Consider the following 57,671-nt stretch of genomic DNA (forward strand, 5'->3'; position numbering starts at 1 on the left):
CCACCTGGGATACTACTGCCAATTTAAAGCCTAAGTTGTAATCCTTTTGGGTCCGCTTAACTGTTTTGTTTGTTGATGATTCCATAAATAAGTCGAATTGTTGTCAACTTATTTCAGGACGGGTCATTGCATATAAAAAAAGCGCCTTTTAAAAGACGCTTTTAAGTGTTTTTTCAGCACTTTACTGAAGTATCATGTGTTCCTTTTCACCATCTTCATTGATCATGGTAAAGCTGGTCCGGCCATATCGCGTAATTTCACCAAAGTACTTTTTAGCATCCTCTATATTATTGACTTTGTTTCCGTCAACTTCAATTATGACTTTGTTTCTTAGGTCATATTTTCCATATCCTTGAGGGACATCAGTGATTTTTACACCTTTGGATACCCCGAACTTTTTTATGTCCTCTTTTGATAGGTTTTTTACTCTGAACGACGTGGCGGGGAGAATAACACTATTCTGCTTTTTTAAGGTCACGTTTTTCACCAAGCTTTTTCCATCCCGGTCCAATGTTACCTGAACTATATCACCTGGTCTTTTTGCAGAAAGGTAACCGGTAAGCTCGGAGAATTTACCGATTTCGATATTGTCTACCTTTTTGATGACATCACCTTCCATCAAACCGGCATCATCAGCTCCCGATTCCTCTTCCACACCAGCGATGTAAACACCTTCCAATTGGTCAAGTCCCATTTCGATAGCGGCTGGCGAATTGGTATTGGCAGCAGAAATACCCAAAAGCCCTTTTTGAACGTTGCCGAACTCCATTATATCCTCTACTACCTTTTTAGCAATATTACTTGGAACCGCAAACGCATACCCTACGTAAGACCCTGTTTGCGAAGTAATGGCTGTGTTAATACCGATAAGGTCACCATTGGTATTTACCAAAGCACCCCCACTGTTACCTGGGTTAACGGCAGCATCGGTCTGTATAAAGGATTGGGTTCTTCTGGGGGAAAGTGATCTTGCTTTGGCACTCACAATACCCGCCGTTACTGTCGAGGTAAGATTGAACGGATTCCCAACGGCCAAAACCCATTCGCCAATTTTGGTGTTGTCGGAATCACCGAAGGCCAAATAAGGTAGTGCCCCTTCCGCATCAATTTTTAAAAGAGCGATATCGGTATCGGCATCGGTGCCAATAACTTCGGCTTCGTACGTTTTGTTATTGTTTAAGGTTACTTCCAATTGACTGGAATTGGCGATAACGTGATTGTTGGTCACTATATACCCATCAGGAGAAATTATAACTCCAGATCCAGTTCCCACTTGTGGGGTTTGTTGGCGTTCATAACCGTAAAAGAACTCAGCAATACTGGATGGACCTTTACTTATGGTCATATTTTTTACGTGGACCACAGAATGGACCGTTTTTTCAGCCGCCAAGGTGAAATCAACCTCATTGATTCCAGCTCCTCGGGCTGAGGTGTCCAAATTGCTGGTCGTCACAAATGGAGTTTCCTGTTCCGAAGTGACCCATTTATAGCTTTCTTTCTCAAAAAATAATTTGTAAGCTCCCAGTGTAATGGCTCCCGCAAATACAGAGACTAGGAATAAACTCGCTATTTTCTTCATAATTCAATAATTATTTAACATTTAGATTTATCAAAATTAAAAGATTTCAATTTTGGATTAAGTCGGTTTAACGCTGTTTTAACTACAAAAAAAACCTTAAAGAATCCCATATATTTGTTCCTTTGTAGATGTGAATATGGAACTACAGTTTTTTAAATATCAAGGAACGGGAAACGATTTTGTAATTATTGACAATCGTCAGGATATATTTCCCAAAAATAATACCAAGCTTGTTGCAGAACTCTGCGATAGAAGATTTGGCATAGGTGCGGATGGATTGATACTGCTCGAAAATGACAATATGTCGGACTTTAAAATGGTGTACTACAATGCGGATGGAGCGGAAAGCAGCATGTGCGGCAATGGTGGACGTTGCTTAGTGGCCTTTGCCGATTATTTGGGTGTAATTGATAAAGAAGCCACTTTTAATGCGGTTGATGGATTGCACCGTGCTACGGTAGAAGGAGATATTGTTAATTTAAAGATGATCGATGTGGACAAGGTCCACGAAAAGCAGAACCATAGTTTTTTGGATACAGGTTCCCCGCATCATGTGCAGTTGGTAAAGGAACTGGAAAAGTTCGATGTTCAAAAAGAAGGTAAAAAACTCCGTTACGGCATTTACGGCGAGTCCGGAAGCAACATCAATTTTGTGGAGCAGACCAAGGACAATGCTTTTGATGTACGAACTTACGAAAGGGGAGTGGAAGGTGAAACTTTCTCTTGTGGTACCGGCGTTACCGCAGTGGCCTTGGCCATGCACGAATCCGGTAAAACGGATGCCAACGAAGTACATATCCATACCGTTGGGGGCGATTTGACCATTTCTTTCGAGAAAAAGGATGGAAAATACAGCAATATCTTTTTAAAAGGACCAGCCATACAAGTATTTAAAGGAACCATCGAATGCTCAATCTAAAAGGACAACAAGTTTATTTGCGAGCCTTGGAGCCCACCGACCTCGATTTTTTGTACAAACTGGAAAACGATACATCGGTTTGGGAAGTGAGCGGCACCTTAAAACCATACTCCAAGAAAGTACTACAATTGTATCTGGATAACGCTCATAGGGATATTTATGATGTAAAGCAGTTGCGACTTTGCATAAGTAATCATCAAGATGATTGCATTGGTTTGATCGATTTGTTCGATTTTGACCCCAAACACCGCAGGGCGGGCATCGGAATCGTGATTGTTGAACCTGGGGACAGAAACAAGGGGGCAGGCGCAGAAGCACTGTCACTTTTATGTAACTATGCTTTTTCCACCTTGAACCTGCATCAGTTGTATGCCAATATTTTGGAAGATAACGAAGCAAGTATCCATTTGTTCCAAAAAATGGGTTTTGAAGAAGTTGGCATCAAAAAAGAATGGATCAGAACCAGTAAAGGGTTCAAGAACGAAATAATGTATCAAAAGATCAACTCAAATGAATCTTAAAAAAGTACTTTGGGCAACGGCTATTCTGGGGCTGTTGATTTGCGGTTTTGTAGCCTATCAGATCTATAGTGCCATTTTTAGCCCCAATACACAGTTCAATAATGATGAAGCATTTGTTTACATTGAAACGGATGCATCTTTTTCCGATGTAAAAACCTCATTGGAACCTTTGTTGAAGGAGCTATCCACTTTTGAAGCTGTCGCCAAGCGCAAAGGATATATGACCAACATTAAAGCTGGAAAATATGCTTTGAAAAAGGGGATGAACAACAACGAGATTATCAATACCCTGCGAAGTGCCAATATTCCAGTTCAGGTGTCGTTCAACAATCAGGAGTCGGTTGCACTCCTGGCGGGCAGGATTTCCGAACAAATTGAAGCCGATAGTCTTTCCTTGCTTCAATCTTTTAATGATTCCAGTTTTTTGGAAGAAACCAAGTTTGACGAAGACACCAAGCTGGCCATGTACATTCCCAATACCTACGAGTTTTTCTGGAATACCGATGCGGAGAGTTTCAGAAATAGAATGCGAACCGAATACGATCGTTTTTGGAACGAAGAACGTTTGCAAAAAGCTGAAAATCTTGGGTTAAGCCCAAATGAAGTCATTTCCTTGGCAGCCATTGTTCAAAAAGAAACCGTCAAAGTGGATGAACGTCCACGGGTGGCCGGAGTTTACCTGAATAGAATACGTAGGGGAATGCTGCTGCAGGCCGACCCCACGGTAATCTATGCCATCAAAAAGGAAACAGGTAATTACGATACCATTATAAAGAGAGTGCTATATCGGGATTTGGAAATGGATTCACCTTACAACACCTATAAATATGCAGGTGTTCCTCCAGGTCCGATTACGATGCCTGATATCTCATCCATTGATGCGGTTTTGAACCCTGAAAAACACGATTATCTCTATTTTGTGGCCGATGTTTCAAACTTCGGGTACCACATATTTGCCAAAACCTTGGCGCAACACAACCGAAATAAAGTACAGTACACCCGTTGGTTGAACCAACAAAAAGTAATGAGGTAGCACTCTTTATCGTTGATTTTCATCACTTTAACGTATTTTAAGGCTGATTTAAGAAATCTTTATGAGCTTTAGGGTATCCGTTAAGTTAACTCCCCCTATATTTGCCGGCCAATTTGATTTTTGATACGTATATAGTATTGAGATCACAAATATGAACATTATGAAAAGATGGATAGGTTTTATACTGCATCTTGCCATGATCGTAGTTTTGACAAGTTTTGGTTCTTACACCGTAATGAATAAAAGGGATATTGAAATCCCTGATTCACTTAAGGTAACGACCAATTTGGAAATCTTTGCACCGAAAGATTCCATTGCACTTATTGACGAGGACGAGGTTACACCACCTCCTTTTCTGGGCAAAGCCTTTAATGGCTTTAAGGAAGCACTCGCTTTTAAAGAATCCCAGGGTAAATATCATAGCGTAAACACATTGGGTTATTTGGGTAAATACCAGTTTGGTAGCAGTACTCTAAATTTGATGGGGGTTTACGATATGGATGAATTTTTGGGTAACCCAGAACTTCAGGAAAAGGCTTTTGAAGCCAACATTGCCCGAAATAAATGGATTTTGAGAAGAGACATCAAGCGCTTTAACGGAAAAACTATTGGAGGTGTCAAAGTAACGGAATCCGGTATTTTGGCCGCGGCACATTTGGCCGGGGCTGGAAACGTGAAGAAGTATCTACGATCTTATGGACAAAACGATGTAACTGATGCTTATGGAAGTAATATCTCGTATTATATGAAAAAATTTGCAGGATACGATATTTCCAAAATCAAGCAACAGAAAAACGCCAAAGTTTAATTGGTAGAGAAGTAGCACAAAAAAGCTCCGAATTTCGGAGCTTTTTTTATGCGTGAATTATATATATGGTCGGTCTTTTGTCCAAATCTATTTCAATTTCGCCCCACTCGTGAACACTTTTTGTTGAGATAAACTCCGTTGGTAAAGTAATATCGCAGGCAATGCAAAGCCTAGTAGACTTTTGAAGCGTTTTTAGAAGCTCTTTTACCAACTTGTTATTCCGATACGGTGTTTCCATAAAAATCTGGGACTGGTTTTTGTCCCGCGACAATCGCTCCAAACCTTTTAAGTTTTTTTTGCGTTCGGCTTTGTCAATGGGCAAGTAGCCGTTAAAAGCAAAGCTCTGTCCATTCATCCCGCTGCTCATCATGGCCATTAAAATGGAGGAAGGCCCAACCAACGGAACCACTTTAATTCTTCTTTCATGAGCAACACGAACAATGTCGGCGCCAGGGTCGGCTATTCCAGGGCAACCAGCCTCGGATAAAATCCCAATATCATGTCCATGGATACAGGGGTCCAAAAATGATGGAATTTCTTCCGGGTTGGTGTACTTGTTCAATAATTGTAGGTGGAGGTCTGGTTGTGATTTGTTTGGGCTTACCCTTTTTATAAAGCGTCTGGCCGTTTTTTCATTTTCCACAATATAGTGGTCGATGCGTTCTATGGTTCCTTTTACGGAGATGGGCAGCACTTCCAAAGGTGCATTGTCCCCCAAGGTGGTGGGAATCAAGTAAATTTTGCCCACGACTAAACCGGGTTTTTCCTCTTCCATGGGGTTAATTTAGTTTTTTCGCAATTGCCTCGCAAGCGCTATCGATCATTTGATATACACTTTCAAAACCATCATCACCACCATGATAGGGGTCGGGCACTTCTTTGATGCCCAATTCCACCTCATTCAACAACAATTTTACCTTGCTGGTCTCGGCTTTGTTTTCCGCCAAACTGGCCACATCGGAAAAATTGCTTCGATCCATAACATAGATAAGGTCAAACTCGGAAAAATCTTGTTTTGAAAACTTCCTGCATCTCTGATTATCAATGCTCAGTCCATATTTACGTGCAACGGCGATAGAGCGTTCGTCGGGCGGATTGCCAATATGGTACCCGGCCGTACCTGCAGAATCTACAAAAACATCTTTGGAATCAACCTTGGACTGTAAAATGCCTTCGGCCAATGGTGATCTGCAAATGTTTCCCAAGCAGACCATCAAAACTTTGGTTTTCATAAATGTTATTGTGAAGTGTTAGGAGAACTTCTTGCTCAAATCCTCAATGTACTTTCTGAATTGCTTATCGGTCTCCGCAAGGTTGTCCACCGTTTTGCATGCATGGAGCACGGTCGCGTGATCGCGTTTTCCAATTTGAGATCCAATACTGGCCAAGGAAGCCTTGGTAAATTTCTTCGCAAAGAACATGGCCAGTTGTCTAGCTTGAACAATGTGGCGTTTTCTAGTTTTGGATTGAAGCGTGGCCACATCCATTTCAAAGTAATCCGACACCACTTTTTGGATGTAATCGATGGACACTTCGCGTTTGGTGTTCTTTACAAACTTTTCAACCACTTGTTGTGCCAGTTCCAAGGTAACCTCACGCTTGTTGAAAGAGGATTGTGCAATCAATGAAATAATGGCACCTTCCAGCTCACGAATGTTGGTTTTAATATGTTTGGCTACGTGATCTATGATGTCTTCTGGCATCTCAACCCCATCGCGGTATAACTTGTTCTTCAGGATGGATACGCGAGTCTCGTAATCTGGGTTTTGCAATTCTGCCGATAGCCCCCATTTAAAACGGGACAGCAGACGTTGTTCAATGTCTTGCATATCCACGGGAGCTTTGTCCGATGTCAAAATCACCTGCTTGCCGTTTTGGTGCAGGTGGTTGAATATGTGAAAGAAAACATCTTGTGTTCCAGATTTACCCGATAGGAATTGTACATCATCAATAATAAGAACATCTATCAACTGGTAAAAGTGGATAAAATCGTTTCGGGTATTCTTTTTGACCGACTCTATATATTGTTGCGTAAATTTTTCAGCAGAAATATAGAGCACCGTCTTTTCAGGATACTTGTCTTTAATTTCAACTCCGATGGCATGGGCCAAGTGCGTTTTTCCCAAACCAACACCACCAAAAACCAATAATGGGTTAAAGGATGTACCTCCGGGTTTGTTGGCCACGGCCATACCAGCCGATCTTGCCAAACGGTTGGAGTCACCTTCCAGGAAATTGTCAAAATTATAATTGGGATTTAACTGGGATTCAATTTTTATATTTCGAATCCCGGGAATCACAAAAGGATTTTTTAGCTCGGGACTTTTGGAGGTGATCGGCACATCCAATTCCTGTGGCCCCACAGCCGTACGGTTGGAACTTGGAATTTGTTCCGTAAAAGGTTCCTTGTTACCGTACTTATTTTCCATTTTTATAACGTAAATCAGCTTTGCATTGCTACCCAACTCGCGGGTCATGGCAACTTTTAAAAGCTTTACATAATGTTCTTCGAGCCATTCGTAGAAAAACTTACTGGGTACTTGTATACTGAGTGCCTTATCAGTTAGTTTTATTGGTTTGATGGGTTCAAACCATGTTTTGAATGCCTGCGGTTGGATGTTATCTTGGATAAAAGCCAAACAGTTGTTCCATACGGAATTAGCAGTAGCACTCATAGAAGTTTTTCCTTGTTTTAATGGTTAGCTTTAAACTTAAGAGTAAACATCTAAAGGGTTAAAAGATGCTTATTGGATGCGACAAATATGTGAACAAATCTTTTAAAAAAAAAATGAAATTCGCATTGAAAGTTTTGTTTTTTTTTCGCATGTTACCCTCAAAATAAACAAGCCTTTAAATATATAATTTTTCAGTTAAAAATGGGTCTAAATTCATATTCTTTTCGGGTTCGATATGCAGAAACCGACCAAATGGGGGTTGTTTATCACGGAAACTATGCACAGTATTTTGAATTGGGTAGGGTAGAGTGGTTAAGAGCCATGGGAATAACCTACAAGAGCATGGAAGATAACGGTATTATGTTGCCCGTAATTTCCTTACACATTAACTATAAAAAGTCTGCGTTGTATGATGATTTACTAACCATACAGACCAAATTGAAATCCAAACCTATGGTCAAAATCGAGTTCGACTACAATCTGTTGAACGAGTCTGGTGAACTATTGGCCACTGCAAACACCGTTTTGGCTTTTATGGATAAGAAAACCGGCAAGCCCATAAAATGTCCAGATTATATTTTAGAGAAATTAGAGGATTGATATTTTAGGAGTTAGGAGTTAGGAGTTAGGAGTTAGGAGTTAGGAGTTAGGAGTTAGGAGTCAGGAGTCTTTGTTCTCATATCTATTAGCGAAGCGGTCCTGAATCTAACAGCGCAGCGGTCTTGTATCTAACTTTGAAGCAGTCTAAATTCAATTATTCCCTTATTGTCACATCTACACCATGCATTTCATCGAAAAGTTGGAACGTTTCCTCTAATTCGCTCAATCGAACAGAAACGGTAAGCTCACAATCCAACTCCATTTTTTGGGAAACAATATTCAAATCTTTCTGTTTGATGGTCCGCATAACTATATCCATCACAGGATATCCAAATTGCAAACGTAATTCAGCCTTTACGGTCCTTTTTACGATTTTGGCACTTTCCAGGGCCATTTGAGCAGCGGTTTTGTATGCCTGAATCAAACCACCGACCCCAAGTTTGGTGCCGCCAAAGATTCTAGTGACCGTAATCAACACATTGGTGACATCAAAAGATTGAATTTGTCCGTAGATGGGCATTCCCGCCGAATTGTTGGGCTCCCCATCATCATTGGCCCGATATGTTTTTTTTTCCGTTCCCAATTGCCAAGCATAGCAAACATGGTTGGCCGTATGGTGTTTTTTTCGAAGTTCCTCCACAATCGGTTTTACATCATCTTCCGAAGCAATGGGATGGACCGCAGCATAGAATTTGCTTTTTCGGTCTTTATATAAAATCTTGGGCGAAGGTTTGCTGACGGTGCGATAAACATCTTCTTTTTTCTCCATCAGAACAAAGCTACCAATATTATGCTCAAAATGGCCAAAGCAACACCGCCCCAGTTTTTAAGGCTCAACTTTTCCTTAAAGAGTAAGATTCCGAATATAGTAGAGAACATTACAATAGCGACATTATTTAAAGTAAAGATAGCAGCGCTGCTCAAAATGTCCGAACGTAGGGCGCGAATAAGAAAATAGATAGAGAAATAATTCGGTATTCCGAGAGCGATTCCCCCCAGTATATTTTTGAAGTTGATTTTCAACGGAGTTTTCACCGACTTAATACCGACAAAGATGAAACCGGTCAAGGCTGCAAACCCAAATATCATTGATGAGAAAACCGGAATTTCCTGATCGGTCAAATGGATTTCCTCAAAATACTGGATGCTAGTGTCAATGATTCCAGAGCCCAAAAAAACGAGCAATGGAAGGATAAGTGCTTTTCGGTTTATCCTGATGCTCTTCACTTTTACCGAAGCCAGATACACGGCAACCAAAGCCAAAATAATCCCGATAATTTGCAGTGCGCTCAATTGTTCACCGTACAACAACATTCCCATTACAACGGGAATGGCCAACGACATTTTGGTAGCTACAGAGGCGACGGAAACACCAGAAACTTGAGCGGTTTTGGCCATAAGGTTGAAGATTACAATAAAAAGTACACCTAATAATATAGGGCCGATAAACCACGATTTGTTAGTAAGGTCGCTTATGCCAACGGGGCCATCATATAAAAAGAAACCTACCGTACAGGCCACAACATAGTTGGTGATAATGGCATATAGCGTCTGGATTTTAAAAACATCGAACAGTTTAAAGACCACGAAAATTAAGGTGGAGCTCAGAACGCTCAAGATAAGGTATACCATTTACAGTTTTGATTTTAGCTGGGTTATGTCCTCTTTGCCCACTTGCAAGTTCCAGACATTAATGCCCAGTGCAGCCGCGGAATTGGTGTTCTCTTTCACATCATCCACAAAAAAGGTTTCTTCGGGTGTCAACTTGTTCTCTTGTAAAACAAAATCAAAGATTTCTACGTCCGGTTTGCGCATCCCCATTTCGTAGCTCAAGTAGAATACATCGAACGCATCTTTAAACCTGTTGAACCGCTCCACCCCCATTTTTTCCTTTACACATTCGATATGTAGGTCATTGGTGTTGCTTAACAAAATCATTTTAAATTGATTTTCTATCGCCAATTGCTCAATAAACTCCAATCGATGTTTCGGAAAATCCAATAAAATAGAGTTCCAGGCTTGCGTTAAATACTCTCTACTGGCATTTGGGAAATGAGTAGAAACTTCATGCAAAAAATCAGAAGAAGCGATAAGCCCTTTCTCGTAATTCTGAAACAAGCTTTCCAAATTTGGAGTGACCTCGGTAAACCCATGCTGTACCATAGCCTTTGCCGTGGCAGGTTTATCCAAATTGATGAGCACATCGCCAAAATCGAGAATAATGTTTTTAATCATTGGAATAAAAGGTTAAGGTATCGGTCAATATCTTGTATTGATGCTGTAAAGTTCCCTGTAATTTCGGAGCTGGCAAACCGCTTTTAAAACAAATGGCACCTTTAAAAATGCGAGCCTCGTCCCACAGGTTTTCATCCATAAAAGTTTGAAGCGTTTTTGCCCCTCCTTCAATAATTACGCTAGTGATATTATGTTGATGTAGCACATCACAAATTTGAGCGGCCAAGGGTTTTGAAAAATCCAGCAAAGCATAATCGATACCTTTAATATATAACGATTCATCCCTTACCGCTGTCAAAACAATTGTCCGTACCGATGTATCCAAAATGTGAAAACTCGAATCAATCCTTAAATTTTTGTCCAATACAACACGAATGGGGTCTTTGCCAGCCCAATTTCGTGTGGTCAATTTGGGATTGTCCTCCAAAACGGTTCGGGTGCCGACCAAAATGGCTTGTTCTTGGCTGCGCCATTGGTGCACCAACTGCTTGGAATGGGCATTGGTAATCCAAAAAGGTTCGGGATTGCTTTTTCGTAAAGTTGCATCGGGCGCCAAAAAAGCATTATCCGACTCCGCCCATTTCAAGATAATGTAAGGTCTTCTTTTCTCTTGAAAGGTCAAAAATCGTTTGTGATGTTCCCTGCATTCATCCTTAAGAACACCTATTGTGACCTTGCAGCCTGCATCTTCCAATTTTTTGATGCCTTTGCCGGCTACTTTGTCGTGGGGATCCTGTAATCCAATAAAAACTTCCTTGAGTTTGTGATGGGCAATTAAATTGGCACAGGGAGGGGTTTTTCCGTAATGGGAACAAGGCTCCAAAGTAACATATAATGATGATTCCTTCAGCAAACTCTTTTCCTTGACCGAGTTGATGGCATTCACTTCGGCATGTGGACCTCCGTAGGGAGAGGTAAAGCCTTCACCAATTATTTTTTGATCGTGGACAATTACGCAGCCCACCATCGGGTTTGGGGCCGTGGTTCCGTGGCCTTTTTTGGCCAGCTCAATGCAACGAAGGATGTATTTTTGATGTATATTCACCCCGTAAAAATAGAATATTAAAAACAGAATATGGGAGATACGGTGATTCGTGAAATAACCCCCGAAGACAACGCACAGGTGGCCCAGGTAATACGGAAGGTTTTTGAGGATATGGGTGTGCCCAAAGTGGGAACCGCCTATGCAGATAAGGCGTTGGATGATATGTACTCTAATTACAATGTGCCAAAGGCCGCTTACTTTGTAGTGGAGCATCAGGGGCGGATTATTGGTTGTGCAGGTGTTGCACAATTGGACAATTACGATGGAAATGTATGTGAACTTCAAAAAATGTACTTTTTGGAAGAGGCGAGGGGCAAGGGCCTTGGTGCCAAAATGATCGAAGCTTGCTTGGACAAGGCCAAGGAATTTGGTTTTGAAGCATGTTATCTGGAGACCATGCCTTATATGGAAGCCGCTCAAAAATTGTACAAAAAGAACGGTTTTGATTATATAGATGCCCCAATGGGAAATACAGGTCACTATTCCTGTCCGGTTTGGATGCTTAAAAAGTTGTAATGCTCCTCAAAGAAATCAAAGATATTTTCCATAAAGAGTTGGGCAAAGTCTATCCCAAAGAAGAAATCGATTCTTTTTTCTACTCCTGTATTGAATATTACCTAAAATTGGAACGCTTCATATTGGCCATTCAGCCTGGCCTAACATTGAACAAAGAAGAAGAGCAGCCCTTTTTTGAAGCAATGTCCCAATTGAAGTTGGAAAAACCACTTCAATATATATTAGGGGCAGCCCATTTTATGGATTTGGAGCTTCAGGTGAACGAAAATGTCCTTATCCCACGACCCGAAACCGAGGAGTTGGTCCAATGGATTTTGGAGGATGTTAAAAGTCGGAAGCCTGAAGTCGGAAGTCAGAAGTCAGATATTGGAGGTCGGATTTCAGATAACAACCGTAAGGACTTTAACCCTTCACCCATAACCATTCTGGATATCGGCACAGGCAGCGGTTGTATTGCCATTGCCTTGGCGAAACACCTTCCTGATGCGCAGGTTTATGCCTTGGATGTTTCTGAAGAAGCACTGGAGGTTGCTCAAAAAAATGCAGCATCAAATGGAGTGGATATTGGGTTTATGCATCAGGACATTCTTAATCCAAAAATTGATTCTAAACTTACTTTTGATATAATTGTATCCAACCCGCCATACGTCAGAGAGTTGGAAAAGAATAAAATCCAAAAAAATGTAAAAGATTTTGAACCAGATACAGCTTTGTTTGTCTCGGATGAAGACCCTTTGTTGTTTTACAAAGCAATCATAGATTTTTCGGAGAATAATCTAAAAGAAAATGGAAGCCTGTACTTCGAAATCAACCAATATTTAGGGGAGGAAACCAAAGCACTTTTCAATGCCCGTAATTTTTCGGAAATTGAACTGCGAAAAGATATTTTTGGCAACGATAGAATGCTAAAAGCAATTAAAAAATGAACATCCAAGATAAAATAACGTCCCTTCGCGAGGAGCTAAGGGAGCACAACTATAAATATTACGTGCTCGATGAGCCGTCCATTTCCGATTACGAATTTGATATGAAGCTGAAAGAGCTTCAAAAACTCGAGACGGAACATCCAGAATTCAAGGACCCAACATCGCCAACATTGCGGGTAGGGGGAATGGTCACAAAAAATTTTGAGACCGTTCCCCACGAGCATCGAATGTATTCTTTGGATAATTCCTATTCCAAGGAAGATTTGGAGGATTGGGAAAAACGCATTCAACGTATTTTGGGTGATGCCGAAGTTGAATTTACCTGCGAATTAAAGTATGATGGAGCTTCCATAAGTCTAACCTATGAAAATGGACAATTGGTGAAGGCCGTTACCCGTGGGGATGGTTTTCAAGGTGATGATGTAACGAACAACATTAAGACCATAAAATCGGTTCCCTTACAGTTGAAGGGGGACTATCCACCAAAATTTGATATTCGAGGTGAAATTATTTTGACGCTCGAAGGCTTCGCGAAAATGAATGCAGAGCGTGTTGAAGCTGGTGAAGACCCGTATATGAATCCAAGGAACACGGCATCTGGCAGTTTAAAGCTTCAAGATAGCGCCTTGGTGGCCCAACGCCCGTTGGAATGTCTGTTGTATAGTATTGCCGGTGAAAATCTGGGAGCTACATCTCAATTTGAGGTTCTTGAAAAAGCCAGGTCATGGGGGTTTAAGGTGCCAACCGTGGCAAAGCTTTGTAAATCGACAACGGAAGTAATGCAGTTTGCAGATTATTGGGAAGTGAACCGTCACAATCTGCCCTACGAAACAGATGGGGTAGTGGTAAAGATAAACAGCATCCAGCACCAAGAAGAGCTTGGCTACACCGCTAAATCCCCAAGATGGGCGATGGCCTACAAATTCAAGGCCGAGCAAGCAACAACAATCTTAAATAAAATCACCTATCAAGTTGGGCGTACAGGCGCTATTACCCCAGTTGCCAACCTAGAACCTGTTTTATTGGCGGGAACTACAGTAAAACGTGCTTCCTTGCACAATGCCGACCAAATAGCGAAGCTTGATGTCCGCGAAGGGGATACCGTTTTTGTGGAAAAAGGAGGGGAAATCATCCCAAAAATTGTAAAGGTCGATTTTACTAAGCGAGCAATAGACTCAAAGCCAACGGAGTACATTACCCACTGTCCCGAATGTGGCACTGAATTAGTTCGAAAGGAAGGTGAGGCGCAGCATTTTTGTCCAAACGACATTGGTTGTCCACCACAGATAACAGGGCGTATTCAGCATTTTATTTCCCGCAAGGCCATGGATATTGAAGGTTTGGGGAGCGAAACTGTGGAGCTACTTTTCAATGAGGGGCTGATAGATGATTATGCAGACCTCTATACTTTGACCAAGGAACAAATCCTGCCATTGGAACGTATGGCTGATAAATCGGCCGAGAACTTGGTGCATGGAGTACAGACATCCAAGGAAATTCCGTTTGAGCGGGTACTTTTTGCCTTGGGAATTCGATATGTCGGGGAGACCGTAGCTAAAAAGCTGGCAAAAGCCTTCAAAAATATCGATGCATTGATGGCCGCTTCACCGGAGCAATTGGTTGCTGTGGATGAAATAGGGGAACGGATTGCCGAAAGCGTAGTCAATTTTTTCTCGGAGCCCGTCAATATGGATATTATTGACCGGTTAAAATCCTACGGATTACAATTTTCATTGTCAGAGGAACAATTAGAGAATCAAACCGAATTGCTCAAAGGGCAGACGTTTGTGGTTTCTGGAGTGTTCGAGACCATCAGTAGAAATGATTTGAAAAAAATGATAGAGGACAACGGGGGCAAAGTGGCATCATCGGTATCTTCAAAAACCAGTTTTTTGGTTGCTGGTGATAAAATGGGACCAAGCAAGCGGACGAAAGCAGAAAGCCTGGGGATACCCATTATATCGGAACAGGAATTTTTGCAAAAACTTGAATCATGATACCAAAAACCTTCGAAGAATTTGAATCAACCTTGGAACAGAAGGGACCGCCAAAAGAATGGCCAGATGCTTTGCAATCCCTTTGGTTCGATGCAAAAGGGGATTGGGAGGGCTCACACAATATTGCACAAGATCTTCAATCCCAAATGGGCAGTTGGATTCACGCCTACCTGCACCGCAAAGAAGGTGATAAATGGAACGCTGGCTATTGGTACAGAAGGGCCAACAAGCCTTTTCCGGAATACAGTTTGGACGAAGAGCTAAGAGTTCTGGTCAAAGCGAACCTTTAATCAATAAACAATCAACATTGAACAATTATCAATAGGGTACTCGTCATTCTGAAAGAGCATAGCGATAGAAATATCCTAAGGTAAAATCAACCATAATTTTTAATCTTCAGTCATTTCGAAATGAGATGTATAGCATCAGAATGAGAAATCTGAACATAAAGCGTAAAGCGCCTGGAGAATCTCCTTTACAATTGTAAGTTTTAGGTTCAAGCGAAAAGCATTCGTGGCTATTCGTGAAATCCGTGTCCATTGTTATTCCTGCCAAGGCAGGAATCCATTATTTAAGAGACTAAGAAAAAGTAAATTTTGATGAGATTCTTCACGTTTTTAAGAATGGCAAAGAAGTTGATGAGTCTCAATTATTGCAATTCGTGTCGAAACACTTCACAATAAACAATCATCAATTATTACTTTTACTTTTTGCCCTTTTTCTTTTATCCATCCAACAATCGAATCATCCAATAATCGAATCATCAGACCCTAGAGTATCAAACCACAATACTCACGCCTTCGGCAGAAGCATTTTTGTCCGTGTCAAAATAAAAATCGATACGCCCAAGGTTGATACCGTAGCACCCCACTTGGTTCACTAATACGGAGTTTCCGTTTAGGTTGGTGCGTACATCGGGTTTGTCCAAAAAAGTATGGGTATGTCCGCCAATTATGAGGTTGGTGTAAAACGTCCGTTGTGCCAATCGGGTATCGCAGGGTATTTCTGGGTTATTGTAGTTGTAGCCCAAGTGGGATAGACAGACAATCAAATCGCATTGCTCTTCTTCTTTCAGTTGCTTTTCCGTATCCAAAGCAATCTCGTAAGGATTCAAATATTGCGTATCCTTGTACAGTTTTTTGGTGACCAACCCGTCCAATTCAATACCAAGACCATAAACACCGATTTTAACACCATCAACCATATAAATTTTAAAAGGTTTTACATAACCATCCATAACGGTATTGGAAAAGTCGTAGTTGGCAGAAATCATCTCAAAAGTGGCATTGGGCATTTGTGCCAACAAACCATCTATACCATTATCAAAATCGTGGTTGCCAATGGTGGCCGCATCGTAATTCAGTTTGCTCATCAGTTTAAACTCCAATTCACCTCCATAAAAGTTGAAATAGGGTGTGCCCTGAAAAATATCACCTGCATCAAAAAGCAGCGTATTGGGGTTTTCGTTGCGAATCTGTTCCACCAAAGTGGCCCTTCGGGCAACCCCGCCCAAATTGGGGTATCTGGAGTGGGAAGAAGGAAAGGTATCGATATGACTGTGCACATCGTTGGTGTGCAGAATAGTAATTTTCTTTTTCCCAAAATTGGAGCAGGAACTTAAACTAAGGCCCCCAAGGCCAATCAGGGTAGAGGCTGCAGTAGTGTTTGATATGAAATCCCTTCTTTTCATTTAGTTCAATATTTTTATGCGATCGTCAGCTTCAGCTTTCAAGGTATCTACTTTTTTAAGATGGTCGATGATGGCATTGCGTAAAAGATAGTCGGTTGCTGTTCTTGAAATCATTTCATCAAAAAAACCAACGCTCGGTCCACCATTTACCAAATAGTCGGAAGTGGCCACGTAGTAATTTCGATTTTCATCAAAAGGTCGACCTTGTATGTTTACGGTTTCCAGCGAACGGTCTTGGTTGGTTATAATTTCAATGCCCGATACCGGATGCCTTCGGGGAGATTTGGCTACAAAATTGATCAACTGTCGGGTAGCGGAACCGCTGAGTTCCACCACTTCAATATAATTTTCAAAGGGCATTACCTCATAAGCGTTACGGGCGGTTACATAGCCTTGGGAAATTATGGAGCGCACACCACCGGCGTTCAGCACCACAAAATCCACTTGCTTGCCCGATCTGGACTTAAAAATGGGGGCAGCTTGTTCCAAAACAATGTCCGCCATTAAATTGCCCATGGATGAGGTGCGATCGCCATCATTCAACAATAGGGCCTTGGGAGCATAGGCCAAGGTACTGTCCAGCACCTCGTTTATTCTTTTCCTGTAGGGCTCCACAAAGCTGACAATAGAATCGGTTTGGGTAATTGTAGTATCTACCGGAATATTCTTGCTCTCAATTTTGACGAGTTTACCTGTATCGGTTTTACAGGCCATAAAAAAACAAAAAGTTGTAAATACAACAAATTGTTTAAATTTTAGATTGTTCACGTGCGTATCTTTGTTAAGTCGTCTTGGTAGATTATTTACCTTTGTAAAAATCATCAAAAATATGTTTTTGAAAGGACTCCAGGACAAATTTAAGGTTAAATCCGGGCTAAAATATTTAAAGGAGGAAATGGAAAAGCCTCCAAGGTCCGTGGCCAGGGAAAAGGGAATTACCAGCATCGGCTGTATTGTTGACGTGGATAATTTCCAAAAAGCAGAGGCCTTTTACGAACTTATTGATGAGTTTGCGTTACGGCCCAATGCTATTAAAATTATTGGCTACAAAAGGGAATACGACAAAAACTCACCGTATGCCATCCAAATGTTCTCGGATAAGGACCTAGGATGGAAAGGGCAGATAGAGAACGGTTATGTTCTTGAGTTTTTGGGGAGGGAGTACGATATGTTGATCAATTATTACGAAGAAGATAATTTGATGATGAAGTTGTTGTCGGTAAAAACTCCCGCTCGTCTCAAAGTAGGTTTAGGCGCCCAGGACCCCAAGGTCAACGATTTGATCTTAAATACATCCATAAACGATTTTAGGTTGTTCAAGGATGAGTTAAAGAAGTATTTAAAGATTTTACAAGAAATTTGAACAAATGGAACAATTGATCGGAACAGGAGTGGCATTGATAACCCCGTTCAGAGAAGATTTATCGGTAGATGTTGATGCATTGGAGCGCGTAGTGGAATACAACATTCAAGGAGGCGTGGATTATTTGGTAGTGTTGGGCACAACCGCTGAATCTGCAACGCTCTCACAAGCCGAAAAACAATTGGTGGTCGATGTTGTGGTTCGTACCAATGCAGGAAGACTACCTTTGGTACTTGGTGTAGGGGGCAACAATACCATGGCTGTGGCCCTAGAGTTAAAAACATTGGATCTATCGGATTTTGAAGCAATCTTGTCCGTTTCACCTTATTACAACAAACCCACGCAGGAAGGAATATACCAGCACTTTAAAGTAATTTCGGAAGCATCTCCCATCCCTGTTGTCATGTACAATGTGCCTGCTAGAACGGGAAGCAATATGTTACCCGAAACCACCTTGCGATTGGCTGAAGACTTTTCCAATATCGTTGGAATAAAGGAAGCCTGCGGAGATTCGGTGCAGATAGATAAACTCATCAAGTACAAACCAGAAAGTTTCTTGGTGATTTCCGGTGATGATGCCACTGCTTTGCCGAGCGTATTATCGGGTGGGGCAGGAGTAATCTCGGTGCTGGGCCAAGGATTGCCCGTACAATTTTCAGAGATGATCAAATTTGGTTTGGAAGGCAATGGAGAAGGCGCCTATGACATCCATCATAAGCTAACCACTTTAATGTCCCTTATTTTTGAAGAAGGTAATCCGGCAGGCATCAAAAGTATTCTTGAGCAGAAAGGTATTTCCAGGGCAACGGTTAGGTTGCCTTTGATGGAAGCAACACCCACTTTAAAGGAGAAAATTGCAACCTCGCTGAAAGTGCTGGACAGGGCACATGCTTAAAGTTCGTTAAATGTTGCCCAAATTATTGGGGATTGGCCAGCTTACCCTTTACATTTGAATGGTGAAAATTCTTTTTTTATCCGTTCAATATCACTAATTTTGCAAAATGTTTTTGAAAATGAGGTCAATACTAATTCTTTGTGTAGCAGCCGTTCTTTTGGTTTCCTGCAGTGAGTACCAAAAAGTGCTCAAGGAGACCGATACAAAGGCCAAATATGAAATGGCCGAGAAGCTATACAATGAGGGTGATTATAAAAGAGCAGTTCGCTTGTTCGAACAGATTGCACCTACCTATGTGGGGAAACCCCAGGGAGAACGGGTCATGTTCTTTTTTGCCGACAGTTATTTTAAAAACGGTGATTATTATTTGTCAGGGTATCAGTTTGAACGTTTTATCAAATCGTATCCGCGAAGTGATAAGATTCAGGAAGCCAGTTTTTTGGGGGCCAAAAGTTATTATATGCTCTCTCCAAGATATTCTTTGGATCAAACCGATACGGACAAAGCCTTGCTGAAGCTCCAAACCTTTATCAACAATTATTCGGAATCGGAATATTTTGAAGAGGCCAATGCCATGGCCAAGGAGTTGACCACCAAAAAAGAGAAGAAACAGATAGAGATTGCAAAGCAATTCAATAAATTAGGGAAGTTTAATTTACCTGTATTGATATCGGCAATAACGGCCTTGGATAATTTTATCACCGACAATCCCGGTTCCGTTTACAGGGAAGAAGCCCTTTACTATAGAATCGAAGCAACTACCGTGTTAGCTTTGAACAGTACAATAGACAAGCAACAAGAGCGATTGGAAGAGGCTCTTGATTCTTATAATAATTTATTGCGATATTTTCCGGAGACGAAATTTAAAGATGAAGCAGATAAACTTGCGGAAACAATTCGACAGGAATTAAGCGTATATACACCTTCCTTATCCAAATAAAAATTAGTTTTTAAACTACTGCACATGCAAGATTTGAAAAACACAAAGGCCCCGGTTTCCACAGTAACACTCAACAGAAACGAGTTCGACGCGAAAACCGAAAACATTTACGAAGCTATTTCCATAGCTGCAAAAAGAGCTATCCAAATCAATTCCGAAATAAAAAAGGAATTGCTGGAGAAGCTGGAGGAATTTGCTACTTACAGTGATAGCTTGGAAGAAGTTTTTGAGAACAAGGAGCAAATCGAAGTTTCCAAGTTCTATGAAAAATTGCCAAAACCACACGCTTTGGCGGTACAAGAGTGGTTGGAAGATAAAATCTACTACAGGAATACAGAGAAAGACGCTTAAGAAATGCTTCGCGGTAAAAATATCCTTTTGGGAGTATCCGGGGGAATTGCCGCCTACAAGACCACATTTCTTGTTCGTTTATTGATTAAAGCTGGTGCCCAGGTCAAAGTTGTTATGACCCAGAGTGCCAGCTCTTTTGTTTCTCCCCTCACGCTGTCCACACTCTCTAAAAATCCAGTTTTATTGGATTTTGTGAATGAAGAGGATGGCAGTTTGTCCTGGAACAACCACGTGGAGCTAGGACTTTGGGCAGATATAATGCTTATTGCTCCCGCCACGGCAAATACCTTGTCCAAAATGGCCAATGGCACTTGCGACAACCTCCTTTTAGCCACTTATTTATCCGCAAAATGCCCGGTTTATTTTGCCCCGGCCATGGATTTGGATATGTACAAGCACCCATCCACCAAAAATTCACTCGATAAGCTACAATCTTTTGGAAACACAATGATTCCAGCCGAATCCGGTGAACTGGCCAGTGGATTGCATGGGGAAGGACGTATGGCAGAGCCAGAGGATATCATCAGTTTTATAGAGACAGATTTGTCCAAGGGGTTGCCATTGACTGATAAAAAAGTACTTATCACTGCGGGACCCACGCAAGAGGCCATCGACCCCGTTCGTTTTTTGGGAAATCGCTCCACGGGCACTATGGGATTTGAACTGGCCAAAAAAGCAGCCAATTTGGGAGCCAAAGTAATATTGGTTTCAGGTCCAACCCATTTGAACATCGACCATAAAAATATCGAATTGATTCGGGTAACTTCAGCACAGGAAATGTACGAAGTCTGTCACGAACATTATGCTGATATGAACGTTGCCATTTGTGCCGCCGCGGTGGCAGATTATCGTCCTAAAACCGTCGCTTCGGAAAAGGTAAAGAAGCAGGAGGGAGATATGAAGATAGAACTGGAACGAACCCCTGATATTTTAATGTCGCTTGGTGAGATTAAGAAAAATCAATTCTTGGTCGGGTTTGCTTTGGAAACCCAAAATGAGCTCGAAAATGCCAAAGGCAAACTCAAAAGAAAGCATTTGGATGGCATAGTGCTCAATTCTTTAAAAGACGATGGTGCAGGATTTGGCGGAAGTACAAATAAAATCACCTTTATAGATAAGAATTCGGAGATAAAAACGTTTGATTTGAAGACGAAGCCTGAAGTAGCTTCCGATATTTGGGAAGAAATCATCTCCAGAATCCATGCGTAACATACTTTTTTCCGTTTTTCTATTGTGTGCTGCCTTTGGGAGTTATGCACAGGAATTGAATTGCCAGGTTACTGTAAACTCAGACCAAGTGGGGCAGACCAATCAGCAGATTTTTAGGACTTTGGAACGCTCCCTTAACGATTTTGTGAACAAAAGTAAATGGACAAACAGGGTGTACCGCGAAAATGAGCGGGTCAATGCACGTATGTTCATTACCGTTACCCAATACGAATCGGACCGTTTTGAGGCCAATATCCAGATTCAATCCACACGCCCCGTTTTTAATACCACCTACGAAAGCCCTGTTTTTAATTATAAAGACAACTCCTTCAATTTTCAATATCAGGAATTTCAACCTTTGGTGTATAATCCCAATAATTTTGATTCCAATTTGGTAGGGGTTATCTCGTACTATGTTTATGTTATTTTGGGATTGGATGCAGATACGTTCTCCTTGGAAGGCGGAAACGATTTTTACCGTAGGGCCCAGAATATTGTGACCCAGGCACAAAGTTCCAGCTACAGTGGTTGGAGTCAGGATACAGGTGACCGTAGCCGTTTTGAATTGGTTGACAATCTTTTGAGCAACTCGTTTCGGGAGTATCGTATCGCTATGTACAACTATCACAGAAAAGGTCTCGATATCTTGGCGGACAATAACAGTACGGGCAAACAAATCATAGCTGGTAGCCTTCGTTTGTTTGAAACGCTCATCAGCCGTAGGCCCAATGCCTTTTTGATTCAAACTTTTTTTGATGCCAAGTCCGAGGAAATTCAGAATATCTTCTCCGATGGCCCCAAAGTGGACATTGTTAAGCTCAAGGAAACCCTGAACAAAGTAGCTCCATTTTATTCCGGGACATGGAATGAGATAAATTACTAGGGCAATCCGTTGTGCATTTTGAACATACAACTTAGTTCTGGGAGTTGGTTCGAGTGATTTTGAGGAACGAAAAATCGCGTTGCATTGAGCGGTGCCGAAATGTATCGAGAACTTTTTTGAGACAAAAATTCTTTTTCTCGATACAAATTTCACTCATACTATCGTGAAATCCACTCGAAATGACGAATTTTATCGAAATCTACAATGGGTTAGTGCAATTCTATAAAGAGGTTTATCTTTACGGGTAAAATCTTCCATATTGCTAGTAAATCTATCCATCCAAAATTACGCACTCATTGATGATGTAAGTGTTTCGTTTTCCAACGGATTCACCACAATAACCGGTGAAACGGGTGCAGGGAAGTCAATTCTCTTGGGAGGTCTTTCCATGGTACTGGGAAAGCGCGCCGATTTATCATCATTAAAAAACACGGCGCAAAAATGTGTTATTGAAGCAGAGTTCGATGTATCCAAATATCAACTTCAGCCATTTTTTGAGGATAATGACTTGGATTATGACGATAAGACCATTCTTCGTCGTGAAATCCTGCCCAGTGGCAAATCCAGGGCGTTTGTAAACGATTCTCCCGTTACTTTGGATGTGATGCGGGCATTGGGCGATCAGTTGGTGGATGTACACTCCCAGCACCAGACCATGCGCCTTACCGACAACGATTTTCAGATGAAGGTGCTCGATGCTCTGGCCGACAACTCAGAAAACCTGTCAACATACGCCGAAGAGCTTGAAAGGTTACGAACGGCATCCAAGGCGCTTCAAAAATTGGAAGATTTTCAGAATGAAGCGGATAAAGAACACGATTACAATAGTTTTTTGCTGGAAGAATTGGAGGCAGCAAAACTTAAGGAAGGCATGCAGGAAGAATTGGAGGAGGAATATGAGCAGTTGAGCAATGTTGAGCAGATTATGGAACAATTGTCCGCGGGCCATCAATTGTTGAACGATGAACAATTGGGCATTGTGGGCCGCCTTACCGACTTAAAACGTGCATTCCAAGGGCTGACGGATTTTGGCACTGATTATAAATTGTTGAGCGATAGGATTCAATCCGTATTGATCGAAACCGACGACATTGCATCGGAATTGGAGCAGTTACAAGAAGGCGTGGAAGCGAATCCTGCCAGACTCGAAGTGGTGAATGGACAATTACAGCAATTGTACGACCTTCAGAAAAAGCATCATACGGATTCGGTTTCGGATTTGATTGTCATTCGGGAGGATTTGGCCCAAAAAGTGGATGCAGTGGCCAATATTGAGTCCAAAATCAAACAAAAACAAGAAGAAGTCGCTACCATCACCAAAAAAGTGGATGCCTGGGCCAAAAAAATAAGCGACGGCAGAAAGGCCGTCATCCCTAAATTGAATAAAAGACTCCAGACGAACCTGGCATCGTTGGGTATGCCATCGGCTACTTTCAATATTGAAGTGAACCCGTCCAAATCCTTCAAAACCAATGGAAAAGATGATTTGGTTTTCTTGTTCTCCGCTAACAAAGGCTCCAATTATGGCGAGCTGAAGAAGGTGGCGTCAGGCGGGGAGCTTTCCCGAATCATGTTGACGATAAAATCAATCTTGGCGGAATATGAAAACCTACCCACCATGATGTTCGATGAGATCGATACAGGGGTTTCCGGGGAAATATCAAACCGAATGGGGGAGATTATGCAGCAAATGAGCAGTACCATGCAGGTATTTTCCATCACACATCTACCACAGGTCGCATCAAAAGGGCGCTATCAATTTAAGGTATATAAAGAGGAGGGGGCAGAAGGAACAAGTACGCACATCAAACAATTGAGCAAGGATGAGCGCGTTCGCGAACTGGCCGAGATGTTGGGGGGCAAATCCTTGTCCGAATCTGCATTGGCCCACGCCAAGGAGCTGTTGCAATAATTAGACTTAGTGTGCAAATTGTCAGTTCGAGTTTTTTCAGAATGAAAAAGTATCGAGAACAAATTTATATCTTAAAACACTCATTTCTCGATACAATTTTTTACCCTTACGGTTTAAAAATCACTCGAAATGACAAACTTTAATTAAAAGTAAGACTATACTTTATCGCTGAATTTATTTTAGGGTCCCATAAATAGGGCTATTGGATGGGATGGGTGCTGAAACAAGTTAAGCATAACGAGAATCTATCTATTTGTGTTGGGTTAACATTCAATTAGTTTAAATATCTTTGTCTTACAATCAACAATAGCAAGAAACTATGGCATACAATCTTTTAAAAGGTAAAAAAGGAATCATTTTTGGCGCTTTGGACCCTAACTCCATTGCTTGGAAAACCGCAGAACGTGTTCATGAAGAGGGAGGTACATTTGTACTCACCAACGCACCCATCGCTATGCGCATGGGACAGATCAAGGAACTGGCGGAGAAAACCAATTCAGAAATTATTCCCGCAGATGCCACTAACGAAGAGGATTTAAAAAACTTGGTTGAGAAGTCCATGGAGATTTTGGGAGGAAAGCTGGACTTTGTGCTTCATTCCATAGGAATGTCCGTCAATGTTAGAAAGGGAAGACAATATACAGACGAGAACTACAGCTTTACTGAGAAGGGTTGGGACGTGTCCGCACTATCCTTTCATAAAGTAATGCAATCGCTTTACAAAGCGGAAGCTATGAACGAGTGGGGAAGTATTGTTGCTTTGACATATATGGCAGCGCAAAGAACGTTCCCCGATTACAATGATATGGCCGATAATAAGGCGTATTTGGAGTCTGTGGCGAGAAGTTTTGGGTACTTTTTTGGAAAAGAACATAAAGTAAGGGTAAATACCATTTCGCAATCCCCAACCCCAACTACGGCTGGGCAAGGTGTAAAAGGGTTTGATGGATTTATCAACTACGCGGAAAAAATGTCGCCATTGGGCAATGCCACCGCAGATGATTGTGCGAACTACACCGTTTCTCTTTTCTCCGACCTGACCAAAAAGGTAACCATGCAGAACCTATTCCATGATGGTGGCTTCTCCAATACAGGGGTGAGCCAAGAAGTAATCGATGAATTTTCGGAATAAACCTTAAAAAAATATAGGAAGAGGCTGTCTAAAAAGTCTTCATAACTTGATTTGTCAGGTTGAGCCTGTCGAAACTGATATTGATTATCAGTAGGTTGAAAATATTTCGACAAGCTCAATATGACATTGCCTTACTTTTTAGACACCCTCTTTCTGTTTCAAATGAACACGCTTTTCTCCATAATAGTTCCAGTTTACAATAGGCCCGAAGAAATTCGGGAACTGTTGGAAAGTCTTCGACAACAAGATTTTCAAAAAGATTTTGAGGTGGTCATTGTGGAGGACGGGTCTACGGAACCTTCGGATAGCATTGTGGAAAGGTTTCGGCACAAACTCAACATTTCCTACTATTCCAAGGAAAACTCAGGCCCCGGAGATTCCAGAAATTTTGGAATGAAAAAGGCGAAGGGGAATTATTTTATTATTCTGGATTCGGATTGTATTCTCCCCAAACAATATTTATCAGAAGTTGATAAGGAGCTGAACAGGTCATTTGTGCATTGTTTTGGTGGCCCTGATGCTGCCGATGCATCATTCACCACGGTGCAAAAAGCCATTAATTATGTAATGACTTCATTTTTGACCACAGGGGGTATCCGTGGCGGTAAAAAGGCGGTAGGTAAATTTCAACCCCGTAGTTTTAATATGGGGATTTCCAAAGTTGCGTTTGAAACAGCGGGCGGTTTTGGCCAAATACACCCAGGCGAAGACCCGGACCTTACTTTTCGCATATGGAAAGCCGGGTTTGATACAAGATTGTTCCCCAAGGCATTTGTGTACCATAAAAGACGCATTGACTGGAGCAAATTCTACATTCAGGTGAATAAATTCGGGATGGTTCGGCCCATACTCAACAAATGGCATCCTGGAACCGCAAAACCTACCTACTGGTTTCCTACCTTGTTTATACTGGGGTTGGTCACCGCTTTAACGCTATCAATTTTTGGACTTTGGTTGCCTTTAATGTTATATGTGTTCTATTTTTTCATATTGTTTTTGGATGCACTGGTCAAGAACAGGAAGCTTGTGGTGGCTGTTTTGGCCATATTGGCCGCTTTGATACAGTTTACGGGATATGGAATAGGTTTTTTCAAGTCCACAATGTTGCTTAACTTTAGTAATAAGAATCCAGAGGAACTGTTTCCCAAACTATTTTTCAAGAAAAAATAAAAGTGTTTAAAAAGGTATTGAACGGCCTCAATCAAAAGAAAGCGAAAGTATTTTCGCTATTCCTGCTATGCTCCTTTTTGGCTTGGTTTATCAGCAACCTTTCGGAAACGTACGAGTCAAGGGCCTATTTTACGCTTAATTATAGAAATCTTCCCGACTCGTTATTGTTGGGTAAAAATTCCAACAATCAAATTGAAGCCAAACTCAGAACCAGCGGCTTTCAGTTTTTATACTACAAGGTTTTTAAACGCCGCATCGATATTGATGTTTCCCAAGTTAAATTTCAAAATGGTGGTTATGTAATGAGTGAAGAAGCATTGCGGAGGCAAATCGATCAGCAGCTTTCTCAAAATATTTCTGTCTTGGATTTGGACCGCAGTGTATTGGATGTGGATTTATATCAAGTGGACTCCAGGAAAATACCCATTGAACCTAAGTTGAACATACAGCTTCAGCAAAATTATATATTGGATGGTAAAATCAAAACCTCCCCTGATTCGGTAATAGTGAAGGGCCCAAAAAACGAGATAGATACGATAGAGACCATTAAAACAGCACCCATACAGTTAACCAACATTAATGAAGATTTTTCCAGCGAAGTGAGCTTGGTTTTCCCCAAAGGCTTGGAAAACAGTATTTTTTCAGTGGGTCGAGCAACCGTAGTTGGTAAGGTATCCAAATTCTCCGAAAAGGTTTTTGATGTGCCCATTCAAGTTTTAAACATACCCGAGGGATATCAAATTAGAACCTTTCCCAATTCGGTAACCGTGCTGTGCAAGGCCACCATAGAACGGCTGAAGGAAATATCGGCTTCAGATTTTGAAGTGGTCGCAGATTACGGTCAATTGGATGGGTCGGAGAGCAGTAAACTGTTCTTGGAGATTACCGAAAGTCCGCAAAAAGTATACGACATAAAGCTGGAAGAGAATACCGTTAACTTTGTTTTGAAACAGCAATGATGATAGTTGGACTTACAGGAGGAATTGGCAGTGGCAAGAGCACTGTGGCCAAAATGTTCAAAGAATTGGACGTTCCCGTGTACAATTCCGATAAGGAGGCAAAACTGTTGATGGAAAACTCAGAAGAAGTCAAATCTGCGATTATAAATTTATTGGGGTCGGAATCTTATGGTGATGAAGGGTCGTTAAACCGGCCTTACATAGCCAATAAAGTCTTCAATGATCCAGAATTACTGGACAAACTGAACGGAATAGTGCATCCGGCGGTGCGGGATCATTTTTTAAAGTGGGCCCAAAACCAAAAATCACCCTATGTTGTGCAGGAAACCGCACTGATTTTTGAAAATGAAGCCGAAGATAAGTATGATTATACTATCTTAGTAACAGCACCTGCCGAAATACGTGTTCAAAGAGTAATGGATAGGGATAGGGTGACCAAGCAAGCTGTTGTTGATCGCATGAAAAATCAACTGGATGATGATCAAAAGCTTGAACTCGCCGATTTTTCGCTCAAAAACTTTGAATTGGACAAAACCAAAAGAAAGGTTAAAGAACTACATCTCAAACTTTTAGCATTAGCATCAAAATTTTAACATTTATGTTAAGTTTTGGTTAAACGCTAAAATTACTAAATGTTAAATTTTTAATTTTACGCCGATGAACAAGAAGCTATTCGTTCTTCTGGTTGTTCTTATGAGTTTATCCCTTTTAGGGATAATATTTGTGCAAGTTTATTGGATACGTACCTCCATAAACGATAAGGAAGAACAATTCTCAAGAACAGTCACGGACATTCTGGATAAGGTTGCAAGTAGGGTAGAGAAGCGGGAGATGAAGGAATATTCAGATCGTTTGGCCTCTCTTGCAGACAGTATAGGTGAGCCCAAGAGCACACAATACAAGAATTTTTTGTTTGTAGACCGTGATTTAAATTCTGATGAGATTCTTTTTTATTCCCACGGAATCCTCGAAGAAGATTACAATATAACCTCAGCGTTCTTTGATATAAGTCAAGGTGGTGAAGATACTACTACCATAAAAAATTTTACCAGCAAACGTACAAAAGCGGTTTTCAAGGAAGAGTATGGACTGGATGGCAAGAGCTATAGCCTCACGCCGATACAGCGTGCAGAAAAAATCGGAGGTCTAAGCAGTATTGATAAAGCCGCGTGGGAGGATGTTTTTATGGAAGCTGCCAAGACACGTCCAATCCATAAACGTGTTTCCAAGCAAGAATTGGAACTGTTGCTCAGTCAGGAGTTGAGCAACAGAAATATAAATACGGATTATGAGTATGGGGTGTATAGTCAAGGTTACCCAACCAAGATAAGGTCCAGAAAATTTAAATTTTCCGGTTCCAAAATGTACAAAGCTCCCATTTTCAAGGATAGCGAGGGGGTTTCGAACTTTTCCTTGTTGTTGACTTTTCCGAGTATGAAGAAGTACATATTTAGCTCAGTAATGGGAATGGCGTTGCTGTCCTTGGTATTTACATTGGTAATTGTGTTGGCATATTCCAGTGCCATTTACCAGTTAATCAAACAAAAGCGGATTTCCGAGATCAAGTCAGATTTTATCAATAATATGACGCACGAATTCAAAACACCAATAGCGACGATAAATCTAGCAGTGGAAGCGATTCGAAATCCAAAATCCATTGAGGACAAGGAAAAGGTATTGAGATACTTGGGCATGATTCGTGATGAGAACAAACGTATGCACGCTCAGGTTGAGAATGTCTTGAGAATATCCAAACTGGAAAAAAATCAATTGGACATTAGCAAGGATAGGGTAAACATGCATGACATAGTAACCGATGCCATTGCCCACATTGATTTGATCGTGCAGGATAGGGGAGGGTATGTCAACGCCCACCTTGATGCCGAACGGGCCGATGTGTTGGCCAATGAGATGCACATGACCAATGTGATAGTAAACATTCTGGACAATGCGGTAAAATATTCCCCGGAAACACCCAAAATTGATGTGTACACCGAGGTAGCCAAAAACAGCATTATTATAAAAGTACAGGACCACGGAGCGGGAATGAGCAAAGCCGTACTTAAAAAAGTATTTGAAAAATTTTACCGGGAGCATACCGGCGACATACATAACGTTAAAGGCCATGGATTAGGTTTGGCCTACGTAAAACGAATTATTGACGATCATCAAGGTGAGGTTTATGCAGAAAGTGAAAAAGGAAAAGGAAGCACTTTCTATATAAAACTCCCTTTAATTTAAAAAGCGAACTATGGATACCGAGAAAAAAAAGATATTATTGGTTGAGGACGACCCAAATTTTGGAATTGTCCTTAAAGATTATTTGACCATGAACGATTTTGATGTCGTTCTGGCCAAAAATGGAATGGAGGGTTTTGAGAAGTTCAAAAAAGACAACTACGATGTGTGTATTTTGGACGTAATGATGCCGTACAAGGATGGATTTACACTCGCAAAGGAAATCCGTGAGAAGAACGAGAACGTTCCCATTATCTTTTTGACCGCCAAGACTATGAAAGAGGACGTTCTTAAAGGGTACAAGGCAGGCGCGGATGATTACTTGAACAAGCCTTTTGACTCTGAAGTACTTTTGATGAAGCTAAAAGCAATCCTACAAAGAAAAGCATCTGGCTCTCTGGCCGACAGCAAACAATTTGAGTTTGAAATCGGAAATTTCCACTTAAACTCAAAGTTACGATTCCTAAAATATAAAGAAGAGGAGCCCATTAAACTATCTCCAAAAGAAAACGAGTTGCTACGTTTGTTGGCACTTCACGAAAACGATTTAATGCCAAGGGAATTGGCGCTGACCAAAATCTGGAGAGACGACAACTACTTTACCTCAAGAAGTATGGATGTGTATATCGCCAAGTTGAGGAAATATCTCAAAAAAGATGACTTGGTAGAAATCCTTAACATTCACGGAGAAGGCTTCAGGTTGGTTGTAAAAGCTGAAAACGAGCAGTAGCAAATCGCTCAAATAACTAATAAAAGAGACTGTCTAAAATGTGAGGTTTCGTCAACCTGAACTTGATTCAGGTTCTCATAGTGATTTGTTTATCAGTATGATGAGATTCTGAAATAAATTCAGAATGACGTGTTTCAATACTTTTTAGGCAGTCTCTTTTCTGCTGAAAAAAGGGGTCTTTAATCGTAAAGTTTTTTTATTATTTCCCTGACCATTTTGGCAGGAGTGTTGTCAATGGAGACAGTGATTGCTTTGGACGGGGCTTCCAAAGTATCAAATTGTGACTGCAACAGTTGGGCAGTCATAAAATGATTTTTTCTTTTATCCAATCTGGATTTTATAAGTTCAAAAGACCCCTCCAAATAAACAAACATCATACAATCTCCCATTCCAGCTCGTAAAAGGCTCCTGTAATTCTTTTTTAGAGCGGAGCATGCGATAACCGCGCCTTTATGCCGATGTTCTATGGCCAGTTTATTTAGGGCAATGAGCCATTCTTTTCGGTCTTCATCGTTCAAGGGCTGGCCCGAACTCATTTTTTTTACGTTGGCTTTGGGATGAAAGTCATCACCATCATAAAAAGGTCGCGAGAGTTTTTCCGAAAGCAGTTTTCCGATGGAACTTTTACCGGAACCACTGACTCCCATAACTACAATCACAGTTTTACCATTAGGCATAAAGGTTGGTTTTTAGTTGGTCTGTGACCATTTGTAGTACCTGGTTTGGCTCACCATCATAAGGTATCCACAAAATGCCATTATTTTTTCGCAACCATGTCAGTTGCCGTTTCGCAAATCGTCTAGTATTCTTTTTGATTTCCGAAACAGCAAATTCTAATGTGGACTGCGCTTCAATATATTCAAAAAGTTCCTTGTAACCAACTGTTTGTAAGGCATTGAGTTTTTTGTGTGGATAGAGCTTTTTGACCTCATTCAGCAATCCTGCGTCCATCATCAGGTCAACGCGGGTATTTATTCGGTCGTAGATTACTTCCCTTGGCGCATCTATCCCAACATAGAGTGTTTTAAATGACCGTTTTGGTTTGGGGAGGTTCAGGAATGAGGAGTATGGTTTGTTCGAGGCAATGCATACCTCCAAAGCTCGAATCAATCTGTGCGGATTGTCTAGATCAACGCTTTTGTAATATTTTGGGTCCCGTTGCTTTAATTCGTTTTGAAGGGGCTCCAATCCTTCTTCTTCCAGCTGCTGATTTAATTTTTCCCGTATTTCGGGGTCAACTTCGGGAAACTCATTCAACCCAGATACAACCGCATCAACATATAGTCCGCTACCACCGACCATAACAACTATATCCTTCTTCAAAAACAAATCATCCAATAGGTTGATGGCCTCTTTCTCAAAATCTCCTACGGAGTAGGGTTCAAAAATACTTTTATGTTGGATGAAATGATGTGGGACCTTTTTCAATTCTTCTTTGGTCGGCACAGCTGTGCCTATTTCCATTTCCTTGAAAAATTGTCTTGAGTCGGCAGAAAGTATTTCAGTATCAAAATGATGGGCCAGTTGAATGGCCAATGCGGTTTTTCCAATCGCTGTAGGCCCCACAACCGTCAATAAAACTTTTGTGCTCATAATGGGTGTCCGCAATTATAACAGTGGGTGGCGTCGTCCCTATGGCCCTCAACAGAGCAACTGGGGCAGGCCTGGGTATTTACGTGCACTAAAAAACCTTTATCATCATCATTTTCTTTTTGGTTGTTTCTATTTCGCGCAAATTCTGCGGTAACAATTCCCGTGGGAACAGCAATGATACCATAACCCAAAATCATGATGACAGTGGCCAAAAATTGTCCTAGGTTGGACTGTGGCGCAATGTCCCCGTAACCCACTGTGGTTAGGGTAACAATAGTCCAATAAATACTTTTTGGAATGCTGGTAAAGCCAGATTCATCCCCTTCCACAATGTACATAACCGTTCCCATGATAACGGATAGAATCAAAACCACATAGATAAAGACTGCAATTTTTGCCCGACTGGCCTTTAAAGCAGACTGCAACTGGGAAGCTTCGCCCATAAACTTGACGAGTTTCAATATCCTGAAAATCCGAAGCAAACGGAATGCCCGTACCGCCAATAATACTTGTGAGCCAGCCAAAATGTAGGAAAGATATAATGGAATAGTGGATAAAAAATCAATGATTCCGTAAAAACTGAAAACGTACTTTAATGGTTTTTTGATACTTATCAATCGGGCAATATATTCCAGGGTAAAGAAAATTGTAATCACCCATTCAAGGGTCAACAGTGTTCTGTGGTACTTCTGATCAAATTCATCAATACTCTCCAGCATGACCAAAACAACACTGATGATGATAAGGATAAAAAGAACAATATCGAACAACTTACCTGATGGAGTATCCGCTTCATAAATGACTTCATGAAGTTTGTTTTTCCATTTTGATAGTGGTTTGTGCTCTTTCAATGATCAGGAGGTTAACGGTATGGTTTTTAGTCGGTTATTTTTTCTCAGATAGGTTTCCACAATAAATGTAGTGTTTTCATCGCTTCGTATCGGCGTCATAATCGATTCCAATATAGGAATATTATTGATTTGATGGTTGAGTTCCACATAGCCAAACCCTTGAAGACAACCATTTTTGATCAAAATAAAACTACGTTCCCCGGTTTCCCTACCACGATCGGTCAATGCAATACTCTTTTTTCGGATGCTGTATTTTTCAAAAGCAGAAAGCACTTTTTGATTGCAATCCGATGCAGTAAGTTCAGTTTCTCGGTGTATGCACACTTCATCTTCCCGCAATGAGCAAGGGCAAAGTTCAAACTCATCGGATAGTTTGTTTATAAAGCTTTTGGCTGCATTTGTTCCATTGAAGGCTATTTTTTTATACTCGAGTGCTCGGTTTTTTTCGACGCCCAAAACAATATGTTCAGTTCCGTTTTGGCTAAAATCCACGGTGTGCGTAAAGAGTTTTTTATTAGAAACGTGATTGTATCGGGGTTTGTTTTTTTGCTGTTCCAAATAAGCCTTTAAAATAGCAATTAGCTCACTGCCAGTGGTTTCGTAGGTGACCTTCTTTGTTTCTTTTTGAAGTTTCCTTGCCAATTTACCTACATTGGTAAAATGCTGGTTCACCCTTTTTTTGATATCCTTGGTCTTGCCTAAAAAGATGATTTCCCCGTCTTTATCGTGCATATAGTACACACCTGTTTCCGATGGAAGGCTGAAAACCATATCCAATTGATTTGGCGAAAGTTCCCCATGCGTTTCCTCGCGAATAATCTCGGTAATGATTCTTTTGTCCGAATCTTTGTCCAACAATAACTTGAAGAGTTTCAAAGTAGCTAGGGCGTCTCCGTTGGCACGGTGTCTGTCACTCATCGGGATTCCGAGAGAACGCGCCAATTTTCCCAAACTATGGGATTCAGCCTCTGGAATCAGTTGTTTGGACAGATCTACCGTACAAAGCGTCTTTCGTTGAAAATCGTACCCAAGTCGTCTGAACTCTGTACGAAGAATGCGATAATCAAATTGTGCATTATGCGCTACCAAAACCGTTCCTTCGGTAATCTCCACAATACGCTTGGCCACTTCGTGGAACTTGGGCGCCGAACGCAACATTTTGTTGTTGATGCCCGTAAGCTTCGCCACAAAAGGCTGTATTTCTCTTTCTGGATTTACCAGACAAATGAATTTATCAACTACCTGATGCCCATCAAATTTGTGGATGGCGATTTCGGTAATGCCTTCCTCATTATATTTTCCTCCCGTGCTTTCAATGTCGAGTATAGCGTACATGGAAAATGAATGGTTTATGAATAGTTTCTAGCCCCAAATATACTGCTTCCAATCCGTACCATGGTGCTACCCTCATCAATGGCAATGCTATAATCCCCACTCATGCCCATGGAAAGGATGGTGATATCGGAAAGTTTTGCTTTTAGTGCATCGAACATGGATTTAAGCTGGGCAAACTCTCTCCTCACTTGATCCATATCGTCCGTAAAGGTGGCCATGCCCATCAACCCAACAATTTTGATGTTTTCCATAGCCTTGAACGTATCAGACTCGATAAGTTCTTCCAGTTCTGCTTTGTCCAGACCAAATTTGGTATCCTCCTCGGCAATATGGATTTGAAGCAGACATGGAATTACTCGGTCGTGTTTTTTAGCCTGTTTGTTGATTTCCTTCAACAACCTTGGGCTGTCCACCCCGTGGATCAAAGAAACAAACTCGGCCATGTATTTGACCTTGTTGCGCTGCAGGTGGCCAATCATGTGCCATTCGATGTCCTTGGGCAAATCTTCCCATTTTTGGACCATTTCCTGCACTTTGTTTTCTCCAAATACCCGTTGCCCTGCCTCGTAGGCTTCCAAAATATCCTCGTTGGGTTTGGTTTTGGAAACGGCGACCAAAGTAACTTCGTCGGGAAGTTCTGATTTTATTGTATTGAGATTATCTTTTACGGACATAGTTTAACTGATGTCATTCCGCACTTGATGCGGGATGTTTTTTTGGTTAATGGATTCCTGCTTTTTTATCCTGTTTATGAACGGGGGCACAGGAATGACAATAGTAATACTCGATGTGCATTTTGATAATTTTATGGTTAAAAACCGTCAGTTCGAGTGATTTTGAGGAACGAAAAATCATATCGAGAACCTTTTTAGATAAAAATTCTTTTTCTCGATACAAATTTCACTCATGCTGTCGTGAAATCCACTCGAAATGACGAATTTTTCATCAAAATGTACTGTGTTTTAAAATTTACAATTCATAAATAGCTAGCCCACTGCGGAGCTTAGGCTCAATATACGTGCTTTTTGGGGGCATTACCAAACCTGCATCGGCAATTGCCTTAATTTCTTCAATAGTGGTGGGGACTAGGCTAAAACCAACGGCGTAGTTGCCGGAGTCCACCAAATCCTTCATTTGTATGAGGTTGTTCTTTCCATAACCATAGCATATCCGTTTGTCATTTCTTAGATCGGAAATGCCCAAAATAGGCTCCAAAATCGTCTTGTACAGGATTTGGGTGTCCAATCGGCTCAATGCATCCGTAAATTGGTGATTCGTTTTTCGAAAATGAAGCGTATAAAACTCACCCTCCAAATACATGCTGAACTGATGTTTTTTGGAGGGCTTGCACAGTCCATCCTCTCTTTTTTCTATACGGAAGTGTTCATCTAGTTTAATCAAGAACTCTTTTTTGGAATATCCATTCAAGTCCTTTACCATTCTGTTGAACTCAAAGACCCTCATCTGCGATTCTGGAATCAGGTAGGCCATAAAATAGTTGTAGGCTTCCTCACCTGTGTGGTTCTCGTTCTGCGACTTTTTCAGGTCCGCCAACAAACTCGATGAGGCACTGCGGTGATGTCCATCGGCAATATAAAGCGCATCGAGGTCGCCAAAGGCCCTTTCCAATTTTTCAATCCCTTCGGGATACGAGATTTTCCAAAGTTTATGGTTGACTCTATCGGTGGTGGTAAAATCGTACTCGGGTTTCCGTTCTATTTTACGCTGAAAGATTTCATCCACTAATTCATTGTCCTCATAGGTCATTAAAACCGGCTCAGCGTTAAAGCCTACGGTATGCAAGTAGTCGGCAAACAACTCTTCACGATCTTGAATGGTGTCTTCGTGCTTTTTGATGACATTGTTTCGGTAATCATCAACGCTGCAAGCACAAAAGAACCCCAAGCTCTTAAAATCATCTTTTTCAATTTGATATAGATAAAAACTTGGCTCCTCATCTTTTTGAAAGATGTTTTCCTCCAAAAACTCCAAATACCGATTGTGCACGAGACCAAATCGTTCTTTGCCTTTGATGTTCTTTTCAAACTTGAATCCCGGGTTGATGATGTGCAGAAAAGAGAAAGGATTGTACTGAAGTATCGCCTTCAACTCCTCTTTGGAATATTCCTCGTAGGAGCGCGATGCAACAAAAAAAACTTTGTCCCTTGTAGGGCGTATGGCCTTAAAAGGCTTTACAATAGCCATGAATTCTTATTTGAATTGAGCGGAAACCTTTTCTGCTTTTCTGGATTCGGAATAATCGTAAAAACCTTCACCTGATTTTACACCGAGCTTGCCCGCCATTACCATATTGACGAGTAGGGGACAAGGGGAATATTTTGGATTCTTGAAACCATCATACATCACGTTCAAAATGGAAAGGCATATATCCAAACCGATAAAATCCGCCAATTGCAGCGGTCCCATGGGGTGCGCCATGCCCAATTTCATTACGGTATCAATTTCTTCAACACCCGCTACGCCATTATATAAGGTTTCGATGGATTCATTGATCATGGGCATTAAAATGCGGTTGGCTACAAATCCAGGGTAATCGTTTACCTCGGTTGGGGTTTTTCCTAATTTTTTGGACAGCTCCATGATGGTTTCCGTGACTTCATCAGATGTACTGTACCCACGAATGATCTCGACCAATTTCATAATCGGTACTGGATTCATAAAGTGCATTCCAATTACCTTTTCTGGGCGTTTGGTGGCCGCGCCAATCTGCGTGATGGAAATGGAGGACGTATTGGTGGCTAAAATGGTCTCTGCTTTGCAGATTGCATCCAAATCTTCAAAAATCTTCAGTTTGATGTCCAAGTTCTCCGTTGCCGCTTCAACAACCAAATCAGTGTTGGAAACACCATCTTTTAAATCGGTATATCTTGCAATATTTGCAAGGGTAGCATCTTTTTTAGCTTCATCGATTACCTCTTTGGCTATCATTCGGTCTAAATTTTTGGTGATGGTTGCCAAGCCTTTGTCCAAGGAAGTCTGTGCAATGTCCACCAGATTGACCTTGTATCCGTTTTGTGCAAATACGTGGGCAATTCCATTACCCATGGTTCCCGCACCGATTACTGCTATTTTTTTCATAGTATGTTATTTAAAATTGTGATCAATTCGAGCACAGTCGAGAGACAACAAGTTAATTTTCAAAAGACTCAATTATTTGAAGGGCGACGCGAAGGGCATTGGTGCCTTGTTCCAAACTTACGATTGGGGTGGTGTTGTTGTTAATGGCCTCTGCAAAGGTTTCCAACTCGTCCAAAATGGCATTGTTTACGTCTATTTCGGGGTTTTCAAAATAGATTTGTTTTTTCAATCCTTCCGCGTTTTGAAGGATCATATCAAAATCCCCAGGCTTTTCGGGTGCGTCCTTCATTTTTACCACTTCCACTTTTTTCTCCAAAAAATCAACAGAAATGTAAGCGTCCCGTTGAAAAAAGCGTGACTTACGCATATTTTTCAACGAAATACGGCTGGAAGTAAGGTTGGCGACACAACCATTTTTAAATTGAATACGGGCATTGGCAATATCCGGCGATTGACTGATTACGGAAACGCCGCTCGCATTGATTTTTTCCACTTCTGATGGCACCACGCTCAATATCGCATCAATATCGTGGATCATCAAGTCCAAAACTACGGGGACATCCGTACCTCTGGGATTGAATTCCGCCAAACGATGCGTTTCGATGAACATTGGGTTCTCGATTTTGTCTTTAACGGCCAAAAATGCAGGATTAAAGCGTTCAACGTGTCCTACCTGGCCTTTTACACCATGTTTTTTGGACAGCTCCAGTAGTTCTTCGGCTTCTTCAAGTGTATTGGTAATAGGCTTTTCTATGAAAATGTGCCTTCCTTTTTCGATGGCTTTTTTGGCACAATCAAAATGCGACAAGGTTGGTGTTACAATATCAACCACATCTACAGCGTCTATCAAATTGTTGATGTTTGCGTAATGGGAATAACCAAATTCGGCGGCTACTTTTTTAGCATTGATTTCGTCTGGATCATAAAATCCAACGAGTTCGTATTTGTCCGATTGGTTTAAGAGCCTTAGGTGAATTTTCCCTAAATGTCCTGCTCCCAGGACACCAACTTTTAGCATATTACCTGTTTTTGTCAAAAATACGGATATGATGTCAGTTTCCATAAAAATTTGAACGGAACTACGGGGATATTTGGGGGAACTTTATAAATTCGTGCCACCAGACTACAGACGATGAAGGATACGCACAAGCACAAGGGAATGCGCAATAATTTGGCCGAGATTGTTGCCACCAAGGGAGTTACGGACAAAAAGGTATTGGAAGCCATAAAAACCATTCCAAGACACTTGTTTTTGGACAGCGGTTTTGAAGACCATGCCTATCAAGACAAAGCATTTCCCATTGGTGCCGACCAAACCATATCCCAACCATATACCGTTGCTTTCCAAAGTGAATTGTTGGAGGTGAAACCCAATGCCAAAATATTGGAGATTGGTACGGGAAGTGGATATCAAACTGCAATTTTATTGCATTTAAGAGCGAAGGTTTACACGATTGAGCGTCAGTTGGAATTGTTCAAGACAACTCGCTTGTTCTTCAATAAAATGCATTACCGTCCCAAGAAAATGATTTTTGGCGATGGGTACAAAGGATTGCCCGAAGAGGCACCTTTTGATGGCATTATTGTGACTGCGGGCGCTCCCGAGGTGCCAAGACCGTTATTGTCCCAATTGAAAGTAGGGGGCAGGTTGGTAATTCCTGTTGGCGTGGATGAACAGATTATGACCTTGTTCGAGAGAAAGTCAGAAAAAGAGTTTGAGAAAAAGGAATTTGGCTCTTTCCGATTTGTTCCTTTGCTGGAAGACAAAAATTAGTTGTTAAAACTTTTTTTGATTCGGTCCAAGTTGCGCTTGCTGTCCCGACTTTTAATGGTTTCGCGTTTGTCGTATAGTTTTTTACCCTTGGCTAGGCCAATGTTCATTTTGGCTAGACCTCTATCATTGATAAAAACTTTGAGCGGAACAATGGTGAGGCCCGTGGCGGCCACCTCCTTTTGAAGCTTTTTTAGTTCCCGTTTGTTGAGCAACAATTTACGTACAGCCTTGGGGGCGTGGTTAAAATGACTTGCGTGGCTGTATTCATCAATCTGCATATTGACCACAAAAAGTTCGCCTTTGTCATTGAATTCACAAAAGCTTTGTGAAATGGAAGCTTTACCCAATCGGAGCGATTTTATTTCGGTACCACCCAAAACAATACCTGCCGTATAGGTGTCCAATATTTCGTAATCAAATCGGGCTCTTCTATTTTTTATGTTGATATTTTTCTGCATCGTGGACAAAAATATAAACTCTTTGCCAAGAAAATTGTAATGTTATGGTAGATTTTACGAATAAGTACCAAAACCAACTCATGAAAAGAATTTTAATTCCCCTAATGCTTGTTTTTTCCATTGGGTGCAAACAAGAACCAAAGAAAGCCTTGACGGCTCAAGAAATTATTGACAATTCCATTGCCGATAGTGGCGGCAAGCAATTCGACAACCGCAAAGTCTCTTTTGATTTTAGGGACAAAAGCTATGTTTCCGAAAATGTGGATGGCCTTCGTGTTTTTACACGAATTTCCGAGTTGGATACCACCACTATTACCGATGTAAAACGGGGCGATGATTTTGAAAGGTATATGAACGATTCTTTGGTGGTAGTGCCGGATACCATGGCCGTAAAATACGCCAACTCCATCAACTCGGTGCATTATTTTGTGCGATTGCCCTACGGGTTAAATGATGCTGCCGTAAACAAAGAACTTTTGGGCAAAGAAACTATTGAAGACAAGGAATATTACAAAGTAAAAGTCACTTTTGACCAACAGGGCGGGGGCGATGACTTTGAGGATACTTACCTGTATTGGTTTGATTTAAAAACCTTTAAGCCCTATTACCTAGCCTACGACTTTCACGTGGATGGCGGAGGACAGCGCTTTCGAAAAGCTTACAATGAACGCTACGTAAACGGTATCCGTTTTGTGGATTACGAGAATTACAAACCAAAGGATGACTCCTCAGGAATTTTTGAAATCGGGCAACGATACAACGAGGGTGAGTTGGAACTGCTATCAAAAATTGAGTTGAACAATATTACCGTGACTCCCTTATAGGTGTTTCTGTGGAAAAATTCGTCAGTTCGAGTTTGTTTTTGTAGCAAAAGTGGAGAAAACAAGTGTCGAGAATAGAATTTTTTCTTCGAAAACCATATTCTCGATAAAAAATTTTTGCAAAATTTCACTCGAATTGACGGTTTTAAGTTAGAAAAAATCAATCCATTTTTAACCGGATATCCGTCGGGATTCCATCTATTATGCGGACAATAAACAAACTACTGTTGTCCGTATCGTCCATGGCGTCGTATTTTTCCAAGCCAATCATTTTGTTTACCAACATGGGGGTAGTATTGCTGTGCCCCACGACAAGCACATTTTTTCCTTCGTTTACCAACTTGAACTCTTCGATATCCATGGTGTTTGGGTCGTAGTATTCAATATCGATATCTTTTTTGATCGAAGTTGGGGCCGCGGTCATTGATGTACGCTCATAATTGGTGGAATAGACCATATCCAGCGGAATAGGGTCGAATACTTCGGCCCATCGAATGGCCCTGTCCAATCCATCCTGATTTAGCTCTGGGTCCGGGTTTTCAGGGTCGGTTCTGTCTTTTTCGGCATGCCTTATAAAATAGTAGGTGGAAATAACGGGGTCTTCCCCAATTTTCGTATCTTTTTTGCAGCCAATATATCCAACGAGTATAATTGCAAGGGCAATTAGAGGTTTGATGGTTCGCATAGTTCTATTCAAAGTTCCCGTGTATTTTTGTTATTCAGTTTTAAAAGTAACGTTTAATTTTCATTTTCTCGTATGCCCAAGTTTCTGGTTTGTTTCTTTACAATGGTTATTTGCTCCCTAAGTTGGGGACAGGAATCTGCGTTGCCATCAGATTTTAGGCAACATTCCCTAACGCAATTCAATGCCAGTTTGTTCAATCCGACCTATGCGTTGGATTGGAATAACCCCAATTCCCTTTCGATATGGACGCGGTGGCAATGGCAGAGTATTGATGGAGATCCCACTTCCATTTTCGCAAATTATACGCATCAATTAAATGCGTCTTCAGTGGCTGGAGGAGGTTTTTTGCAGCACAATACGGGGATATTTCTCTACACGGGGGGCAATTTGAATTTTGCCCAAACTTTTGAATTGGATGATGGGGTTGGTTTGATGGTGGGACTAAATGTATTTGCTTTCCAACAAACCATTGCCGATGAACAATATGTTCAAGGCGATGAACCTGACCCCGTTGCCTTGGAAGACTTGGAAGGCTTTAAAGTGCAATTTACTCCTGGGTTACGATTGTTGGTCAATCGGTTTAGTGTGGGGTTGGCTTTGGAAAACGCCGTTGGTTTTAATGTGTCGGGCAATAATGGATCAAATATGGAAAGCTTCCAGAGTATTACGGGAACGCTGAGCAATGATTTCCCTATACAATTGTCCGAAGGCTTGGGCGATAGCTACGTTCGCCCCGTTATTTATGTTAAATCAGTTCCCAACGGTGATACCCAATTTGGTTTGAATGGATTGTTCTCCACATCAAAATTTTGGGTTCAGGGCGGATATAATAGTTTTTACGGACCTTCTGGCGGATTGGGTGTTACCATATCCAATGCATTCTCTGTTGGTGGGCTGATGGAATTTGGTACGGATGATTTATTGAGTGAAGAAGACCCCACAATAGAGATTGTTGCCTCCTATCACTTTGGAAAAACAAAATTAAAAGAAAAAGTGCCTCCCGAGGAACCTGAAGTGGTGCTGCCCAATCCAAATCGGAGGGAAGAAGAAATCGAACAACAGCGCAGAACGCAAGAACAAAGAGAACTCGAAGCGAGAAGACAATTGCAACGAGAAAAGGATTCTTTGGCAGAAGTACAACGAATCAAGGAGCAACTTGAATTACAGCGTGAAAAAGATAGTATTGCGCTCCTACAGAACCAAAAAGTAGCCGTGCGACCCAACGAAAGATATGAAGAGGTTGAAAGCGAAGATGGCCTGGAACCTGGTTTCTATTTGATTGCTAATGTTTACGGTACCAAAAAGTACTTCGAAAACTTTATGAAGACACTTAGGGGGAAGGGGCTAGAGCCTAAATCGTTCTACAGGAGCCTCAATAAATACAATTACGTGTATTTGGAGCGCTACAACACTATGGATGAGGCTAGAAAGGCCCGCGACAGTAAATTTTTTGGCAAGTATATGGAAAAGACTTGGATATTCCGAGTCAAAGGGAACTAGCTACTTTTTAAGTTCCTGCTTCACCAAATATTCCAGATAGTTTATGGTATTCACCAAATATTTCCGGTCCTGGGTCATGGTACTCATGGCAACTGCTCCTTGAATCATGGTAAACAATTGCTTGGCAAATTGTAGCGGGGGAACAGGAAGTTTAATTTCGTTTTGTTTGGTCCCGTTTTCAAGAACTAAGGCAATTTTCCCTTCAATTTCGCTAATGGTTTCTTTGACCGCTGCAGCCAATAGTTTGTTGTTGCCCTGAGCATCTAAGCCAACATTAAGTATGGGGCATCCTCCCATGGGCAGGGTAAATACATCATATTTTTTATAAAAATTCAAAAGGGAATAAAGTTTTGCCAAGGCCTCAACGCCAACCTCCAGCTTGTCGTCAATAGCTTTTAGTAATAAATTGCGGTTGTGTTCAAATGCAGAAAGGGCTAATGCTTCCTTATTTTCAAAATTACCATAAATGGCCCCTTTTGTAAGTCCTGTAGCCTCGGTAAGGTCGCTCATACTGGTACCGATATAGCCGTGCTTGTTAAAAATTGGAGCTACGGTTTCGATAATATAAGCGGTGGTTCTTTCTGCTTTCTTGGTCATTTTTTAGGTTGCTGTTGGTCGAATCTAAGATATAAAAAATCAAATACCCTTTGGTATGAAAATAAGCAAAAGCCTCTATTTTAACAAGTTCCTTGGCTTTTGAAATGAAAAAACATCATTGGCAAAGCTATTTTCAGAGTAAAAAGGGTGACAAACCAATTCATTCCTTGATCACGACCAAACTTTTCTCAAGAAGTTGATAAAGTTTTGATGCATGATTTTTTCAATATCTGAAACACTGTATCCTCTTTTTCTCAAAAGATTTGGAATTTTTTGAAGGTCTGCGATAGTTTCCAAATCCCAAGGACTCTGTTCTTTCCCAAAAGCACCGTCCAAATCGGTTCCGATACCAACATGGTCAACGTTTCCGGCCAATTGACAAATGTGATCGATATTATCGACTGCTATTTCGAGGGTCACATTCATTTCTTTTGGCGTGGATTTGCCACGCACCCAATTGGGAACCATCATCCAAGCATCCAAAGCAACACCGATCACAGCATCCCTGCTGATGAGCTCCTTGATTTGTTCGTCGGAAAATTGGCGGTTGTGGTCTACCAATGCTCTGCAATTGTTGTGGCTGGCCCAAACGGGACCGTTGTAAACCTCCATGGTTTCCCAAAAACTTTTATCACATAGGTGGGTGGCATCCAAAATAAGGTTGAGTTGCTCTACTTTTTTGAGCAATTCACGACCCTTTTGTCCAATCCCCCCTACAGAATCCGTCCCGTGAGCATAAATACCGGGACCATAGTGCGCGGGACCAATGGCCCTTAGCCCAGATTCGTAAGATTTTTCCAAATAGCTCAAGTCCACAATGGAATCGGCGCCCTCTAAACTTAAAATGTATCCGATTGGTTTTTTTGGTTCATCACTACTCCAAAGCTTGAGATGTTTCTCCAAACCTTCCTTGTCCTTGATTTGAACCATCTCACCGGCTTCTTCCATGGTTTTGTACCACGCCAATTGCCCTTGGGTCTGTGCCCAAGCTTGATGCTGGGAATTCCAACCAGGGATTGGACTTCCTTTTTTTACGAAACGGGCAATTTGTGTGGCCATGCAAAGGCCTATATTGCCTTCTCGCATAGCCGGAAGGGATACGATGTTCTTAGCTCGGTCTGGTTTGTCGCTCATTCCTTCCTCACGTTCCCTAATTTCCGAAACGGGAAGCGTAAGGTCGCGGTTCCATTCCAGGGCGTTCATGGCAAGGTCTAGATGCGCATCAAATACGAACATATGCTGTCTTTATGGGTGAAGTTCAAAAATAGCTTCAATTTCGACGGGAATATTGTTGGGAAGCATCATGCCTACGGCACTCCGGGCCCCAATTCCATTTTCTTCTCCAAATATATCCACCATCAACTCACTAAAACCATTGATCACATAAGGGTGTTGTCCAAAGTCTGGGGTACAATTTACCATTCCCAATACTTTGACCATTCTTTTGATTTTGTCCAAACTTCCAAAATGCGTGGTAATGGTGGACAACATCGTTAATCCCACTTGTCTGGCTGCTAATTTGGCTTGTTCTTTATCGAGGTCATCGCCAGCTCTGCCTATCATTAAGGAGCCATCGAGATTAACGGGGCCTTGACCTGATACGTACAAAAAGTTACCGACCACTAAAACTGGCCGGTAAACGCCGGCAGGTGGTGGGGCAGGAGGTAATTGAAGGTTTAAGTCCTTCATTTGTTGTGATGGTGATTTATCCATAGGGTTATATTATTAGATTATGCTGTTGATTACCAAGACTCCGATAAGTCCCATAACACCTACCAAAGTTTCCATGACGGTCCAAGTGGAGAGCGTTTCTTTAACGGTCAGATTGAAATATTCCTTGAACATCCAAAAACCTGTATCATTGACGTGGGAAAGCATCAAACTTCCCGACCCAATGGCCAATACCATTAATTCTGGACTTGTGCCTGTGCCCGAAGCCAAGGGGAGTACAATTCCTGCCGCAGTGAGTCCAGCTACAGTGGCCGACCCCACACTTACCCGAATGGCTGTGGCGATAAGCCAAGCCAAAACCAAAGGGGATATGCTCGAACCTTTAAGGCTATCGGCAATATAATCGCTTACTTGACTGTCAATTAAGACTTCTTTTAAAGCTCCGGCCCCTGCAATGATCAAAAGAATCATCGTAATACTGGAAACCGAGGTGGATAGCGAATTCATTAAATCACCCATTTCCTTGCCCTTGGCCAATCCCAGTGAATAAATGGCAATGAGCACGGATAGCAGTAAGGCAATTACAGGGTTGCCTATAAAGGTTAGTATGTCCTGCAATAAACTTTTTTCCAAAAACTGTTCTGCTCCAATACCTATTCCAATAAAGATGATCGGGGATAGCGCGGTTAAAATACTTACTGCTGTAGATGGGAGTTCCTCTTGGGGTATGGGTTCTGCATTGTAAAATTCTTTTAGGGGTTTGGCTTCTATATTTTTAATGGTACGGGCAAATAAAGGACCTGCCACGATGATAGCGGGAACAGCTACAATAAGACCGTACAATAATGTTTTTCCAATATCCGCGTTGAACATGGCCGCGATGGCCGTAGGGGCCGGGTGGGGCGGAAGGTAACCGTGCGTAACCGATAAAGAAGTTAGCATTGGCAACCCCACATAGAGTAAGGGCAGTCCGGTTGAAAATGCTATGGTAAAAACCAAGGGAATCAAAATAACGAAGCCCACGGAGTAGAACATCGGTATTCCCACAATAAACCCAGTGACCACCATTGCCCATTGGACGTGCTTTACGCCAAATTTGGCCACAAGTTGTGTGGTAATTTGTTGAGCAGCTCCACTGTCGGCGACCAATTTCCCCAACATGGCACCAAGTCCTAGAATCAAGACCAGAAAACCTAAGGTATTTCCGATACCCCGTTGAATGGATTTTACCAGACTTTCCAGTTCCATTCCTTGAAAAATACCTACAAAGAGGCATACAATAATAAAGGATAGAAAGGCATTGAGTTTGAATTTGGCAATCAGTAGAAAGAGCAGTAAAATACCTAGAACGGCAATGATTAGTGGCATATTTAGGGTTTGGTTTTGAGCTAAAATAAGGATTTAAATATAATAGGTATTCATTATTGCGAATTTCTAAGGATATGGTTTAAGATTGTGAAAGAAATAAAAAAAATCGTCAGTTCGTGTTTTTTCAGAAGGAAAAAGAACGATGTCTAAAAGGAAGGTTTCCGTCAACCTGTCCCGATAGATGTCGGGATTGTTTCAGGTTCTCAACAATTGGTTTATCAATATGGTGAGATTCTGAAATGAATTCAGAATGACACATTTCAATGTTTTTTAGGCACCCTCGGTCGAGAACAAAGTTGATGCTTTCAAAAATTCATTTGTCAATACATTTTTTACTGATTGTCCGCAATCAATCATACAAACAAAAAGTTGTCAGGTCGAGCCCTTCGACTATGCTCAGCATAGACTAAAGTCGAGACCTCATTTTTAAGACGTCGATTCCAATAACTTCTCGACTGCGCTCGAAGTGACAGTGCAATATGATTGACTGCGGATATTCAATATTTTTTTGAACCACAGTTCAAAAAATCACTCGAAATGACAAATTTTTCATAAAAAAACCTCTCCCAAAAAGCTATGGGAGAGGTTTTCCTGACTGAAATATAATTTGAGAACTTACTCTACAAGTTCGTCTTGATTTCTGAATACCAATTGATCATCAAAAGAGTCCAGAAGTACAATGCTGTCAGCGGTTATTTTTCCTGAAAGTAACTCTTTGGAAAGGTTGTTCAACACTTCTTTCTGAATCAATCGTTTTACGGGTCGAGCCCCATATTGAGGGTCATACCCTTTTGCTGCCAAATAGTCTATTGCTTCTTGGGTAGCATCGAGTGTGATGTTTTGCTTGGTCAACATTCTTTTTAAGTTGTTCAATTGAAGTCCCACAATATCCTTGATGTCCGATTTGCTCAATGGAGTAAACATAATGATGTCATCAATACGGTTCAAGAATTCAGGTCTGATAGTCTTGCGCAGCAATCCCAAAACTTCTACCCGTGCCGACTCCGAAGCACTTTCCACGTCTACGGCCTCTTCAAACTTTTCTTGGATAATGTGGCTGCCCATATTACTGGTCATAATAATGATGGAGTTCTTAAAATCTGCCACACGACCTTTATTGTCGGTCAACCTACCTTCATCCAATACCTGCAAGAGTATGTTGAAGGTGTCTGGGTGTGCTTTTTCAATCTCATCCAACAAGATTACGGAATACGGTTTCCTTCTCACAGCTTCGGTTAACTGTCCGCCTTCGTCATAGCCCACATATCCTGGAGGTGCACCCACCAAACGGCTCACGGAGTGACGCTCTTGGTATTCGCTCATATCTATCCGTGTGATGGCATTTTCATCATCGAACAGATAGGCGGCCAAAGTTTTGGCCAACTCGGTCTTACCTACCCCGGTTGTACCCAAAAACAGGAATGAACCGATGGGTTTCTTGGCATCCTGTAAGCCCGCTCTACTCCTTCGAATAGCATCAGAAACGGCGACTATCGCTTCATCTTGTCCTACTACGCGTTTGTGCAGGACGTCTTCGAGTTGCAACAGTTTTTCTCGTTCGCTCTGCATCATCTTATTCACTGGAATTCCTGTCCATTTGGCCACAACCTCGGCAATGTCTTCGTAGGTAACCTCTTCTTTTATCAAAGTGCCCGCCGTTTGCTGCTCTGCCAATTCATCCTGCAACTTTTCCAGCTTTTCTTGGGATTCTTTGATTTTACCGTAGCGCAATTCCGCTACCTTTCCGTAATCGCCGTTTCGTTCGGCTCGTTCGGCTTCAACCTTATAGTTTTCAATATCCTCTTTTGTTTTTTGGATATTGTCGACCACGGTTTTTTCACTTTCCCATTTGGCAAATATTTCATTACGCTCCTCTTTGATATTGGCCAATTCCAAATTCAGCGTTTTCAATTTGGGCTTGTCATTTTCTCTTTTGATGGCCTCCATCTCAATTTCCAACTGCATTATTTTACGGTCGAGCACATCCAATTCCTCGGGTTTGGAGTTGATTTCCATTCGAAGTTTGGAAGCAGCCTCGTCCATAAGGTCAATGGCCTTATCGGGCAGAAATCTATTGGTAATGTATCGTTGTGATAATTCTACGGCGCCGATTACAGCATCATCCTTGATACGAACCTTGTGGTGTGCCTCATATTTTTCCTTGATACCTCTAAGTATGGAAATGGCACTCTCGGTATCTGGCTCGTCCACCACAACCTTTTGAAACCTGCGCTCTAAGGCCTTGTCTTTTTCAAAATATTTTTGGTACTCGTCCAAGGTGGTTGCTCCAATGGCTCTCAACTCACCGCGGGCCAAAGCGGGTTTTAGGATATTTGCGGCATCCATTGCCCCTTGACCGCCACCGGCACCTACCAAGGTGTGGATTTCATCAATAAATAGGACAATGTTCCCATCTGATGAGGTTACCTCCTTTATCACGGCTTTTAAGCGTTCCTCAAATTCACCTTTATATTTTGCTCCAGCGATTAGGGCGCCCATGTCCAAAGAGTAAATTACCTTGTCTTTTAGATTTTCGGGTACGTCGCCTTGAATAATTCGGTGTGCCAAACCTTCGGCAATGGCAGTTTTACCCACTCCGGGCTCACCTACGAGCATCGGGTTGTTCTTGGTGCGTCTGGACAAAATTTGTAATACCCTACGGATTTCCTCGTCCCTACCGATTACGGGATCTAATTTACCGCTATCGGCCATCTGGTTGAGGTTATTTGCGTATTTATCCAGCGAGTTATAGGTTTCCTCAGCACTTTGCGAGGTGACTTTACCGCCTTTGCGCAACTCTTGAATGGCTGCTTTTAAATCTTTTTCGGTTGCACCCTGATCTTTCAGGATTTGCGCAATCTTGCTTTTGGACTTGAAAATGGCCAACAATAAGTGCTCCACGGAAACATATTCGTCGCCCATGTTTTTGGCAACGATACTTGCTTCGTTCACTGTTTTTCCGGCTTCCCGGGAAAGCATTATTTCCCCTCCCGAGACTTTTGAAAAACTCTGGAGTTCCTTGTCCAATATTTGGTTGATGAGATTGGTGTTTACATTCAATTTTTTCAAAATGAAGGGTAGCACGTTTTCATCGACCTCTGCAATGGCCTTGAACAAGTGTTCGTTCTCGATTTGTTGATGCCCAAATTCTTGGGCCAATTGTTGGGCCCTTTGAATGGCTTCCTGTGATTTTATGGTAAAATTATTAAAGTTCATCGTCGTTGTTTTTCTCTATAATGTCAACAACCTTACCATTACATCCGAACCGTCAAAATGTCTGTAAAAGCCAGAAATAGCAAGACATTTCGTCAGTTGTAAGGTTTTTGTTTGCTCACGACTTATCCTGTAAATTTGCAATATGGGAATATTTGATAGCGTCTTTGGAAAGAAGGAGAAAACCGTAAAGGAAAAGAAGGAATTACCGTGGATTCTATTGGAATCTATGAATCAGTTGGACGCAATTGCTGAAAACTCTGCAGACAAAACTCAAGTTTTATATAAGCATTCCAGTACGTGTGGCATCAGTAGAATGGTGTTAAATATGTTTTCGGAAGGATATGACACAGATTTGGACATCGACCTCTATTTTCTGACAATTCAGAATCATAGGGATATATCCAATACAATCGAGGAAAAATTTGGGGTAAAGCACGAGTCCCCACAATTGTTGGTGATCAAAAATGGCGAAGTGGTTTTTCACACTTCGCACGGTGCCATTGCGGATACGGATTTTACCCAGTATCTATAAATAAAAACAAAGTAGTTTATGTCATTTCGGGCACAGTCGAGAACTTAAAGCATCTCGACTGCGCTCGATTTGACATTGTTTTTAGTTGAACTGATATTTGGAGACAATGTTCTTGAGGCGTAGTTTCAGGTCTTCACCTGCATCATAGACCATTTGCTCGTTGGATGGGAAAGGAACTTCCCGGGCATTTAGGTACAACATTAAATCATCTTCCAAAGCTCTTTTGTCACCTTGGTAGTTGGCAAAAATATGTTCGAACAAGAATTCACTGGACAGGGGATAGGAATTGATTTCCTGTCCGTTTCTTAAGTCTGTAAAACTAACCTTGGCTCCAATTTGGGCTGTTTTGGTTTGGGTAAACTGGAAAAATTTACAACTAACGGTTCGCATTTTGTCCACTTTTATCTTGTTGCCCAAACTATCTTTTACCACGTTGCCATCACGGTCCAAAAGATATTCCCAGCCATCCTTTATTTGTCTTTCTTTGATTATTTGGGTCTCATTGATGCGTTCAGGGGATACGTTGATTTCCATAAAGTCCAGGTTCATCGCGTAATCGTATTTAACGTTTTCAAGTGGGTTGGTATGGTACTGTAACCAGAAATTATCGATACCAAAGGCATTAAAATCCAATAGTTCCGATTCCAGTCGCTCAGGAATTATTTGTTGTGTTTGATTGGCGATATTGACTCTTACAAATTCCAACCCTTTATTATAGGCTTCATCCATTTTTGCAACGGTTTCTCGATAACCTGGATTTATTTCCTCCAAATATTTTAAATCCTCGTAGGCGGCCCTGTAATCCGCTTTGTATTTGGCCGATGCCAATAGGTTCGTAGCATTTTGATACAAGTGCTCGGCAAGATCGTCCTTGGTATTTAAAATTTGATTGTCGTAGTTCACAAAATTGAACTCGGCATTACGGCCTTCATCATTAATGTACAAAGGCAATAAAGGTCGAATACGTTGTTGAATTTGCTTCAACTGTAAATATTTGTTGTAGATGGTTTCCAAATTGGCAGGGTTGCCATCGTTCTGAAGAAAAGCAATTTCCTGTTGCTCCCTTGCAGCGTTCTTGGCAAAAGCTTCTTCCAACAGAACAATATATTCTTGATGGCCTTTTTTGGTCTTGTTGTCGGCCAAGTTTTTAATGGCCTTGTTCATCGCCGTGGTATAGTTTCCCGTGTTCAGGGCTTCCTGTGTTTTCTTTACGCCGCTGCAGGCGCCTAAAACGATAACTGCGGTTAAGAGTATAAATCTTTTCATACTGGTCAACTTTATGGTTTGGAAATTGAGAATTCAATAGCTGTGCCAAAAATCCTCAAACTATAAACGGAAAAGGACGCACGGTAGTATATTTTGGCTAAAAAGCTTGAAAAACAAAAGCCTTGGGAGTTCACCGTTATTTTTTAAAAATTGTTAATTGCCGTTTGATAAAATTAACCTTCAACCCCATTTTTATTGATGAAAATCCCCTTTCTATTCGTAATTTTACGCCCTTAATTAAACAATGGGCAACATGCAACGAGACCACAAGATTTTTGAACTGATAGCGCAAGAGAAGGACAGGCAGTTGGAAGGTATTGAACTGATAGCTTCCGAAAACTTTGTAAGTCCACAGGTAATGGAAGCCGCTGGCTCCGTACTTACGAACAAATATGCCGAAGGATACCCGGGAAAGCGCTATTATGGTGGTTGCGAAGTGGTGGACCAAGTAGAGCAATTGGCCATTGACCGTGCCAAGGAATTGTTCGGTGCGGCTTATGCCAACGTCCAGCCGCATTCGGGTTCGCAGGCCAATGCCTCGGTGTATCACGCTTGCCTTAACCCTGGGGATACCATTTTAGGTTTCGATTTGTCGCACGGAGGGCACTTGACCCACGGTTCGCCTGTGAATTTCTCCGGGAAATTGTACAACCCTGTTTTTTACGGAGTGGATGAGGAAACCGGTTTGTTGAACTATGACAAAATCCAAGAGATTGCCGATAAGGAAAAACCCAAATTGATCATTGCCGGTGCATCTGCATATTCCAGGGATATGGATTTTAAACGATTCCGTGAGATTGCGGATAGTGTTGGTGCCATTTTGTTGGCCGATATTTCGCACCCTGCAGGATTGATCGCCAAGGGTGTGTTGAGCGACCCCATTCCGCATTGCCACATTGTTACTACAACAACACACAAAACCCTGCGTGGCCCACGTGGTGGTCTTATTTTGATGGGCGAGAACTTTGATAACCCATTCGGTATCAAACTAAAGAACGGTAACTTGAGAAAAATGTCAGGTTTGTTGGATTTGGCGGTATTCCCAGGAAACCAAGGCGGGCCTTTGGAGCACATAATCGCTGCCAAAGCCATTGCTTTTGGTGAAGCACTTACCGATGATTACTTGCACTATATGGTTCAGGTGAAGAAAAACGCAGCGGCTATGGCCAAAGCTTTTATGGACAAGGATTACAAAGTAATTTCTGGCGGTACGGACAATCATATGATGTTGATTGACCTCAGAAACAAGGATATCACGGGTAAAGATGCCGAGAAAGTGTTGGAGCAAGCGGATATTACCGCCAATAAAAACATGGTGCCTTTTGATGATAAATCACCATTTATTACTTCTGGTATCCGTTTTGGAACTTCTGCCATTACAACAAGGGGTCTTAAGGAGGCGGATATGGAGACTATTGTGGGCTTTATTGATGAAATCATCACCGACGCCCAAAACGAGAAAAAGGTGGCCGAAATAAAACAAAAGGTCAACGACTTAATGAAATCGAGACCTTTGTTCAGTGCTTAGTATTTGCTAGTGGAGATTTATTCGAAGAGGAAAATACTTTCCTCATAAAATTTTTTTCGGTTAAGGGAGTAAATCAAAGCTTCGTGTTCTTGTTCTCCCTTATCAAAATACAGTCCCCAGTAGTTAAAATAACTGGTTTCAGTATCGATTATGGCCGTATGGTCCTTAACAGTGGTATCTTCAAAAATGGGCACAAATATTTCATACGGCATTTCTGTTAAACCCTTGGTAAAATAAACAAAGTGTTTTCCAATTGCGGTTAAAATTTTACTGGCCTGCTCCGGTATGCTGTGAGCATATAGTTTTGCCACTATAATGGAAGTATCCTTAAAATGTAATGAAAGTTCCAGAATGTCGGTTGGGTAGGCGCTTTTATCGTTAAGTGTTTTTAAAGCTTCGCTCAAAGATTTTGAGATGTTGGAACGGCTTTCCTCGGCAAAATTATAACCACCCCAATCACCATTGTTAAAGTGGCGAAGACATTCGGCAATCCCGAAATTATGATAAAGGTCTATGATCAAATCCGTTCTGTTTTTTTGCGAGTCATGTTTGCATTGCACCTTGGCCGTGGCAAAAAAATACTTTTCCAGAACTCTAAGAAAATCGTCCAGTCCATCTGTGGCCTCAAAGGTTTTTGGACCGTTGTATCTGTATTTGTTGGGTTTGTTTGATGATGACATGTGGCGTTGATTGAATTCTTATATCCTTTCAACATAAAATTAGCACGAAACTTTTGGATGGGATTGTAGATAATCCTTAAAAATTCTATGGGTTTTCCCTTGTTTGTAGGATTTTTATGAAGTTTCTAATTTAAACCAACCACAAATAGCATGCTTGTGGGGAATCCAAACCTTTTAAATTAAATAAAGCCTCTGTTTTTTGCAGCCAAAATTAGGGCAAGATCATTCTCGTTTTCTGTTCCGAACAATGTTTTTAAATGGCGCTTTCTATTTTCGATAGAGGAGGGGGAAAGTCGGATGAATTTTTCCAGATCTTTGTTTTTTGTTCCTTTGGATAGGTGGTAAAGTATTTGTTTGTCCTTTTCATCAATTTCGATATTGTTGGCCATTTTCTTTCTAATGGCCCCCAATGCTTTGGATGAATAGTAAGGAGGGTCCAGCATTATGGTTTTCACCGCATCTTCCAGCGTTTTGGGGTCAATATCGGTCTTAACCAAATAACCATCCGGGTCAACTGATTTTAAAATACTGTTGATTCTAAAATTATCGCTAAAGGAAGACATGAATACAATTTTGCTCTCCGGCACAATTTTTCGAGCTAAAATACCCAGGTCTTCTCCCGTGTAGGGCTGATCTTCGTTTGGTGCGAACAATTGAACGTCCAAGAATAAAATATCGTAAGAAAAGGAGTTGACAGAATCTTCAATAAGCTTTTTCCCCGTTTGGTAAGAGGTGGCAGTATCCACAATAATATTATGGCCATCAAACGCAATACCCTCGAGTATAAATTTATATCCGAGCATGGTCATTTCGTGATCATCTATGGCTAATATTCTCAATGTTTTCATGGTAGGTTCTATTACTGTGTTTGGGGGGCTATGCATTAATTAAATCTGTTTCTTTAGAAGTTTTTACACCAACATATTCTAAGGGTATGGTAACTTTTATGGTAGTACCTTTACCTGGTTTACTGTCAACATCCAATTCCGCTTTTATCTTTTTGGCTCTCGAAATAATATTTTTAAGACCAATTCCTTTCTTTCTTTTGTTGATGTTAAAACCAACACCATCATCGGTAATGGTAAGCTTTAATTTATCTTCCACTAGTTGAAACAAAACGGAAACATTTTCACTTTTTGCGTGTTTTACACAATTTTTCAACGATTCCTGAATGATTCTGTAGGCATTTATTTTAATGTCGCCCACCAAATTATCCCATTGTACTTTATCATCATAAGTGAAAGAACATGATATACCGGAGGACTTTTCTATATCAGCGACCATATTTTTCAACGACACAATAAAATTATGAAATTTTTTGTACGCAGCGTGGTTCAATTCATGGGAAATGGTCCGTATTTCCTCTTCCAGATCGCGTAATTTTTCAATAAGGGCCGCCCGTTGACCAATAGAGGCTTGATCCTCACGTTCGTTGAGACCGCTCAAAATTAATCGAATTCCTAGCATTTCACCCAAGATACCGTCGTGAAGCTCCTCGGAAATCCGCTTTTGTTCCAATTGCTTGCCTTCCTCAAACTTTCCTTGTTGGGAAAGCATTAAATTGTAAATTTCTTGGTTGCTCTCCTGCTGTTTTTGTTTAAACTTTAACTGACTGTTGCTGTGATACAGGGACGCAATGGCCATAAAAATTATCCCAAAAACAATGAGGAGTACGGCAGAATAAACCCATACTTTTTTTTCTTTGGTGAGGATTTGGTTTTCTTCTATGATATCGTCCGTTTCCATACGGATTCTCGCAAATTTGTCCCTTTTCGTGCGCTCTTCTTCTTTAATGGCCTCATTGAGCCGATAATATTGATCTGCGTAGTTTGCGGCGTTAGCGGTATCTAATTGGGTAAGCAGTCTCAATGCATCCAGCGAACGGTCGTTGTTATAGGTTTCTCGGGCTATTTCGTAGGACTCTGTTGCTTGTGTGATGGCATTAATTGTGTCTCCTTTCGCAGCCAACACTTCAGCATAAAAATAGTTGAGACGAGCCTTGTCATACAATTCACCTAATTCCGTATTCAGCTCAAATGCTTCTTGTAATAGCTTTTCTGCATCTTCTATGTTGTTGTCAGCCTTAAGAATGGAATAGGCCAAACTGCCCAATGCCTTTTCGTAAATACTGGGCAATTGCTTTTTTAAAGCATTATTGGAAAGCAATTGTTTATATTCATTTTTTGCTTTAACAAATTCTTCCGTGTTCAGGTAAACACTGGCAATATTATTTTTGTTTTGCCAAAGTAGCTCTGTTTTATTGGTTCTGTCCGAATTGTCTAAATATTCTTTGGCCTTTTCATATGATTCAATGGCTTTTTCGGTGTTTCCCATGCCAGTAGCCAGAATCCCCAATACATTATAGGCATTGTATAACCTATAATCATCATCCAGCGCATCAAATAATTGTATGGAGGCGGCAGCATTAATTTCGCCGCCCAAATAATCCTTATAGGAATCTTGTATACGTGCCATATTATATAACATTCTACCTCTTAAAGATTGCGAGGTTGAATCCACAGATAATTCCTGAAAATTGTCAATGGCTTTTTTATAGTGATAGAAGGCACTGTCCACAACTCCCTTGCCTTCCAAAAAGGTGCCCAAATCCCAATGGGAATACCCCAATATTTTGGTTGCCTTAGCCTCCTTAGCCATTTCCAATAGTTTGGCGTTGGATTTTCGAAAGCCTAGGGAATCTTTAAGCTTCATATAGGCCAAAGAAACCTTGGATAGTTCCTCCAACTGCACGGTATCATTTTCCAAGGTCAATGTTTTGGCTTCGGCCTCCTTTATATAGGACTGCCGATCTTCAAAACTTAGTTCCGTGGCCGTTTTGGCAATACCCAGCAGTGCTTGGATGGAATCGATTTGTGGGTCAGAAGCTGTCTCTTGCTTGGATTTATGCTGGGAACACCCCCAAATACATACTAGCAGTAATATTAAAAGTCCGTTTTTCAAATTCAATGGTCCATTTATACATCCAAGGTAACAAAAAAGCCCCAAAACTATACGGGTTTGGGGCTGAGTTCTATTTTAAATGCCAACTAAAACTGGCGGGTATCATCGGTACTTTGTTGTAATCTCACTTTACCGTATTTTGAAAAACCCAGATGAATTCTTTTCTTGAACGATGCTTCTTGACTTTGCTCTATAACATCCATTCGATTGATATCCAAATAACTCTTGGATAGCGATTCATCTTTTTGGTAAAAAAGTACAGCAAACAGGAGCGAGATGGAAACGGTATTTCGCGCTAAGTTGGTTAGGGTAAAAAAAGTCATTGTTAGTTATTCATCATCCCCACGTCCGTCAACTTCGGCTTCAGCATCATCCGTAGCGTTTTGATCAACGGTCAATTGTTCGTACATGGCTTCGGTGTCCTGTACATCAGTTTCTGTTTCGCAAGAGTAGAATCCAACAGTCAATAATGTCACGGCTAAAATGCTAAGTACTTTTTTCATAATGTTAAGTTTTTAGGTATTGAAATTAAGTTTGTATCGCTAAAGTATGTGGCATTTTAAGTGTGGGAAGTATTGCTGCCAAGGGAGTAGTATTCCTGGACAATCTGCTAGAATTTTACGACAATCTGCAAGAATTTTGCTAATTAAGGGCGTTTGCCGTCGTTTTGGAGAGTATTTCCATTAGCCCATCAACCTTGTCCTTATAGGTTTTGGAGAAGGGAAGTTCCTCTTCCTGTCCGTAGTTTAAACTGCAAATGGACTTGCCGTAATTTATACGGGATACATAGACACTATTAATAATATAGCTCTGGTGCACACGAATAAAATTTTTGGGAAGCTTTTCCTCAAAAGATTTTAAGGTTTTAAAAGCACTGATCACACTACCATCCTTCATGTAGAAATCCGTAGTGTTGTTATCGGATTTTAGGTAAAGGATGTTCATAGTGTCCAAATACCGGTAATCCTTATAGGATTTTAAGCAAATCGTGGATGGGACATCTTGTTTTGGGTGTAACTTTCTTAGGCGCAGTATGGTTTTTCGGATATCGAACTCATTATGTGGCAATATCCAATAATCAAAAAAACCACTTTTAATTGCATTGTAAGCGTATTTTTTGGTTTTGGCATACCCAATTATAATGGGCAGAGTTTGCATATATTGGTTAAGCTCCGTGACCATTTGAAAATAGTCCATGCCATTTTCACCAAGATTGATGAGTACAAGGTCCGGATTGTACTTTAAGATGGAATTTAGGCCTTCGGAAGCATGGGTATCCACTTTGGCACAAACCAAATCTTCATGTTCCTCTAAATAAAGTTGTAATTGTAACTTTGAGGAAGCATCCGAGTCGATAATGTTATAGGTGTATTCCATATGCAATTTGCTGATTGCAAGTTACTAAGCCGA

General features: G+C 41.2%; 59 protein-coding genes. 27 read left to right on the top strand and 32 right to left on the bottom strand.

What is annotated here, in order from left to right; genetic code table 11:
* Positions 1-181: 181 nt before the first annotated feature.
* A complete protein-coding gene (locus J4E06_RS16950) occupies positions 182-1,579 on the bottom strand; it encodes a S1C family serine protease (RefSeq protein WP_349525188.1) in 1,398 nt (465 codons plus the stop codon).
* A gap of 136 nt (positions 1,580-1,715) precedes the next feature.
* On the opposite strand from J4E06_RS16950, the gene dapF reads away from it, so the two are divergent.
* From dapF to J4E06_RS16970, 4 genes are all read left to right on the top strand, one after another.
* A complete protein-coding gene (gene dapF / locus J4E06_RS16955) occupies positions 1,716-2,498 on the top strand; it encodes a diaminopimelate epimerase (RefSeq protein WP_349525189.1) in 783 nt (260 codons plus the stop codon).
* A complete protein-coding gene (locus J4E06_RS16960) occupies positions 2,486-3,019 on the top strand; it encodes a GNAT family N-acetyltransferase (RefSeq protein WP_349525190.1) in 534 nt (177 codons plus the stop codon). The genes dapF and J4E06_RS16960 overlap by 13 nt, the downstream gene beginning before the upstream one ends.
* Positions 3,009-4,052 (top strand): endolytic transglycosylase MltG, encoded by a 1,044-nt coding sequence (gene mltG, locus J4E06_RS16965; RefSeq protein WP_349525192.1) that lies wholly within the window; start codon positions 3,009-3,011, stop codon positions 4,050-4,052. The genes J4E06_RS16960 and mltG overlap by 11 nt, the downstream gene beginning before the upstream one ends.
* A 160-nt stretch (positions 4,053-4,212) precedes the next feature.
* Positions 4,213-4,860, top strand: a complete 648-nt coding sequence (locus J4E06_RS16970; RefSeq protein WP_349525193.1) for a lysozyme family protein — start codon at positions 4,213-4,215, stop codon at positions 4,858-4,860.
* Between the two features lie 46 nt (positions 4,861-4,906).
* Here J4E06_RS16970 and J4E06_RS16975 read toward each other — a convergent pair whose 3' ends face one another.
* From J4E06_RS16975 to dnaA, 3 genes are read right to left on the bottom strand one after another with little or no spacing between them, the layout of a single operon-like run.
* The gene (locus tag J4E06_RS16975) at positions 4,907-5,635 is read right to left on the bottom strand and encodes an SAM-dependent methyltransferase (protein ID WP_349525194.1); all 729 of its coding nucleotides are present in this window, start codon (positions 5,633-5,635) and stop codon (positions 4,907-4,909) included.
* Between the two features lie 4 nt (positions 5,636-5,639).
* Positions 5,640-6,092, bottom strand: a complete 453-nt coding sequence (locus tag J4E06_RS16980) for a low molecular weight protein-tyrosine-phosphatase (RefSeq protein WP_349525195.1) — start codon at positions 6,090-6,092, stop codon at positions 5,640-5,642.
* A gap of 18 nt (positions 6,093-6,110) precedes the next feature.
* Positions 6,111-7,535 carry a chromosomal replication initiator protein DnaA gene (gene dnaA / locus J4E06_RS16985; RefSeq protein WP_349525196.1) on the bottom strand — a complete coding sequence of 475 codons (1,425 nt, stop codon included), beginning with the start codon at positions 7,533-7,535 and terminating at the stop codon, positions 6,111-6,113.
* Positions 7,536-7,736: 201 nt separating this feature from the next.
* On the opposite strand from dnaA, the gene J4E06_RS16990 reads away from it, so the two are divergent.
* Positions 7,737-8,135: an acyl-CoA thioesterase gene (locus J4E06_RS16990; RefSeq protein ID WP_349525197.1), complete on the top strand. Its 399-nt coding sequence runs from the start codon at positions 7,737-7,739 to the stop codon at positions 8,133-8,135.
* Between the two features lie 154 nt (positions 8,136-8,289).
* Here the strand turns inward: J4E06_RS16990 and J4E06_RS16995 are convergent, their stop codons facing one another.
* The 4 genes from J4E06_RS16995 to ribD are packed head-to-tail and all read right to left on the bottom strand — an operon-like array spanning position 8,290 to position 11,415.
* Positions 8,290-8,904 (bottom strand): IMPACT family protein, encoded by a 615-nt coding sequence (locus J4E06_RS16995; RefSeq protein WP_349525198.1) that lies wholly within the window; start codon positions 8,902-8,904, stop codon positions 8,290-8,292.
* The gene (locus tag J4E06_RS17000) at positions 8,904-9,767 is read right to left on the bottom strand and encodes an EamA family transporter (protein ID WP_349525199.1); all 864 of its coding nucleotides are present in this window, start codon (positions 9,765-9,767) and stop codon (positions 8,904-8,906) included. Before J4E06_RS17000 ends, J4E06_RS16995 begins: the two co-directional genes overlap by 1 nt.
* Positions 9,768-10,370, bottom strand: a complete 603-nt coding sequence (locus tag J4E06_RS17005; protein ID WP_349525200.1) for an HAD family hydrolase — start codon at positions 10,368-10,370, stop codon at positions 9,768-9,770.
* Positions 10,363-11,415 (bottom strand): bifunctional diaminohydroxyphosphoribosylaminopyrimidine deaminase/5-amino-6-(5-phosphoribosylamino)uracil reductase RibD, encoded by a 1,053-nt coding sequence (gene ribD, locus J4E06_RS17010; protein ID WP_349525201.1) that lies wholly within the window; start codon positions 11,413-11,415, stop codon positions 10,363-10,365. Before ribD ends, J4E06_RS17005 begins: the two co-directional genes overlap by 8 nt.
* 30 nt (positions 11,416-11,445) lie before the next feature.
* Here ribD and J4E06_RS17015 point away from each other — a divergent pair, with 30 nt between their 5' ends.
* The 4 genes from J4E06_RS17015 to J4E06_RS17030 are packed head-to-tail and all read left to right on the top strand — an operon-like array spanning position 11,446 to position 15,144.
* Entirely contained in the window at positions 11,446-11,931 is a 486-nt protein-coding gene (locus J4E06_RS17015; protein ID WP_100818534.1) for a GNAT family N-acetyltransferase, read from the top strand.
* A complete protein-coding gene (gene prmC / locus J4E06_RS17020) occupies positions 11,931-12,857 on the top strand; it encodes a peptide chain release factor N(5)-glutamine methyltransferase (protein WP_349525202.1) in 927 nt (308 codons plus the stop codon). The genes J4E06_RS17015 and prmC overlap by 1 nt, the downstream gene beginning before the upstream one ends.
* Entirely contained in the window at positions 12,854-14,854 is a 2,001-nt protein-coding gene (gene ligA, locus J4E06_RS17025; protein WP_349525203.1) for an NAD-dependent DNA ligase LigA, read from the top strand. The genes prmC and ligA overlap by 4 nt, the downstream gene beginning before the upstream one ends.
* Positions 14,851-15,144: a hypothetical protein gene (locus tag J4E06_RS17030; RefSeq protein ID WP_349525204.1), complete on the top strand. Its 294-nt coding sequence runs from the start codon at positions 14,851-14,853 to the stop codon at positions 15,142-15,144. The genes ligA and J4E06_RS17030 overlap by 4 nt, the downstream gene beginning before the upstream one ends.
* 488 nt (positions 15,145-15,632) lie before the next feature.
* Here the strand turns inward: J4E06_RS17030 and J4E06_RS17035 are convergent, their stop codons facing one another.
* On the bottom strand, positions 15,633-16,544 hold the full coding sequence (locus J4E06_RS17035) for a metallophosphatase (RefSeq protein ID WP_349525205.1): 912 nt from the start codon (positions 16,542-16,544) through the stop codon (positions 15,633-15,635).
* Positions 16,545-17,366 carry a 5'-nucleotidase C-terminal domain-containing protein gene (locus J4E06_RS17040; protein ID WP_349525206.1) on the bottom strand — a complete coding sequence of 274 codons (822 nt, stop codon included), beginning with the start codon at positions 17,364-17,366 and terminating at the stop codon, positions 16,545-16,547.
* Positions 17,367-17,373: 7 nt separating this feature from the next.
* Here J4E06_RS17040 and J4E06_RS17045 point away from each other — a divergent pair, with 7 nt between their 5' ends.
* From J4E06_RS17045 to J4E06_RS17105, 13 genes are all read left to right on the top strand, one after another.
* Entirely contained in the window at positions 17,374-17,907 is a 534-nt protein-coding gene (locus J4E06_RS17045; protein ID WP_349525207.1) for a DUF6913 domain-containing protein, read from the top strand.
* A 4-nt stretch (positions 17,908-17,911) separates the two neighbouring features.
* Positions 17,912-18,802 (top strand): 4-hydroxy-tetrahydrodipicolinate synthase, encoded by an 891-nt coding sequence (dapA, locus tag J4E06_RS17050; protein ID WP_349525208.1) that lies wholly within the window; start codon positions 17,912-17,914, stop codon positions 18,800-18,802.
* Between the two features lie 106 nt (positions 18,803-18,908).
* Positions 18,909-19,742, top strand: a complete 834-nt coding sequence (locus J4E06_RS17055; protein WP_349525209.1) for an outer membrane protein assembly factor BamD — start codon at positions 18,909-18,911, stop codon at positions 19,740-19,742.
* 24 nt (positions 19,743-19,766) lie between these two features.
* A complete protein-coding gene (locus J4E06_RS17060; protein WP_349525210.1) occupies positions 19,767-20,093 on the top strand; it encodes a DNA-directed RNA polymerase subunit omega in 327 nt (108 codons plus the stop codon).
* A 3-nt stretch (positions 20,094-20,096) separates the two neighbouring features.
* Positions 20,097-21,302, top strand: coding sequence for a bifunctional phosphopantothenoylcysteine decarboxylase/phosphopantothenate--cysteine ligase CoaBC (coaBC, locus tag J4E06_RS17065; RefSeq protein WP_349525211.1), 1,206 nt, complete (start codon positions 20,097-20,099; stop codon positions 21,300-21,302).
* Entirely contained in the window at positions 21,295-22,185 is an 891-nt protein-coding gene (porD, locus tag J4E06_RS17070) for a type IX secretion system protein PorD (RefSeq protein WP_349525212.1), read from the top strand. Before coaBC ends, porD begins: the two co-directional genes overlap by 8 nt.
* A gap of 259 nt (positions 22,186-22,444) precedes the next feature.
* Positions 22,445-24,097: a DNA repair protein RecN gene (recN, locus tag J4E06_RS17075; RefSeq protein ID WP_349525213.1), complete on the top strand. Its 1,653-nt coding sequence runs from the start codon at positions 22,445-22,447 to the stop codon at positions 24,095-24,097.
* A 319-nt stretch (positions 24,098-24,416) separates the two neighbouring features.
* Positions 24,417-25,229 carry an enoyl-ACP reductase FabI gene (locus J4E06_RS17080; RefSeq protein WP_349525214.1) on the top strand — a complete coding sequence of 271 codons (813 nt, stop codon included), beginning with the start codon at positions 24,417-24,419 and terminating at the stop codon, positions 25,227-25,229.
* Positions 25,230-25,391: 162 nt separating this feature from the next.
* Complete coding sequence (locus J4E06_RS17085; RefSeq protein WP_349525215.1) at positions 25,392-26,399, top strand: glycosyltransferase family 2 protein; 1,008 nt, start codon at positions 25,392-25,394, stop codon at positions 26,397-26,399.
* A gap of 2 nt (positions 26,400-26,401) precedes the next feature.
* Complete coding sequence (locus J4E06_RS17090; RefSeq protein ID WP_349525216.1) at positions 26,402-27,358, top strand: CdaR family protein; 957 nt, start codon at positions 26,402-26,404, stop codon at positions 27,356-27,358.
* The gene (gene coaE, locus J4E06_RS17095; RefSeq protein WP_349525217.1) at positions 27,355-27,951 is read left to right on the top strand and encodes a dephospho-CoA kinase; all 597 of its coding nucleotides are present in this window, start codon (positions 27,355-27,357) and stop codon (positions 27,949-27,951) included. Before J4E06_RS17090 ends, coaE begins: the two co-directional genes overlap by 4 nt.
* A 64-nt stretch (positions 27,952-28,015) precedes the next feature.
* On the top strand, positions 28,016-29,599 hold the full coding sequence (locus J4E06_RS17100; protein WP_349525218.1) for a sensor histidine kinase: 1,584 nt from the start codon (positions 28,016-28,018) through the stop codon (positions 29,597-29,599).
* Positions 29,600-29,609: 10 nt separating this feature from the next.
* The gene (locus tag J4E06_RS17105) at positions 29,610-30,326 is read left to right on the top strand and encodes a response regulator transcription factor (RefSeq protein ID WP_349525219.1); all 717 of its coding nucleotides are present in this window, start codon (positions 29,610-29,612) and stop codon (positions 30,324-30,326) included.
* Positions 30,327-30,505: 179 nt separating this feature from the next.
* Here J4E06_RS17105 and J4E06_RS17110 read toward each other — a convergent pair whose 3' ends face one another.
* From J4E06_RS17110 to J4E06_RS17145, 8 genes are all read right to left on the bottom strand, one after another.
* Positions 30,506-31,003, bottom strand: coding sequence for a gluconokinase (locus J4E06_RS17110; protein ID WP_349525220.1), 498 nt, complete (start codon positions 31,001-31,003; stop codon positions 30,506-30,508).
* Complete coding sequence (gene miaA / locus J4E06_RS17115) at positions 30,996-31,919, bottom strand: tRNA (adenosine(37)-N6)-dimethylallyltransferase MiaA (RefSeq protein ID WP_349525221.1); 924 nt, start codon at positions 31,917-31,919, stop codon at positions 30,996-30,998. Before miaA ends, J4E06_RS17110 begins: the two co-directional genes overlap by 8 nt.
* Positions 31,916-32,770, bottom strand: a complete 855-nt coding sequence (locus tag J4E06_RS17120; RefSeq protein ID WP_349525222.1) for an ion transporter — start codon at positions 32,768-32,770, stop codon at positions 31,916-31,918. The genes miaA and J4E06_RS17120 overlap by 4 nt, the downstream gene beginning before the upstream one ends.
* 3 nt (positions 32,771-32,773) lie before the next feature.
* Entirely contained in the window at positions 32,774-34,105 is a 1,332-nt protein-coding gene (locus tag J4E06_RS17125; protein ID WP_349525223.1) for an exonuclease domain-containing protein, read from the bottom strand.
* Between the two features lie 14 nt (positions 34,106-34,119).
* On the bottom strand, positions 34,120-34,779 hold the full coding sequence (locus J4E06_RS17130; protein ID WP_349525224.1) for a YggS family pyridoxal phosphate-dependent enzyme: 660 nt from the start codon (positions 34,777-34,779) through the stop codon (positions 34,120-34,122).
* A gap of 295 nt (positions 34,780-35,074) precedes the next feature.
* Positions 35,075-36,310: a DUF1015 domain-containing protein gene (locus J4E06_RS17135; RefSeq protein WP_349525225.1), complete on the bottom strand. Its 1,236-nt coding sequence runs from the start codon at positions 36,308-36,310 to the stop codon at positions 35,075-35,077.
* Between the two features lie 6 nt (positions 36,311-36,316).
* Positions 36,317-37,204, bottom strand: a complete 888-nt coding sequence (locus J4E06_RS17140; RefSeq protein ID WP_349525226.1) for a 3-hydroxybutyryl-CoA dehydrogenase — start codon at positions 37,202-37,204, stop codon at positions 36,317-36,319.
* Between the two features lie 52 nt (positions 37,205-37,256).
* Positions 37,257-38,222, bottom strand: a complete 966-nt coding sequence (locus J4E06_RS17145; protein ID WP_349525264.1) for a Gfo/Idh/MocA family protein — start codon at positions 38,220-38,222, stop codon at positions 37,257-37,259.
* 114 nt (positions 38,223-38,336) lie between these two features.
* Here J4E06_RS17145 and J4E06_RS17150 point away from each other — a divergent pair, with 114 nt between their 5' ends.
* On the top strand, positions 38,337-38,978 hold the full coding sequence (locus J4E06_RS17150; protein WP_349525227.1) for a protein-L-isoaspartate(D-aspartate) O-methyltransferase: 642 nt from the start codon (positions 38,337-38,339) through the stop codon (positions 38,976-38,978).
* On the opposite strand, the gene smpB is transcribed toward J4E06_RS17150, so the two are convergent.
* Complete coding sequence (smpB, locus tag J4E06_RS17155) at positions 38,975-39,436, bottom strand: SsrA-binding protein SmpB (protein ID WP_349525228.1); 462 nt, start codon at positions 39,434-39,436, stop codon at positions 38,975-38,977. The genes J4E06_RS17150 and smpB overlap by 4 nt on opposite strands.
* Positions 39,437-39,516: 80 nt before the next feature.
* Between smpB and J4E06_RS17160 the strand changes: the two genes are divergently transcribed.
* Positions 39,517-40,260: a DUF6503 family protein gene (locus J4E06_RS17160; RefSeq protein WP_349525229.1), complete on the top strand. Its 744-nt coding sequence runs from the start codon at positions 39,517-39,519 to the stop codon at positions 40,258-40,260.
* A gap of 157 nt (positions 40,261-40,417) precedes the next feature.
* On the opposite strand, the gene J4E06_RS17165 is transcribed toward J4E06_RS17160, so the two are convergent.
* Positions 40,418-40,954 carry a SixA phosphatase family protein gene (locus tag J4E06_RS17165; RefSeq protein ID WP_349525230.1) on the bottom strand — a complete coding sequence of 179 codons (537 nt, stop codon included), beginning with the start codon at positions 40,952-40,954 and terminating at the stop codon, positions 40,418-40,420.
* Positions 40,955-41,014: 60 nt separating this feature from the next.
* Here J4E06_RS17165 and J4E06_RS17170 point away from each other — a divergent pair, with 60 nt between their 5' ends.
* Positions 41,015-42,442, top strand: coding sequence for a PorP/SprF family type IX secretion system membrane protein (locus tag J4E06_RS17170; RefSeq protein ID WP_349525231.1), 1,428 nt, complete (start codon positions 41,015-41,017; stop codon positions 42,440-42,442).
* Here J4E06_RS17170 and J4E06_RS17175 read toward each other — a convergent pair whose 3' ends face one another.
* From J4E06_RS17175 to clpB, 5 genes are all read right to left on the bottom strand, one after another.
* Positions 42,443-43,039, bottom strand: a complete 597-nt coding sequence (locus tag J4E06_RS17175) for a TetR/AcrR family transcriptional regulator (RefSeq protein WP_349525232.1) — start codon at positions 43,037-43,039, stop codon at positions 42,443-42,445. It abuts the gene before it with no gap.
* Between the two features lie 171 nt (positions 43,040-43,210).
* Positions 43,211-44,275 (bottom strand): dipeptidase, encoded by a 1,065-nt coding sequence (locus J4E06_RS17180; protein ID WP_349525233.1) that lies wholly within the window; start codon positions 44,273-44,275, stop codon positions 43,211-43,213.
* A 9-nt stretch (positions 44,276-44,284) separates the two neighbouring features.
* A complete protein-coding gene (locus J4E06_RS17185; protein ID WP_349525234.1) occupies positions 44,285-44,752 on the bottom strand; it encodes a RidA family protein in 468 nt (155 codons plus the stop codon).
* 12 nt (positions 44,753-44,764) lie between these two features.
* Positions 44,765-46,078, bottom strand: a complete 1,314-nt coding sequence (locus tag J4E06_RS17190) for a gluconate:H+ symporter (protein ID WP_349525235.1) — start codon at positions 46,076-46,078, stop codon at positions 44,765-44,767.
* 615 nt (positions 46,079-46,693) lie between these two features.
* Positions 46,694-49,294: an ATP-dependent chaperone ClpB gene (gene clpB / locus J4E06_RS17195; protein WP_349525236.1), complete on the bottom strand. Its 2,601-nt coding sequence runs from the start codon at positions 49,292-49,294 to the stop codon at positions 46,694-46,696.
* A 142-nt stretch (positions 49,295-49,436) separates the two neighbouring features.
* On the opposite strand from clpB, the gene ytxJ reads away from it, so the two are divergent.
* Complete coding sequence (gene ytxJ / locus J4E06_RS17200; protein WP_349525237.1) at positions 49,437-49,826, top strand: bacillithiol system redox-active protein YtxJ; 390 nt, start codon at positions 49,437-49,439, stop codon at positions 49,824-49,826.
* 81 nt (positions 49,827-49,907) lie between these two features.
* Here the strand turns inward: ytxJ and J4E06_RS17205 are convergent, their stop codons facing one another.
* Positions 49,908-51,092 (bottom strand): hypothetical protein, encoded by a 1,185-nt coding sequence (locus J4E06_RS17205; protein WP_349525238.1) that lies wholly within the window; start codon positions 51,090-51,092, stop codon positions 49,908-49,910.
* Between the two features lie 253 nt (positions 51,093-51,345).
* Between J4E06_RS17205 and glyA the strand changes: the two genes are divergently transcribed.
* Positions 51,346-52,620, top strand: coding sequence for a serine hydroxymethyltransferase (gene glyA, locus J4E06_RS17210; protein WP_349525239.1), 1,275 nt, complete (start codon positions 51,346-51,348; stop codon positions 52,618-52,620).
* A 17-nt stretch (positions 52,621-52,637) separates the two neighbouring features.
* On the opposite strand, the gene J4E06_RS17215 is transcribed toward glyA, so the two are convergent.
* From J4E06_RS17215 to J4E06_RS17240, 6 genes are all read right to left on the bottom strand, one after another.
* Positions 52,638-53,300: a hypothetical protein gene (locus tag J4E06_RS17215; RefSeq protein ID WP_349525240.1), complete on the bottom strand. Its 663-nt coding sequence runs from the start codon at positions 53,298-53,300 to the stop codon at positions 52,638-52,640.
* 179 nt (positions 53,301-53,479) lie between these two features.
* Positions 53,480-54,148 carry a response regulator gene (locus J4E06_RS17220; protein ID WP_349525241.1) on the bottom strand — a complete coding sequence of 223 codons (669 nt, stop codon included), beginning with the start codon at positions 54,146-54,148 and terminating at the stop codon, positions 53,480-53,482.
* A 28-nt stretch (positions 54,149-54,176) separates the two neighbouring features.
* Positions 54,177-56,267: a tetratricopeptide repeat-containing sensor histidine kinase gene (locus J4E06_RS17225; protein WP_349525242.1), complete on the bottom strand. Its 2,091-nt coding sequence runs from the start codon at positions 56,265-56,267 to the stop codon at positions 54,177-54,179.
* A gap of 80 nt (positions 56,268-56,347) precedes the next feature.
* Positions 56,348-56,584 carry a hypothetical protein gene (locus J4E06_RS17230; protein ID WP_349525243.1) on the bottom strand — a complete coding sequence of 79 codons (237 nt, stop codon included), beginning with the start codon at positions 56,582-56,584 and terminating at the stop codon, positions 56,348-56,350.
* A gap of 6 nt (positions 56,585-56,590) precedes the next feature.
* Positions 56,591-56,764: a hypothetical protein gene (locus J4E06_RS17235; protein ID WP_349525244.1), complete on the bottom strand. Its 174-nt coding sequence runs from the start codon at positions 56,762-56,764 to the stop codon at positions 56,591-56,593.
* Between the two features lie 139 nt (positions 56,765-56,903).
* Entirely contained in the window at positions 56,904-57,638 is a 735-nt protein-coding gene (locus tag J4E06_RS17240) for a LytR/AlgR family response regulator transcription factor (protein WP_349525245.1), read from the bottom strand.
* Between the last annotated feature and the right edge of the window lie 33 nt (positions 57,639-57,671).

Origin of the sequence: Allomuricauda sp. NFXS6 (assembly GCF_040148835.1) — a bacterium.
GTDB lineage: Bacteria > Bacteroidota > Bacteroidia > Flavobacteriales > Flavobacteriaceae > Flagellimonas.

Bases quoted from the DNA above. Each gene is read 5' to 3' on its own strand.
- J4E06_RS17190 (WP_349525235.1), bottom strand. From the start codon at position 46,078: ATGCCACTAATCATTGCCGTTCTAGGTATTTTACTGCTCTTTCTACTG.
- J4E06_RS17170 (WP_349525231.1), top strand. From the start codon at position 41,015: ATGCCCAAGTTTCTGGTTTGTTTCTTTACAATGGTTATTTGCTCCCTA.
- J4E06_RS17145 (WP_349525264.1), bottom strand. From the start codon at position 38,222: ATGCTAAAAGTTGGTGTCCTGGGAGCAGGACATTTAGGGAAAATTCAC.
- miaA (WP_349525221.1), bottom strand. From the start codon at position 31,919: ATGAGCACAAAAGTTTTATTGACGGTTGTGGGGCCTACAGCGATTGGA.
- coaE (WP_349525217.1), top strand. From the start codon at position 27,355: ATGATGATAGTTGGACTTACAGGAGGAATTGGCAGTGGCAAGAGCACT.
- J4E06_RS17150 (WP_349525227.1), top strand. From the start codon at position 38,337: ATGAAGGATACGCACAAGCACAAGGGAATGCGCAATAATTTGGCCGAG.
- ligA (WP_349525203.1), top strand. From the start codon at position 12,854: ATGAACATCCAAGATAAAATAACGTCCCTTCGCGAGGAGCTAAGGGAG.
- J4E06_RS17055 (WP_349525209.1), top strand. From the start codon at position 18,909: ATGTTTTTGAAAATGAGGTCAATACTAATTCTTTGTGTAGCAGCCGTT.
- J4E06_RS16990 (WP_349525197.1), top strand. From the start codon at position 7,737: ATGGGTCTAAATTCATATTCTTTTCGGGTTCGATATGCAGAAACCGAC.
- coaBC (WP_349525211.1), top strand. From the start codon at position 20,097: ATGCTTCGCGGTAAAAATATCCTTTTGGGAGTATCCGGGGGAATTGCC.
- porD (WP_349525212.1), top strand. From the start codon at position 21,295: ATGCGTAACATACTTTTTTCCGTTTTTCTATTGTGTGCTGCCTTTGGG.
- J4E06_RS17180 (WP_349525233.1), bottom strand. From the start codon at position 44,275: ATGTTCGTATTTGATGCGCATCTAGACCTTGCCATGAACGCCCTGGAA.
- J4E06_RS17110 (WP_349525220.1), bottom strand. From the start codon at position 31,003: ATGCCTAATGGTAAAACTGTGATTGTAGTTATGGGAGTCAGTGGTTCC.
- glyA (WP_349525239.1), top strand. From the start codon at position 51,346: ATGCAACGAGACCACAAGATTTTTGAACTGATAGCGCAAGAGAAGGAC.
- J4E06_RS17005 (WP_349525200.1), bottom strand. From the start codon at position 10,370: ATGATTAAAAACATTATTCTCGATTTTGGCGATGTGCTCATCAATTTG.
- J4E06_RS17030 (WP_349525204.1), top strand. From the start codon at position 14,851: ATGATACCAAAAACCTTCGAAGAATTTGAATCAACCTTGGAACAGAAG.
- J4E06_RS17015 (WP_100818534.1), top strand. From the start codon at position 11,446: ATGGGAGATACGGTGATTCGTGAAATAACCCCCGAAGACAACGCACAG.
- J4E06_RS16975 (WP_349525194.1), bottom strand. From the start codon at position 5,635: ATGGAAGAGGAAAAACCCGGTTTAGTCGTGGGCAAAATTTACTTGATT.
- J4E06_RS17045 (WP_349525207.1), top strand. From the start codon at position 17,374: ATGTTTTTGAAAGGACTCCAGGACAAATTTAAGGTTAAATCCGGGCTA.
- J4E06_RS17205 (WP_349525238.1), bottom strand. From the start codon at position 51,092: ATGAAAAGATTTATACTCTTAACCGCAGTTATCGTTTTAGGCGCCTGC.
- mltG (WP_349525192.1), top strand. From the start codon at position 3,009: ATGAATCTTAAAAAAGTACTTTGGGCAACGGCTATTCTGGGGCTGTTG.
- J4E06_RS16980 (WP_349525195.1), bottom strand. From the start codon at position 6,092: ATGAAAACCAAAGTTTTGATGGTCTGCTTGGGAAACATTTGCAGATCA.
- J4E06_RS16950 (WP_349525188.1), bottom strand. From the start codon at position 1,579: ATGAAGAAAATAGCGAGTTTATTCCTAGTCTCTGTATTTGCGGGAGCC.
- J4E06_RS16960 (WP_349525190.1), top strand. From the start codon at position 2,486: ATGCTCAATCTAAAAGGACAACAAGTTTATTTGCGAGCCTTGGAGCCC.
- J4E06_RS17105 (WP_349525219.1), top strand. From the start codon at position 29,610: ATGGATACCGAGAAAAAAAAGATATTATTGGTTGAGGACGACCCAAAT.
- J4E06_RS17140 (WP_349525226.1), bottom strand. From the start codon at position 37,204: ATGAAAAAAATAGCAGTAATCGGTGCGGGAACCATGGGTAATGGAATT.
- J4E06_RS17220 (WP_349525241.1), bottom strand. From the start codon at position 54,148: ATGAAAACATTGAGAATATTAGCCATAGATGATCACGAAATGACCATG.
- clpB (WP_349525236.1), bottom strand. From the start codon at position 49,294: ATGAACTTTAATAATTTTACCATAAAATCACAGGAAGCCATTCAAAGG.
- J4E06_RS17160 (WP_349525229.1), top strand. From the start codon at position 39,517: ATGAAAAGAATTTTAATTCCCCTAATGCTTGTTTTTTCCATTGGGTGC.
- J4E06_RS17185 (WP_349525234.1), bottom strand. From the start codon at position 44,752: ATGGATAAATCACCATCACAACAAATGAAGGACTTAAACCTTCAATTA.
- dnaA (WP_349525196.1), bottom strand. From the start codon at position 7,535: ATGAGTGCTACTGCTAATTCCGTATGGAACAACTGTTTGGCTTTTATC.
- smpB (WP_349525228.1), bottom strand. From the start codon at position 39,436: ATGCAGAAAAATATCAACATAAAAAATAGAAGAGCCCGATTTGATTAC.
- J4E06_RS17240 (WP_349525245.1), bottom strand. From the start codon at position 57,638: ATGGAATACACCTATAACATTATCGACTCGGATGCTTCCTCAAAGTTA.
- prmC (WP_349525202.1), top strand. From the start codon at position 11,931: ATGCTCCTCAAAGAAATCAAAGATATTTTCCATAAAGAGTTGGGCAAA.
- J4E06_RS17130 (WP_349525224.1), bottom strand. From the start codon at position 34,779: ATGTCCGTAAAAGATAATCTCAATACAATAAAATCAGAACTTCCCGAC.
- ytxJ (WP_349525237.1), top strand. From the start codon at position 49,437: ATGGGAATATTTGATAGCGTCTTTGGAAAGAAGGAGAAAACCGTAAAG.
- J4E06_RS17125 (WP_349525223.1), bottom strand. From the start codon at position 34,105: ATGTACGCTATACTCGACATTGAAAGCACGGGAGGAAAATATAATGAG.
- J4E06_RS17060 (WP_349525210.1), top strand. From the start codon at position 19,767: ATGCAAGATTTGAAAAACACAAAGGCCCCGGTTTCCACAGTAACACTC.
- dapA (WP_349525208.1), top strand. From the start codon at position 17,912: ATGGAACAATTGATCGGAACAGGAGTGGCATTGATAACCCCGTTCAGA.
- J4E06_RS17000 (WP_349525199.1), bottom strand. From the start codon at position 9,767: ATGGTATACCTTATCTTGAGCGTTCTGAGCTCCACCTTAATTTTCGTG.
- J4E06_RS17035 (WP_349525205.1), bottom strand. From the start codon at position 16,544: ATGAAAAGAAGGGATTTCATATCAAACACTACTGCAGCCTCTACCCTG.
- J4E06_RS17040 (WP_349525206.1), bottom strand. From the start codon at position 17,366: ATGATTTTTACAAAGGTAAATAATCTACCAAGACGACTTAACAAAGAT.
- J4E06_RS17080 (WP_349525214.1), top strand. From the start codon at position 24,417: ATGGCATACAATCTTTTAAAAGGTAAAAAAGGAATCATTTTTGGCGCT.
- J4E06_RS17085 (WP_349525215.1), top strand. From the start codon at position 25,392: ATGAACACGCTTTTCTCCATAATAGTTCCAGTTTACAATAGGCCCGAA.
- dapF (WP_349525189.1), top strand. From the start codon at position 1,716: ATGGAACTACAGTTTTTTAAATATCAAGGAACGGGAAACGATTTTGTA.
- J4E06_RS17175 (WP_349525232.1), bottom strand. From the start codon at position 43,039: ATGACCAAGAAAGCAGAAAGAACCACCGCTTATATTATCGAAACCGTA.
- J4E06_RS17230 (WP_349525243.1), bottom strand. From the start codon at position 56,584: ATGACTTTTTTTACCCTAACCAACTTAGCGCGAAATACCGTTTCCATC.
- J4E06_RS17235 (WP_349525244.1), bottom strand. From the start codon at position 56,764: ATGAAAAAAGTACTTAGCATTTTAGCCGTGACATTATTGACTGTTGGA.
- J4E06_RS17135 (WP_349525225.1), bottom strand. From the start codon at position 36,310: ATGGCTATTGTAAAGCCTTTTAAGGCCATACGCCCTACAAGGGACAAA.
- J4E06_RS16995 (WP_349525198.1), bottom strand. From the start codon at position 8,904: ATGGAGAAAAAAGAAGATGTTTATCGCACCGTCAGCAAACCTTCGCCC.
- J4E06_RS16970 (WP_349525193.1), top strand. From the start codon at position 4,213: ATGAAAAGATGGATAGGTTTTATACTGCATCTTGCCATGATCGTAGTT.
- J4E06_RS17100 (WP_349525218.1), top strand. From the start codon at position 28,016: ATGAACAAGAAGCTATTCGTTCTTCTGGTTGTTCTTATGAGTTTATCC.
- J4E06_RS17215 (WP_349525240.1), bottom strand. From the start codon at position 53,300: ATGTCATCATCAAACAAACCCAACAAATACAGATACAACGGTCCAAAA.